39 protein-coding genes (1 of these 39 running past the window's edge) are annotated in these 47,592 nt (G+C 63.7%); 20 read left to right on the forward strand and 19 right to left on the reverse strand.

The window, feature by feature from the left end; genetic code table 11:
• Positions 1-402, reverse strand: the beginning of a protein-coding gene (locus tag ACIPW4_RS19915) for an OprD family porin (RefSeq protein ID WP_400660794.1). It extends 888 nt beyond the left edge of the window; the window shows 402 of its 1,290 coding nt (coding positions 1-402); its start codon is at positions 400-402; its stop codon lies off the left edge, out of view.
• A gap of 199 nt (positions 403-601) precedes the next feature.
• On the opposite strand from ACIPW4_RS19915, the gene ACIPW4_RS19920 reads away from it, so the two are divergent.
• Positions 602-1,273 (forward strand): response regulator, encoded by a 672-nt coding sequence (locus ACIPW4_RS19920; RefSeq protein WP_027594137.1) that lies wholly within the window; start codon positions 602-604, stop codon positions 1,271-1,273.
• The gene (locus tag ACIPW4_RS19925) at positions 1,266-2,645 is read left to right on the forward strand and encodes a sensor histidine kinase (RefSeq protein WP_400660795.1); all 1,380 of its coding nucleotides are present in this window, start codon (positions 1,266-1,268) and stop codon (positions 2,643-2,645) included. The genes ACIPW4_RS19920 and ACIPW4_RS19925 overlap by 8 nt, the downstream gene beginning before the upstream one ends.
• A gap of 26 nt (positions 2,646-2,671) precedes the next feature.
• Here the strand turns inward: ACIPW4_RS19925 and ACIPW4_RS19930 are convergent, their stop codons facing one another.
• Positions 2,672-3,478: an HDOD domain-containing protein gene (locus ACIPW4_RS19930; RefSeq protein ID WP_400660796.1), complete on the reverse strand. Its 807-nt coding sequence runs from the start codon at positions 3,476-3,478 to the stop codon at positions 2,672-2,674.
• 31 nt (positions 3,479-3,509) lie between these two features.
• Entirely contained in the window at positions 3,510-4,451 is a 942-nt protein-coding gene (locus tag ACIPW4_RS19935) for a YgfZ/GcvT domain-containing protein (protein ID WP_400660798.1), read from the reverse strand.
• Between the two features lie 133 nt (positions 4,452-4,584).
• On the opposite strand from ACIPW4_RS19935, the gene ACIPW4_RS19940 reads away from it, so the two are divergent.
• Both ACIPW4_RS19940 and ACIPW4_RS19945 read left to right on the forward strand, forming a co-directional pair.
• Positions 4,585-4,839, forward strand: a complete 255-nt coding sequence (locus ACIPW4_RS19940; RefSeq protein WP_008094993.1) for a succinate dehydrogenase assembly factor 2 — start codon at positions 4,585-4,587, stop codon at positions 4,837-4,839.
• On the forward strand, positions 4,823-5,284 hold the full coding sequence (locus ACIPW4_RS19945; RefSeq protein ID WP_400660800.1) for a protein YgfX: 462 nt from the start codon (positions 4,823-4,825) through the stop codon (positions 5,282-5,284). Before ACIPW4_RS19940 ends, ACIPW4_RS19945 begins: the two co-directional genes overlap by 17 nt.
• Here the strand turns inward: ACIPW4_RS19945 and nadB are convergent.
• Positions 5,271-6,875 (reverse strand): L-aspartate oxidase, encoded by a 1,605-nt coding sequence (gene nadB, locus ACIPW4_RS19950; RefSeq protein ID WP_400660802.1) that lies wholly within the window; start codon positions 6,873-6,875, stop codon positions 5,271-5,273. The two genes, ACIPW4_RS19945 and nadB, sit on opposite strands and share 14 nt — an antisense overlap.
• A 435-nt stretch (positions 6,876-7,310) precedes the next feature.
• Here nadB and rpoE point away from each other — a divergent pair, with 435 nt between their 5' ends.
• The 10 genes from rpoE to pdxJ all read left to right on the forward strand — a co-directional run bounded on the left by rpoE (position 7,311) and on the right by pdxJ (position 17,373).
• A complete protein-coding gene (gene rpoE, locus ACIPW4_RS19955) occupies positions 7,311-7,892 on the forward strand; it encodes an RNA polymerase sigma factor RpoE (RefSeq protein ID WP_003252049.1) in 582 nt (193 codons plus the stop codon).
• A gap of 31 nt (positions 7,893-7,923) precedes the next feature.
• A complete protein-coding gene (locus ACIPW4_RS19960) occupies positions 7,924-8,514 on the forward strand; it encodes a sigma-E factor negative regulatory protein (protein WP_400660804.1) in 591 nt (196 codons plus the stop codon).
• A 12-nt stretch (positions 8,515-8,526) separates the two neighbouring features.
• The gene (locus ACIPW4_RS19965; RefSeq protein WP_400660806.1) at positions 8,527-9,492 is read left to right on the forward strand and encodes a MucB/RseB C-terminal domain-containing protein; all 966 of its coding nucleotides are present in this window, start codon (positions 8,527-8,529) and stop codon (positions 9,490-9,492) included.
• Between the two features lie 221 nt (positions 9,493-9,713).
• Entirely contained in the window at positions 9,714-11,117 is a 1,404-nt protein-coding gene (locus ACIPW4_RS19970; RefSeq protein WP_400660854.1) for a DegQ family serine endoprotease, read from the forward strand.
• A gap of 182 nt (positions 11,118-11,299) precedes the next feature.
• Entirely contained in the window at positions 11,300-13,099 is a 1,800-nt protein-coding gene (lepA, locus tag ACIPW4_RS19975) for a translation elongation factor 4 (protein WP_400660807.1), read from the forward strand.
• A gap of 5 nt (positions 13,100-13,104) precedes the next feature.
• Entirely contained in the window at positions 13,105-13,959 is an 855-nt protein-coding gene (gene lepB / locus ACIPW4_RS19980) for a signal peptidase I (protein WP_400660809.1), read from the forward strand.
• Between the two features lie 161 nt (positions 13,960-14,120).
• A complete protein-coding gene (gene rnc, locus ACIPW4_RS19985; RefSeq protein ID WP_027917873.1) occupies positions 14,121-14,810 on the forward strand; it encodes a ribonuclease III in 690 nt (229 codons plus the stop codon).
• On the forward strand, positions 14,803-15,705 hold the full coding sequence (gene era / locus ACIPW4_RS19990; protein WP_016498176.1) for a GTPase Era: 903 nt from the start codon (positions 14,803-14,805) through the stop codon (positions 15,703-15,705). The genes rnc and era overlap by 8 nt, the downstream gene beginning before the upstream one ends.
• A 200-nt stretch (positions 15,706-15,905) precedes the next feature.
• Entirely contained in the window at positions 15,906-16,589 is a 684-nt protein-coding gene (recO, locus tag ACIPW4_RS19995; protein WP_400660811.1) for a DNA repair protein RecO, read from the forward strand.
• A gap of 61 nt (positions 16,590-16,650) precedes the next feature.
• The gene (gene pdxJ, locus ACIPW4_RS20000; protein WP_400660855.1) at positions 16,651-17,373 is read left to right on the forward strand and encodes a pyridoxine 5'-phosphate synthase; all 723 of its coding nucleotides are present in this window, start codon (positions 16,651-16,653) and stop codon (positions 17,371-17,373) included.
• 127 nt (positions 17,374-17,500) lie between these two features.
• On the opposite strand, the gene ACIPW4_RS20005 is transcribed toward pdxJ, so the two are convergent.
• Complete coding sequence (locus ACIPW4_RS20005) at positions 17,501-18,883, reverse strand: heavy metal sensor histidine kinase (RefSeq protein ID WP_400660813.1); 1,383 nt, start codon at positions 18,881-18,883, stop codon at positions 17,501-17,503.
• The gene (locus ACIPW4_RS20010; protein ID WP_400660815.1) at positions 18,880-19,554 is read right to left on the reverse strand and encodes a heavy metal response regulator transcription factor; all 675 of its coding nucleotides are present in this window, start codon (positions 19,552-19,554) and stop codon (positions 18,880-18,882) included. Before ACIPW4_RS20010 ends, ACIPW4_RS20005 begins: the two co-directional genes overlap by 4 nt.
• 242 nt (positions 19,555-19,796) lie before the next feature.
• Between ACIPW4_RS20010 and ACIPW4_RS20015 the strand changes: the two genes are divergently transcribed.
• Positions 19,797-20,000 carry a hypothetical protein gene (locus tag ACIPW4_RS20015; RefSeq protein WP_400660817.1) on the forward strand — a complete coding sequence of 68 codons (204 nt, stop codon included), beginning with the start codon at positions 19,797-19,799 and terminating at the stop codon, positions 19,998-20,000.
• 71 nt (positions 20,001-20,071) lie between these two features.
• Here ACIPW4_RS20015 and cmoB read toward each other — a convergent pair whose 3' ends face one another.
• The 7 genes from cmoB to ACIPW4_RS20050 all read right to left on the reverse strand — a co-directional run bounded on the left by cmoB (position 20,072) and on the right by ACIPW4_RS20050 (position 31,206).
• Complete coding sequence (gene cmoB / locus ACIPW4_RS20020; protein WP_400660818.1) at positions 20,072-21,028, reverse strand: tRNA 5-methoxyuridine(34)/uridine 5-oxyacetic acid(34) synthase CmoB; 957 nt, start codon at positions 21,026-21,028, stop codon at positions 20,072-20,074.
• Positions 21,025-21,768, reverse strand: coding sequence for a carboxy-S-adenosyl-L-methionine synthase CmoA (cmoA, locus tag ACIPW4_RS20025; RefSeq protein WP_400660820.1), 744 nt, complete (start codon positions 21,766-21,768; stop codon positions 21,025-21,027). The genes cmoB and cmoA overlap by 4 nt, the downstream gene beginning before the upstream one ends.
• A gap of 88 nt (positions 21,769-21,856) precedes the next feature.
• Entirely contained in the window at positions 21,857-22,249 is a 393-nt protein-coding gene (locus tag ACIPW4_RS20030) for a protease inhibitor I42 family protein (protein WP_400660821.1), read from the reverse strand.
• Positions 22,250-22,452: 203 nt separating this feature from the next.
• Positions 22,453-24,873 (reverse strand): endopeptidase La, encoded by a 2,421-nt coding sequence (gene lon / locus ACIPW4_RS20035; protein ID WP_400660823.1) that lies wholly within the window; start codon positions 24,871-24,873, stop codon positions 22,453-22,455.
• Positions 24,874-25,063: 190 nt separating this feature from the next.
• Positions 25,064-27,475 carry a glucose/quinate/shikimate family membrane-bound PQQ-dependent dehydrogenase gene (locus ACIPW4_RS20040; RefSeq protein WP_400660825.1) on the reverse strand — a complete coding sequence of 804 codons (2,412 nt, stop codon included), beginning with the start codon at positions 27,473-27,475 and terminating at the stop codon, positions 25,064-25,066.
• A gap of 42 nt (positions 27,476-27,517) precedes the next feature.
• Positions 27,518-28,864, reverse strand: coding sequence for a carbohydrate porin (locus tag ACIPW4_RS20045; RefSeq protein ID WP_400660827.1), 1,347 nt, complete (start codon positions 28,862-28,864; stop codon positions 27,518-27,520).
• A gap of 296 nt (positions 28,865-29,160) precedes the next feature.
• A complete protein-coding gene (locus ACIPW4_RS20050; protein WP_400660828.1) occupies positions 29,161-31,206 on the reverse strand; it encodes a TonB-dependent receptor in 2,046 nt (681 codons plus the stop codon).
• A 165-nt stretch (positions 31,207-31,371) separates the two neighbouring features.
• On the opposite strand from ACIPW4_RS20050, the gene ACIPW4_RS20055 reads away from it, so the two are divergent.
• Together ACIPW4_RS20055 and ACIPW4_RS20060 are read left to right on the forward strand one after the other, a co-directional pair.
• Positions 31,372-31,593 (forward strand): VF530 family DNA-binding protein, encoded by a 222-nt coding sequence (locus ACIPW4_RS20055; RefSeq protein WP_023378991.1) that lies wholly within the window; start codon positions 31,372-31,374, stop codon positions 31,591-31,593.
• Between the two features lies 1 nt (position 31,594).
• Positions 31,595-32,230 (forward strand): Pr6Pr family membrane protein, encoded by a 636-nt coding sequence (locus tag ACIPW4_RS20060; protein ID WP_400660829.1) that lies wholly within the window; start codon positions 31,595-31,597, stop codon positions 32,228-32,230.
• Positions 32,231-32,370: 140 nt separating this feature from the next.
• Here ACIPW4_RS20060 and ACIPW4_RS20065 read toward each other — a convergent pair whose 3' ends face one another.
• The 3 genes from ACIPW4_RS20065 to ACIPW4_RS20075 form a co-directional block, all read right to left on the reverse strand.
• Positions 32,371-33,129 (reverse strand): siderophore-interacting protein, encoded by a 759-nt coding sequence (locus tag ACIPW4_RS20065; protein WP_400660831.1) that lies wholly within the window; start codon positions 33,127-33,129, stop codon positions 32,371-32,373.
• Positions 33,122-33,667, reverse strand: a complete 546-nt coding sequence (locus tag ACIPW4_RS20070) for a PadR family transcriptional regulator (RefSeq protein ID WP_400660832.1) — start codon at positions 33,665-33,667, stop codon at positions 33,122-33,124. The genes ACIPW4_RS20065 and ACIPW4_RS20070 overlap by 8 nt, the downstream gene beginning before the upstream one ends.
• An 85-nt stretch (positions 33,668-33,752) precedes the next feature.
• Positions 33,753-36,890 (reverse strand): transglycosylase domain-containing protein, encoded by a 3,138-nt coding sequence (locus tag ACIPW4_RS20075; RefSeq protein WP_400660833.1) that lies wholly within the window; start codon positions 36,888-36,890, stop codon positions 33,753-33,755.
• A 390-nt stretch (positions 36,891-37,280) separates the two neighbouring features.
• Here ACIPW4_RS20075 and ACIPW4_RS20080 point away from each other — a divergent pair, with 390 nt between their 5' ends.
• Positions 37,281-38,699 carry an amino acid permease gene (locus ACIPW4_RS20080; protein WP_400660835.1) on the forward strand — a complete coding sequence of 473 codons (1,419 nt, stop codon included), beginning with the start codon at positions 37,281-37,283 and terminating at the stop codon, positions 38,697-38,699.
• A 37-nt stretch (positions 38,700-38,736) separates the two neighbouring features.
• On the opposite strand, the gene ACIPW4_RS20085 is transcribed toward ACIPW4_RS20080, so the two are convergent.
• Complete coding sequence (locus ACIPW4_RS20085; protein ID WP_400660837.1) at positions 38,737-40,356, reverse strand: FMN-binding glutamate synthase family protein; 1,620 nt, start codon at positions 40,354-40,356, stop codon at positions 38,737-38,739.
• Between the two features lie 177 nt (positions 40,357-40,533).
• Positions 40,534-44,829 carry a DEAD/DEAH box helicase gene (locus tag ACIPW4_RS20090; RefSeq protein ID WP_400660839.1) on the reverse strand — a complete coding sequence of 1,432 codons (4,296 nt, stop codon included), beginning with the start codon at positions 44,827-44,829 and terminating at the stop codon, positions 40,534-40,536.
• 133 nt (positions 44,830-44,962) lie between these two features.
• Here ACIPW4_RS20090 and ACIPW4_RS20095 point away from each other — a divergent pair, with 133 nt between their 5' ends.
• A complete protein-coding gene (locus ACIPW4_RS20095) occupies positions 44,963-45,376 on the forward strand; it encodes an NUDIX domain-containing protein (RefSeq protein WP_400660841.1) in 414 nt (137 codons plus the stop codon).
• Here the strand turns inward: ACIPW4_RS20095 and metR are convergent.
• Complete coding sequence (gene metR, locus ACIPW4_RS20100) at positions 45,360-46,277, reverse strand: transcriptional regulator MetR (RefSeq protein ID WP_060512723.1); 918 nt, start codon at positions 46,275-46,277, stop codon at positions 45,360-45,362. The two genes, ACIPW4_RS20095 and metR, sit on opposite strands and share 17 nt — an antisense overlap.
• 197 nt (positions 46,278-46,474) lie before the next feature.
• On the opposite strand from metR, the gene ACIPW4_RS20105 reads away from it, so the two are divergent.
• Positions 46,475-47,470 (forward strand): alpha/beta fold hydrolase, encoded by a 996-nt coding sequence (locus ACIPW4_RS20105; protein WP_400660842.1) that lies wholly within the window; start codon positions 46,475-46,477, stop codon positions 47,468-47,470.
• Positions 47,471-47,592 lie beyond the last annotated feature (122 nt).

Raw genomic sequence — 47,592 nt, forward strand, 5'->3', positions numbered from 1 at the left:
GCCTGTCAGGCCGAGCTTGGAATACTCGTCGGCAGCCTTGCCGTCATCATGGGTCGGCAGCAGCCCGGTGTCGGTGCGGTCGGGGCTGGAATCGAGCTTGATGCCCAGCATGCCCAGCGCATCCAGGCCGAAGCCCACCGGGCCCTCGGTATAGCCGGACTCGAAGTTGAGCATGAAGCCCTGGGCCCATTCGTCGCGCTTGGATTGCTGCGCGCTGGTGCCGTCGCGAAAGTCGCGGTTGAAGTACATGTTGCGGGTTTCGAAGGTTGCCGTGCTGTCTTCGAAGAAGGCGGCCTGGCTCAGCGGGGCGACACCGGCAAGTGCGAGTGCACTGGCGATGGCAGAAGGGCGTGCGGACGGGGAACGACCAGGCGCGAGCGCCTGAGGCTGCGATGACAGCATCGTGATGACTCCGTTTTTTATTCTTGTTAGTTGCACCTTGCTGGTGCTTTTTTCGGCGCGTGGGGCGACCGTGGTGCGATGCTAGGCAATGAACCTTTCGCTAACCTTTCAGCGTGAAAGGTTTGCTACAAGGGGCTTCACAGGCTTGTCGACGGCGGTAAACTCCGCGCCATCGCCCCACCCGAGCAGGGAGAATCCAATGCGTGTGCTGCTGGTCGAAGACCATCTGCAACTGGCCGAAAGCGTGGCCCAGGCCCTGAAAAGCCATGGCCTGACCGTGGATGTATTGCATGACGGCGTGGCTGCCGACCTGGCCCTGGCCAGCGAGGAATACGCCGTTGCGGTACTCGACGTGGGCCTGCCACGCATGGACGGCTTCGAAGTGCTGGCGCGCCTGCGCGGTCGCGGCAAGACCCTGCCGGTGCTGATGCTCACGGCGCGCAGCGATGTGAAGGACCGCGTCCACGGCCTGAACCTCGGCGCCGATGATTACCTGGCCAAACCCTTCGAGCTGACCGAACTGGAAGCCCGGGTAAAGGCCTTGCTCAGGCGCAGCGTGCTCGGTGGCGAACGCCAGCAGCGCTGCGGGCCGCTGGTCTACGACCTGGACACCCGGCGTTTCAGCCTGGGCGAGGACAACCTGACCCTGACCTCGCGTGAACAGAGCGTTCTCGAGGCACTGATTGCCCGCCCAGGCCGCGTGATGAGCAAGGAACAGCTGGCCGCCCAGGTGTTCGGCCTGGATGAAGAAGCCAGCCCCGACGCCATCGAAATCTACATCCATCGCCTGCGCAAGAAGCTCGATGGCCACCCGGTCGCCATCGTCACCTTCCGTGGCCTGGGTTACCTGCTCGAGCACCGTGATGCGTGACAACGGCAGCTTGCGCGGGCGGCTGCTGGGCAACCTGGCGCTACTGCTGGTGGTGCTGATGCTGGCCAGCGGCCTGAGCGCCTACTGGAACGGCCGCGAAGCCGCCGATACCGCCTACGACCGCACCTTGCTGGCTTCGGCGCGGACCATTGCCGCCGGGTTGTCGCAACGCGATGGCAGCCTCAGCGCCGATGTGCCGTACGTAGCGCTGGATACCTTCGCCTACGACAGCGCCGGGCGCATCTACTACCAGGTGCTGGACATCAACCAGAAGCTGATTTCCGGTTACGAGCACCTGCCGCCACCGCCTCCCGGCACGCCGCGCACCGACGATTACCCGGCATTGGCGCGCTTCTACGACGCCACCTATCTCGGCCAGGATGTGCGGGTGGTCAGTCTGCTGAAAGCGGTGAGCGAGCCGAACATGAACGGCATGGCTGAGATCCGCGTGGCCGAGACCGAAGAAGCGCGGGTGCGCATGGCCCGGGGATTGATGGCCGACACCCTGCTGCGCCTGGGCATGCTGGCGCTGGGCGCGCTGGTGATGGTGTGGTTCGCGGTGAGTGCGGCACTGCGCCCGCTGGAGCGCCTGCGTACGGCAGTTGAAGAGCGACAGCCAGATGACCTGAGGGCGCTGCCGGTGGTGCAGGTGCAACGCGAGCTGAGCCCACTGGTGCGCGCCCTGAACCACTTCACCGAGCGATTGCGCGGTCAGTTCGAGCGCCAGGCGCAGTTCATTGCCGAGGCAGCCCACGAATTGCGCACGCCATTGGCGGCGCTGAAGGCGCGGGTCGAGCTGGGGTTGCGTTCACAGCAGCCCGAAGAATGGCGGCAGACCCTGGAGTCGGCGGCACAGGGCACCGACCGCCTGACTCACCTGGCCAATCAGCTGTTGTCGCTGGCCAGGGTCGAGAACGGTGCCCGGGCGATTGCCGAAGGCGGCGCCCAGCGCCTGGACCTGAGCCAGTTGGCTCGAGAGCTTGGCATGGCCATGGCGCCATTGGCGTATAACCGGGGCGTGACCCTGGCGCTGGAGGCCGAGGCGCCGGTGTGGTTGAAAGGCGAGCCGACCTTGCTCAACGAGCTGCTCAGCAACCTGGTGGACAATGCCCTGGCGCATACCCCGGTAGGCGGTAATGTGATTCTGCGGGTGCTGGCGCCGGCGGTGCTGGAGGTCGAGGACGATGGGCCCGGGATTCCCGAAGATGAGCGCGAACGGGTGTTCGAGCGTTTCTATCGGCGGAGTGTTCAGGGCAGTGGGCTCGGGTTGGCCATCGTCGGCGAGATCTGCAGGGCGCACCTGGCGCAAATCAGCCTGCATGATGGTGAGAAGGGTGGGTTGAAGGTGCGGGTGAGTTTCATCGCCGACTGATCTTCAGCCTGTGCAGGCAACCCAAGTCAGCGCAACATGCTCCGGGCTTCCAGCAACTCGGCGATCTCCAGCTCGGTGCCATAGGGCAAGCCAAGGTGCCTGTAGGCCGGCAACGCCGCCAGCGGTCGGCTGCGCCCGCGCTGGCTCAGGCACTTGGCAATCTGCACCACGTCGATGTAGTCGACCTTGTCGGTTTGCCGGTCCAGGTCCTGTACCTGACTCGGCAGATTGACCAATTGCTCGGGAAACTCCCACGAAGACAGAATCTTGTCTCCCAGCACCGGCTGGATCTGCTCGATCACGTAATGCAGGCAGACCGGGTCGGAGAGCAGCTCGTTGTGCTCTTCGGCGTAGATCAGCACCGGCAGTGCACCGATCTGGTTGACCAGCCCGCCGAGGGTTGCCTGGTCGGGTTTCAGCTGCGTGTAGCGGCGGCAAATTTCATAGCTGATGCCTGCCACTTCAAGGCTGTTCGACCAGATATCCCGTAGCTTCTGTTCAACGGCAGACGAACGGGCATGGAAGATCTGTTCGATTACCAGGCCGATGGCCAGGTTGCAGCTGTAGTTGATACCCAGCCGTGTGATGGCCGTATGCAGGTCGGTGACTTCGACCGCCGCGCGCAACAGCGGGCTGTTGACCACCTTGATCAGGCGCGCCGAAAGGGCGGCGTCACGGCCGATCACCTTGCTCAGGGCGGCAACGCTGATTTCGCTGTCTTCAGCCGCCTCGCGAATGCTCAGGGCAACCTCGGGCAGGGTTGGCAGGACCAGGTCATCGTTGTCGATGGCGGCGAGCAACTGCGCTTGAACCATCTCGGCCAGCTTGTTCATGAACGTCTCAACGGCAAGTGTGGTGCACTGTTCAGCGCTGGATTTCCTGGTCGCGGTCCAGCGCGTACGGCAGGGTCAGTACTCGCAGGCGCGGGCCTTCCTGGCTGCCCAGGTGCAGGTTGTCGTCCTCCACCGATTCAGCGCTCAGCACGGCCAGCAGCTCGCAGCCCTGGCCAGTGCTGGCGGCGAACACCACCTCGCCAACTGACGAGCCATGGGTCGGCGAGAAGATTGGCGTGCCGGGTGCCGGAACATCCCGCTGCTCGAGCGCCAGCCGGTACTGACGGCGCTTGAGCTTGCCCAGGTACTGCATGCGCGCGACGATTTCCTGGCCGGTATAGCAGCCTTTCTTGAAACTCACGCCATCGACTGCCTGCAGGTTGATCATCTGCGGGATGAACAGCTCGCGGGTCGGGCCCATCACCTGGCCGATACCGGCGCGGATCTGCCCCAGCAGCCAGTCGTTGAGGCTGCCTTGCGGCAACGTCGCTGCTAGCTGCTGGCGAATGCTGTCGACCTTGTCAGCCGGTACCCAGAGTTCGATGCGGTCAGTGGAAACGGCAATGGCGATCAGCCCTTCGTGGCGCGCGGTACTGCCCGCCGCTGCCGGAACCTCGAGTCCCAATGCCTGCAACGCGGCGCCGCCACCTTGCAGGCCGAAGCGTGCCCAGGCCGCACTCTCGTCAGTGAGCGTGGCCTTGGAGAAGACGGCATACTTCTTCAGGTCGGCCAGTTGCAGCTCCAGCAGCTCGCTGGCCATGGCCAGCAGGTAGCCATTGCCCTCGGGCAGGATGCGGAAGCTCGACTGCATGCGCCCCTTGACCATGCAGCGGGCGCCCAGGCTGGCGTGCTCGAGGCTGAGGTAGTTGATATTGCAGGTCAGCTGGCCCTGCAGGAACTTGCCGGCGTCGGAGCCGCGAACGGCGAGGATGCCCTCGTGGGACAGGGGGCTGAAGAAAGCGGAATCGGCCATGGGTCATCGCGGTGGCTAAAGACTGGCGGCCATCATAGAACGCCAGTAACAAAATAGGTAGGTGACTAGACCAACGCCCTGTGCCGCTTCGTTCACCGCACGGTATACTGCGCGACCATTCGAGGAGGGCCCCATGGTCGAACAAACTGAACTCAACCGGCTTTTCTGGCACAGCCGTCGCGGCATGCTGGAGCTGGATGTACTGCTGGTGCCATTCACCCAGGAGGTCTACCCGACCCTGAGCGAAGCCGACCGCGAACTTTACGTCCGCCTGTTGAGCTGTGAAGACCAGGACATGTTCGGCTGGTTCATGGAGCGTACCGAGTCCGAAGACCCGGAGCTGCAGCGCATGGTCCGCATCATTCTGGACCGTGTCCAGCCCAAGTGAGTATTTCCAGTGCCGTTGGCAGGGCTCGCGCCTGTTGCTGGCGGCCTACCTGGGTTGCCAGGCGCTGGCGCTGCTGGTCCTGTGGCTGAGTGCGCTGCCCGGGTGGCTTGGCCTTTGTGTGGTTGCCGCCTGTATTGCCCACGCGTGCTGGGCCATTCCCCGTCGAATCCTGTTGACCGATCCCCGTGCTATTACCGGCTTGCGCCGTGATGCGCTGGGCTGGTGTGTGTTCAGCCGGGCGCTGGGCTGGCAGCCGGTGCGCTTGTGCCGGGACAGCGTGGCGGTGCCGGGTTTGGTGGTGCTGCGTTTCGTCAGGGCAGGGCGCTGGCTTGGCCAAAGCCAGTGCGTGCCTCGAGATGCCCTGGGGGCTGACCTGCACCGGCGTTTGCGGGTGCGGCTGAAGTTCAGCCGGCGCAGGTTCGAGCCCTGTTTCAAGTCGGGCTGAGGATGGTGTTCCTGGCCTCGGGCAGCATCCCCGGGTAATCCAGGGTGTAGTGCAGTCCACGGCTTTCCTTGCGCTGCATCGCCGAGCGGATCATCAGCTCTGCCACCTGGGCCAGGTTGCGCAGCTCGATCAGGTCGCGGCTGACCTTGTAGTTGCTGTAGAACTCGTCGATCTCGTCGAGCAGCAGGCGAACGCGATGCTCGGCACGCTGCAGGCGTTTGCTGGTGCGCACGATCCCCACGTAGTCCCACATGAAGCGCCGCAGCTCGTCCCAGTTGTGCGCGATGATCACGTCTTCGTCCGAGTCGGTCACCTGGCTGGCGTCCCAGCAGGGCAGGGCCCTGGGCATGGCGATCTGATCCAGGTGTGCCTGGATGTCCGCCGCTGCGGCACGGCCATAGACGAAGCACTCCAGCAGCGAGTTGCTGGCCATGCGGTTGGCGCCATGCAAGCCGGTAAAGCTGGTTTCACCGATGGCGTAAAGGCCGGGCACATCGGTGTGGCCGCGATCGTCGACCATGACTCCACCACAGGTGTAGTGGGCTGCTGGCACCACCGGGATCGGTTGGCGCGTGATGTCGATGCCGAAGGCCAGGCAGCGCTCGTAGACGGTCGGGAAGTGGTTCCTGATGAAGTCGGCCGGTTTGTGGGTGATGTCCAGGTACACACAGTCGACACCCAGGCGCTTCATTTCGTGGTCGATGGCGCGGGCGACGATGTCGCGCGGGGCCAGCTCTTCTCGCGGGTCGAAGCGTGGCATGAAGCGCTCGCCGTTGGGCAGGCGCAGTAGTGCACCTTCGCCTCGCAAGGCCTCGGTGATCAGAAAGCTCTTGGCCTGGGGGTGATACAGGCAGGTCGGATGGAACTGGTTGAACTCCAGGTTGGCCACCCGACAGCCAGCGCGCCAGGCCATGGCGATGCCATCCCCGCAGGCACCATCGGGGTTGCTGGTGTAGAGGTAGACCTTGGCTGCGCCGCCGGTAGCCAGCACGGTGAAACGTGCGCCGAAGGTGTCGACTTCTCCGCTGTTGCGGTTCAGTACGTAGGCACCCAGGCAGCGATCACCCGCCAGCCCCAGGCGGCGCTCGGTGATCAGGTCGACGGCCACGCGCTGCTCAAGCAGCTCGATGTTCGGGCGTTTGCGGGCCTGTTCCAGCAGCGTGGTGAAAATCGCTGCGCCGGTGGCATCGGCGGCATGGATGATGCGCCGATGACTGTGGCCACCCTCGCGGGTCAGGTGGAACTCGAAACCACCGTCATCCACGCTGGCGTGTTCGTCGCGCGTGAACGGTACCCCCTGCTCGATCAGCCATTCGATGGCTTCACGGCTGTGCTCGACGGTAAAGCGCACCGCTTCCTCGTCGCACAGGCCGCCCCCGGCATTGAGGGTGTCCTCGACATGCGACTGAACGGTGTCGGTATCGTCCAGTACGGCAGCGACCCCACCCTGGGCCCAGAAGGTCGAACCGTTGGCCAGGTCGCCCTTGCTCAGCACGGCAATGCGCAAGTGGCCGGGAAGGTTGAGTGCCAGGCTGAGACCGGCTGCGCCGCTGCCGATCACCAGGACATCATGTTGGAATTGTTGGCTCATGTCGGGACACTAGTAATCTGTGGAAGGGGCGCGGCACAATAGTCACGTGCAGATGGCAATGTGAAACTATCGTGAATGCTGGCCGGGTTGCCTTTATAGCAGCCTGCGGTAGCCAATTTCCATGCCAGTTAGGGCGTTGCGTCAATCTTTGCGGGAACTTTCCGACACGCCCGGAAATCCTATGAAGGCTGTCCGCACGCCACAATTTGCCGCGGCGACGCGGGGCGGCAGCTCTATTCGGGCTGACACCTGCGTATTCGAAACCTGATTATCGACGCAGCGGCCCGTGACCGCGCCGCGTCTTCCGTGCGAGCCGACCAAGGGCCGCAGGAAACTTGCTTGGAGGGGAGAACTTTTGCGCAAAGCCCGAGTCTATGGTTGCAAGCCTGAACAAAGGCTGTGGCAACGCTCCTTCGAGTTCACTGAGGAGTGTTCATGCTAACCCAGGAAGAGGATCAGCAGCTTGTCGAGCGCGTGCAGCGCGGAGACAGGCGAGCGTTTGATCTGTTGGTGCTGAAGTATCAGCACAAGATTCTAGGGTTGATCGTGCGGTTCGTTCACGACACCCACGAGGCCCAGGATGTGGCGCAGGAAGCCTTTATCAAGGCCTACCGTGCGCTTGGCAATTTCCGCGGTGACAGTGCGTTTTATACGTGGCTATACCGCATCGCCATCAACACGGCGAAGAACTATTTGGTGTCCCGTGGAAGACGGCCGCCAGACAGCGATGTGAGCTCCGAGGATGCGGAGTTTTACGACGGCGATCATGGTCTCAAGGATCTCGAGTCCCCAGAGCGCTCCCTGTTGCGGGATGAAATCGAAGGCACTGTCCATCGCACCATCCAGCAACTGCCCGAAGACCTGCGCACGGCATTGACCCTGCGTGAATTCGACGGGTTGAGTTACGAAGACATTGCCAGCGTCATGCAGTGTCCGGTGGGTACCGTGCGCTCTCGAATCTTCCGCGCTCGGGAGGCCATAGACAAAGCCCTGCAGCCGTTGTTGCAGGAAACCTGAGACAGCGGCGACAGCCAAGAGAGGAACCGCCATGAGTCGTGAAGCTTTGCAGGAATCGCTGTCCGCGGTGATGGATAACGAAGCGGACGAACTGGAATTGCGTCGGGTGTTGAACGCCGTCGACGATGCCGAAACCCGTGCCACCTGGTCGCGTTACCAGGTAGCCCGCGCAGCGATGCACAAGGAGCTGCTGCTGCCCAAACTGGATATCGCTTCGGCGGTCTCCGCCGCCCTGGCTGACGAGGCCGTGCCGGCCAAGGTCAAGCAGGGTCCGTGGCGCAGCATTGGCCGTCTGGCCGTTGCTGCCTCGGTCACCGTTGCGGTGCTGGCGGGTGTGCGCATGTACAACCAGGATGAAATCACCGGTGCCGAGCTGGCTGCCCAGCAGCCTGCGCAGCAAGGCCTGAGCATGCCACAAACTCAGGGCCCGGCGGTTTTGGCAGGCTATAGTGAAAGCAGTGAGCAATCGACCGGGCCGATGGCCAACGGCGTGCTGCAGAACCAGGCCGGCTGGGATCAGCGTCTGCCGGGCTATCTGCGCCAGCACGCGCAGGAATCCGCGCTCAAGGGCACTGAAACCGCCCTGCCGTATGCCCGCGCCGCCAGCCTGGAAAACCGCTAAATAAGGAGGATCATGCGCGCGCAACCTCTCCTGTCGCTGCTGATAGGCAGCTGCATGACGGTGCCAGCGTTGGCAGCCAACTCATCGCCCCAGGCGAGCGAGTGGTTGAACAAGCTGGCACAGGCCGAGCAGAAGCAGAGTTACCAAGGCTCCTTCGTCTACGAACGTAACGGCAGCTTTTCTACCCACGATATCTGGCATCGCGTTCAGGACGGCAAAGTCAGCGAGCGGCTTCTGCAGCTCGACGGCGCCGCCCAGGAAATCGTGCGCGTGGATGGCAAGGTGCAGTGCGTCAGTGGTGCCTTGGCGAGCGGGGTAGGTAACCCTCCCGACGCTGCGCAGCGCTTGCTCGATCCCCTCAAGCTGATGAGCTGGTACGACTTGAGCATCGCGGGCAAGTCACGGGTCGCAGACCGCGATGCCGTGATTGTCACGCTGACGCCTCGCGACCAGCATCGCTACGCTTTCGAACTCCATCTGGACCGCCGCACCGGCCTGCCATTGCGCTCATTGATGCTCAATGACAAGGGGCAGTTGCTCGAGCGCTTCCAGATGACCCGGCTGGATACCGACGACGTGCCTGGCGACAAGGACCTGCAAGCCAGTGCCGCGTGCAAGCCGATCGAGCGTGTGGCTACTGTCTCCAGCCAAGCCGTCGCTGGTTGGCGCTCGGACTGGCTGCCGCCGGGTTTCGAGCTGATCAACAGCACGGTGCGCCGCGACCCTGAGCGCGACAGTTCGATCAGCAGCCTGATGTATGACGATGGCCTGGCCCGTTTCTCGGTGTTCCTGGAGCCCGTGAAGGATGACACCGGTGCCGATGTGCGCACCCAGCTTGGCCCGACTTCGGCGGTTTCCCGTCGCCTGAACACGCCCAAGGGCAAGGTACAGGTCACCGTGGTCGGCGAGATTCCGCTGGGTACGGCAGAACGTGTCGCGTTGTCGATGCGCCCTCAGGATGCCCAGGCGCGCCAGTGATGGCGCGCTTTGGCGGGCCGGCCAAAGGGCGATGCACAGGCGCACGGACATATCGCTGAAATGAAATTAAAGCATTGTCATTTGCAATCCTTCGGCAAATTTTCTATAGGTCAGGCTTCTAGGAGCCTGGCCTTTGCTGTTTTTGTGCAGGGCTATTTCCAACTACCGCTCGTTGTGACGGGAGCCGTATGTCAATACCACGCTTGAAATCCTACCTAACGATGTTCGCCGCCGTGCTGATGCTCGGCCAGGTGCTCGGCGCCCAGGCTGAAGAGGCACTGCCGGACTTCACCACGCTGGTCGAGCAGGCCTCGCCGGCCGTGGTCAACATCAGTACCAAGCAGAAGCTGCCGGACCGCGTCGCCTCCGGGCAGATGCCGGACCTCGAAGGCCTGCCGCCGATGTTCCGCGAGTTCTTCGAGCGCAACATGCCGCAGCAGCCGCGTTCGCCGCGTGGTGACCGCCAGCGAGAGGCCATGTCGCTGGGTTCGGGCTTCATCATTTCCAGCGATGGCTATGTACTGACCAACAACCACGTGGTTGCCGACGCCGACGAGATCATCGTCCGCCTGTCGGACCGCAGCGAGCTGCAGGCCAAGCTGATCGGCACCGATCCGCGCACCGACGTGGCCCTGCTCAAGGTCGAAGGCAAGAACCTGCCGACCGTCAAGCTGGGTGATTCCGAGAAGCTCAAGGTCGGCGAGTGGGTGCTGGCCATCGGTTCGCCGTTCGGCTTTGACCATTCGGTGACCAAAGGTATCGTCAGCGCCAAGGGCCGGACCCTCCCGAATGACACCTATGTGCCCTTTATCCAGACCGACGTGGCGATCAACCCGGGTAACTCCGGTGGCCCGCTGTTCAACATGCAGGGCGAAGTGGTGGGTATCAACTCGCAGATCTTCACCCGCTCCGGCGGCTTCATGGGCCTGTCCTTCGCCATCCCGATCGACGTGGCCATCGATGTGTCCAACCAGCTGAAGAAAGACGGCAAGGTCAGCCGCGGCTGGCTGGGCGTGGTGATCCAGGAGGTCAACAAGGACCTGGCCGAGTCGTTCGGCCTCGACAAGCCAGCTGGCGCCCTGGTGGCGCAGGTGCTGGAAGACGGCCCGGCAGCCAAGGGCGGCCTGCAGGTGGGTGACGTGATCCTGAGCATGAACGGCCAGCCGATCGTCATGTCGGCCGACCTGCCACACCTGGTCGGCAGCCTGAAGGACGGCCAGAAGGCCAAGCTCGAGATCATCCGCAACGGCAAGCGCCAGACCCTGGACGTCGCCGTCGGCCCGATGCCGGATGACGATACCGACATCGGTACCGGTACTGGCGCCGATGGCAGCGCCGAGCGCAGCAGCAACCGCCTGGGCGTGTCCGTGTCGGACCTGACCGCTGAGCAGAAGAAAACCCTGGAGCTCAAGGGCGGCGTGGTGATCAAGGAGGTTCAGGACGGCCCTGCCGCGATGATCGGCCTGCGCCCGGGTGACGTGATCAGCCACCTGAACAACCAGGCCATCGCTTCGGCCAAGCAGTTCACCGAAATCGCCAAGGACCTGCCGAAGAATCGTTCGGTGTCGATGCGTGTGCTGCGTCAGGGGCGGGCCAGCTTCATCACCTTCAAACTCGCTGAATAAGCGGGCTCAAGGGAAGGAAAGGGCAGCTTCGGCTGCCCTTTTTCATGAAAGTTCACAATTGCGGGGGCGAATGCTGTGTACAGTCCGATAGAGGAATCTCCCATATCCCGGCAGCTTAAGGTACAATTCCCGGCTATTTTTCGGCGGGCGTCCGGCTCGCAGCCTTTTCCGAGTGTTGACCCGTGAGTGATTTGAGTCATATCCGCAATTTCTCCATCATCGCCCACATCGACCATGGCAAGTCGACGCTGGCCGACCGTTTCATTCAAATGTGCGGTGGCCTGTCTGCGCGCGAAATGGAAGCCCAGGTACTGGACTCCATGGACCTGGAGCGCGAACGCGGTATCACCATCAAGGCCCACAGCGTCACGCTCAACTACAAGGCGCAGGACGGCAAGGTCTACCAGCTGAACTTCATCGACACCCCCGGCCACGTCGACTTCACCTACGAAGTCTCGCGCTCGCTGGCGGCCTGTGAAGGCGCGCTGCTGGTGGTGGACGCCGGCCAGGGTGTCGAAGCCCAGTCCGTGGCCAACTGCTACACCGCCATCGAGCAGGGCCTGGAGGTCATGCCGGTCCTGAACAAGATGGACCTGCCCCAGGCCGACCCGGACCGCGTCAAGGACGAGATCGAGAAGATCATCGGTATCGACGCCACTGACGCCGTGGCCTGCAGTGCCAAGAGCGGCATGGGCGTGGACGAGGTGCTCGAGCGCCTGGTGCACAGCATCCCCGCGCCGGAAGGCGATATCGAGGCGCCCCTGCAGGCGCTGATCATCGACTCCTGGTTCGACAACTACCTGGGCGTGGTCTCGCTGGTGCGTGTGCGCCACGGCCGCGTCAAGAAAGGCGACAAGATCCTGGTCAAGTCCACCGGCAAGCTGCACCTGGTCGACAGCGTCGGTGTATTCACCCCGAAGCACACCCAGACCGCCGACCTGAAGGCCGGTGAAGTCGGCTTCATCATCGCCAGCATCAAGGACATTCACGGTGCGCCGGTGGGCGACACCCTGACCCTGTCCTCGACCCCTGATGTCGAAGTCCTGCCAGGTTTCAAGAAGATCCAGCCGCAGGTGTACGCCGGCCTGTTCCCGGTCAGCTCCGATGACTTCGAGGACTTCCGCGACGCCCTGCAGAAGCTGACCCTGAACGACTCGTCGCTGCAGTACATGCCGGAAAGCTCCGACGCACTGGGCTTCGGCTTCCGTTGCGGCTTCCTCGGCATGCTGCACATGGAGATCATCCAGGAGCGCCTGGAGCGCGAATACGACCTGGACCTGATCACCACCGCGCCAAGCGTGATCTACGAGCTCGAACTCAAGACCGGCGAAACCATCATCGTCGACAACCCGTCGAAGCTGCCTGATGTTTCGTCTGTCACCGACTTCCGCGAGCCGATCGTCACCGCGACCATCCTGGTGCCGCAAGAGCACTTGGGCAACGTCATCACCCTGTGCATCGAGAAGCGTGGCGTGCAGCGCGACATGCAGTTCCTCGGCAGCCAGGTGCAGGTGCGCTACGACATGCCGATGAACGAAGTGGTCCTGGACTTCTTCGACCGCCTGAAGTCGACCAGCCGCGGCTATGCTTCGCTGGACTATCATTTCGATCGCTACCAGTCGGCCAACCTGGTCAAGCTGGATGTACTGATCAACGGCGACAAGGTCGATGCCCTGGCGTTGATCGTGCACCGCGACAACGCGGCCTACAAAGGCCGTGCGTTGACCGAGAAGATGAAGGAACTGATCCCTCGACAGATGTTCGACGTGGCGATCCAGGCGGCAATTGGCGGCCAGATCATTGCCCGGACAACCGTAAAGGCACTCAGAAAGAACGTACTGGCCAAGTGCTACGGTGGTGACGTCAGCCGTAAGAAGAAACTGCTGGAGAAGCAGAAGGCCGGTAAGAAACGCATGAAGCAGGTGGGCAACGTGGAGATTCCACAGGAAGCCTTCCTCGCCGTGCTCAGGTTGGATAGCTAGGTCCTATGTCGCTAAATTTCCCGCTGTTGCTAGTCATCGCTGTCTTCGTCTGCGGTTTGCTGGGCTTGATCGACCTGCTGTTCCTGGCTCCGCGCCGGCGGGCAGCGATCGCCAACTACCAGGGCAGTGTCACCCAGCCAGAAATGGCGGTGGTCGAGCGCCTTAACAAAGAGCCGCTGCTGGTCGAGTACGGCAAATCGTTCTTCCCGGTGCTGTTCATCGTGCTGGTGCTGCGCTCGTTTCTGGTCGAGCCGTTCCAGATCCCTTCGGGCTCGATGAAACCGACCCTGGAAGTGGGCGATTTCATCCTGGTGAACAAGTTCTCCTATGGCATCCGCCTGCCGGTGATCGACAAGAAGGTCATCGAGGTCGGTGACCCGCAACGCGGCGATGTGATGGTGTTCCGCTACCCGAGCGACCTGAACGTCAACTACATCAAGCGTGTGGTCGGCCTGCCGGGCGACAAGATCAGCTACACCAGCGACAAGCGGCTGTTCGTCAACGGCCAGCCGATCGCCGAGCAGCTGGTTGGCGCCGAGCCAGGTACCTTGGGCAGCGCCGAGCTGTACAAGGAAAAACTCGGCGAAGCCGAGCACCTGATCCGCAAGGAGATGACCCGCTATCGCATGCCGCCGGACCAGCAATGGACCGTGCCGGCCGGCCATTACTTCATGATGGGCGACAACCGCGACAACTCCAACGACAGCCGCTACTGGGACGACCCGAAAATCCCTAAAGAGCTGCACGGCATGGTTCCGGACCGGAACATCGTCGGCAAGGCCTTCGCGGTCTGGATGAGCTGGCCAGAGCCCAAGCTCAGCCACTTGCCCAACCTGTCGCGGGTCGGCCTGATCCATTGATACCCTTCGGCGCTGTCCTGCAGACAGCGCCGAATGCATTTCTGACATAGGCTGTGTTCTCAAGGATCGAGAGATTCGTCGCTGACCGCGACGGGCCACAGCCAAACAGTCTTTCAGGATGTTGATTTGAACAACGCGTTGAACAACCAACGGGTGGCCGTATGAGTGCTTCCCTTGCCCGTCTCGAGCGCAAGCTCGGCTACACCTTCAAGAACCAGGAGCAGATGCTGCTGGCCCTGACTCACCGCAGCTATGCCGGGCGCAACAACGAGCGTCTGGAGTTTCTCGGTGACGCCATTCTCAACTTCGTCGCTGGCGAGGCGCTGTTCGAGCGCTTCCCGCAGGCCCGCGAAGGTCAGCTGTCGCGCCTGCGTGCCCGGCTGGTCAAGGGCGAGACCCTGGCCCGCCTGGCCCGTGGTTTCGACCTGGGCGATTACCTGCGCCTGGGCTCGGGCGAGCTCAAGAGCGGAGGCTTCCGCCGTGAGTCGATCCTCGCTGACGCCCTCGAAGCGCTGATCGGGGCAATCTATCTGGACGCGGACATGCAGACCGCGCGCGAGCGTGTCCTCGCCTGGCTGACCGACGAGTTCGAAGGCCTGACCCTGGTCGACACCAACAAGGACCCGAAAACCCGCCTGCAGGAGTTCCTGCAATCGCGCAGCTGCGAGCTGCCGCGTTACGAGGTGGTCGACATCCAGGGCGAACCGCACTGCCGTACCTTCTTCGTCGAATGCGAAGTGGTGCTGCTGAACAACAAGAGCCGTGGCCAGGGCGTCAGCCGGCGTATCGCCGAGCAGGTCGCCGCTGCCGCTGCATTGATCGCCCTGGGCGTGGAGAATGGCAATGACTGATAACAATCCGACCCGCTGCGGTTACGTGGCCATCGTCGGCCGCCCGAACGTGGGCAAGTCGACCTTGCTCAACCACATCCTCGGCCAGAAGCTGGCGATCACCTCGCGCAAGCCGCAGACTACCCGCCACAACATGCTCGGCATCAAGACCGAGGGTGACGTGCAGGCCATCTACGTTGACACCCCGGGCATGCACAAGGCCAACGACAAGGCCTTGAACCGTTACATGAACCGCAACGCCTCGGCGGCCCTGAAGGACGTCGACGTGGTGATCTTCGTGGTCGACCGGACGAAGTGGACCGATGAGGACCAGCTGGTGCTGGAGCGCGTCCAGTACGTGACCGGCCCGCTGATCATTGCTGTCAACAAGACCGACCGCATGGAAGAGAAGGCCGAGTTGATTCCGCATCTGCAGTGGCTGCAGGAACAACTGCCGAACGCCGAAGTGATGCCGATTTCTGCGCAGCAGGGCCACAACCTCGAAGCGCTGGAGGCCCAGATCGCCAAGCACCTGCCGGAAAATGACCACTTCTTCCCGGAAGACCAGATCACCGACCGCAGCAGCCGCTTCCTCGCCGCCGAACTGGTGCGCGAGAAGATCATGCGCCAGCTGGGCGCCGAGCTGCCGTATCAGATCACCGTGGAAATCGAAGAGTTCAAACAGCAGGGCCATGTGCTGCACATCCATGCGCTGATCCTGGTCGAGCGTGATGGCCAGAAGAAGATCATCATCGGTGACAAGGGCGAGCGCATCAAACGCATTGGCTCTGAAGCACGCAAGGACATGGAAGTGCTGTTCGACTCCAAGGTCATGCTCAACCTCTGGGTCAAGGTCAAAGGCGGCTGGTCCGACGACGAACGCGCCCTGCGCTCGCTGGGCTACGGCGACCTCTAAGTATTACTGTTGGGGCCGCTGTGCGGCCCATCGCAGCGGTTCGTCGCCACGACAAGCCAGCTCCCACACCGACAGCACCGATTTCAAGTCATGTGCAGTACCTGTGGGAGCTGGCTTGTCGTGGCGACGAACCGCTGCGATGGGCTGCACAGCAGCCCCAATTAGCAGTAACACCGCGGCGCAGGTAACGAGTGATCTTTATGGAACAGCCAGTCGGCCAGCCGGCCTACGTCCTGCACAGCCGCGCCTACAAGGAAACCAGTGCACTGGTGGACTTCTTCACGCCCCAGGGCCTGATGCGTGCGGTGCTACGCCGCGCCCGCGGCAAAGGCGGCAGCCTGGTGCGGCCGTTCATTGCGCTGGAAGTGGAGTTGTTCGGCAAGGGTGAGCTGAAGAACGTCAGGCGCCTTGACCCCGTCGGCATCGCTGCGTGGCTGCATGGCGACGCGTTGTTCAGCGGCCTCTACCTCAATGAACTGCTGATGCGCTTGCTGCCCGCCGAGGCGCCGCAGCCCGAGTTGTTCGAGCATTACGCCCTGACCCTGCAGGCACTGGCCGAGGGCAGGCCGCTGGAGCCACTGCTGCGTTCGTTCGAGTGGCGGCTGCTGGAAGACCTTGGCTACGCCTTCTCGCTCAGCCATGACATCAACGACGACCCGGTCGAGGCCGACGGCCTGTACCGCCTGCGGGTCGATGCTGGCCTTGAGCGCGTGCACCTGCCGCAGCCCGGCCTGTTCAGTGGTACCCAGTTGCTGGCCCTGGCCCAGGCCGACTGGGATGCCCCTGGTGCGTTGCTGGCAGCCAAGCGCCTGATGCGCCAGGCACTGGCGGTACACCTGGGGCCGAAACCGCTGGTCAGCCGGGAACTGTTTCGCAAGCGCTGAGCACGTCGTATGCTGTGTGGCTCAAACTTCAGGAGAGCCTTTCGTGACTCACAGCAACCGCATGCTTCTCGGCGTCAACATCGACCACGTGGCGACCCTGCGCCAGGCCCGCGGTACCCGCTACCCGGACCCGGTCAAGGCCGCGCTGGATGCCGAGGAAGCGGGCGCCGATGGCATTACCGTTCACTTGCGTGAAGACCGCCGGCACATCCAGGAGCGCGACGTGGTGCTGCTCAAGGACGTGCTGCAGACGCGCATGAATTTCGAAATGGGCGTCACCGAAGAAATGATGGCCTTTGCCGAGAAGATACGCCCGGCGCATATCTGCCTGGTCCCCGAGACCCGCCAGGAGCTGACCACCGAAGGTGGCCTGGATGTGGCCGGCCAGGAAGCGCGGATCAAGGCGGCGGTCGAGCGCCTGTCGCGTACCGGTGCCGAAGTGTCGCTGTTCATCGATGCCGACGAGCGGCAGATCGAGGCTTCGCGCCGTGTCGGTGCGCCGGCCATCGAGTTGCACACCGGGCAATATGCCGAGGCCGAAACACCGACCGAAGTGGCTGAAGAACTGCAGCGCATCGTCGATAGCGTGGCGTTTGGCGTGGGCCAAGGGCTGATCGTCAATGCCGGCCATGGCCTGCACTACCACAACGTCGAGGCGGTGGCGGCGATCAAGGGCATCAATGAACTGAACATCGGTCATGCCCTTGTTGCGCATGCCTTGTTCGTAGGCTTCAAGGCTGCCGTGGCCGAGATGAAGGCACTGATCGTCGCGGCTTCGCGCTGATCAGTCGATTGCCTGCACCGGCCTCTTCGCGGGCACGCCCGCTCCCACTGGTACTGCGCCGGCATTAGGGCTTGCCAGTATCTGTGGGAGCGGGCGTGCCCGCGAAGAGGCCCGTGCAGTCAACCCCTTACTCAGCCCGAAACACCAGTGTGAACCGAGTTGGCCCTTCAGGGCTGCTGTTCACCTCGACTTGCCCCCCGTGCAATTGCATGATCGACTTCACGATCGCCAGCCCCAGGCCCGTTCCGCCCTCCAGCCGGGAACGCCCCGACCCTACGCGGTAGAAACGCTCGAACAACTGCGGCCAATGTGCTTCGGCAATCCCCGGCCCCTGATTCTCCACCCACATCAACACGTCGCTGCCTTGGCGCTCGATGCCCAGCTTCACAGCCAGCCCTACTGGTCCGTGACGAATGGCATTGCTCAACAGATTCGACAGCGCCCGCTGGAACATCAGGCGGTCCGCCAGGGCCGTCCCCCAGCCCTGCAGATGCAACTCGATACCCTTGAGCTCGGCACTGAATGCAAACAGCTCGCTCACCTGCGCCGCTTCATCCGCCAACACCAACGGTTTGAGGGCCACCTGCGCCTGAGGCTGGCTGACCTGAGCAAGGAACAGCATGTCGTTGATGATACGGTTGAGCCGGGTCAGCTCCTCGATACTGTCTTCCAGCACTTCCCGGTAGTTCGTGCTATCCCGTTCGCGGGCCAGAGTGACCTGGGCCTTGCCCATCAGGTTGCCCAGCGGGGTACGCAGTTCGTGGGCCAGGTCGTCAGAAAATTGCGACAGCTGGCGTACACCCAGATCCAGGCGGTCGAGCATCACATTGATACTGCGCGCCAGTTCTGCCAGCTCCAGCGGTAACCCGGTAGCGGGCAGGCGGTGTTGCAGGTCCTGGGTGGAGACCTGCCCTGCGATGCGGCGGAAGTGGCGCAGTGGCTTCAGGCCTTTTTGCATCAGCCACCAGGCGCCAGCGCCGATCAGCAGCAACAGCACTGGCAAGGCCATCAGGGTCGAGTGCAGATAGGCCTCAAGCAGGGCATGGTCGTCGGCGCGGTTGAGCGACATCATTACCCGCACCGGGGTGTCATCGCGCAGGCGCATCTGCCGGGTAACAGTGAGGATCTGGTTGCCGCTCCTGTCACGCCATTCGTGGAAGTTCAGCCGAGAATCGGTAGGCAATTCGCCAACCCGGGACTCCAGCGCAGGGCCGAGACTGAGCAGGTGCGGGTGGCGGCCCTCAAGGGCCAGTATGCTCAGGCTGAGGTTGTCGTGGCCCATTACCAGGTCGAGCAACGGATGGGCGCGGCTGCCGAGGTCATCGCTGCGCAGGTCGATCCGCAGGTTGTGCTCCACTTGCAGCATCTTGCGCGCCAGGTCCTTGCGGGCGCGACTGTCCAGTTCGTGGTCGAGGGCGAACACCGCCAGGCACGCGAGCAGCAGCACGAGGGCGGCGCCCATCAGGGTCACACTCAGGCCCAGGCGCAGTGACAGGCTGGCGTGCTTCACACGCGGGCCTCGAGGACATAACCGACGCCGCGCAGGGTATGGATCAGCTTGTCGTCGAACGGGTCATCGATCTTTGCCCGCAAGCGGCGGATCGAGACTTCGACCACATTGGTGTCGCAATCGAAATTCATGTCCCACACCAGCGAAATGATCTGCGTGCGCGACAGCACTTCTCCGCTTTGGCGCATCAGCAGGTGCAACAGGGCGAATTCCTTGGCGGTCAGGTCGATACGCTTGCCGGCGCGGTAGGCACGGTGGCGGCCGGGGTCCAGCTCGAGGTCGGCGACGCGCAGGGTGTTCGGTTGCAGTTGCTGGTCATTACGCCGCAGCAGGCTGCGGATACGGGCCAGCAATTCGGGGAATTCGAACGGTTTGAGCAGGTAGTCATCAGCACCCAGATCCAAGCCTTTGACCCGGTCTGCCAGGCGGCCATGGGCAGTCAGCATCATGATCCGCGTGGCCGATTCGGCGCGCAGGCGCTGCAGCACGGCCCAACCGTCGAGTTCGGGCAGGTTGACGTCGAGGATGATCAGGTCGTAGGGCTGCTGACGCGCCAGGTGCAGGCCGTCGGTGCCGGTGTGGGCGCAGTCGACCACGTAGCCGTTTTCGCGTAGGCCCTGTTGCAGGTAGTCAGCGGTACGCAGTTCGTCCTCGATGATCAGTAGGCGCATGGGCGGGCTCGGTGGGCTGGAAAGGGCGGGGATTCTCAGGCCTGTAGGGGCTTCAGGGTCAAGTTGCAGGATGTTACGGCATGCGAATGGCCCGTCGACGTAGATAACGGATTTGTAATCCTGGTGTTATCTGGCTGTCCGCCAAGGTCACCTTGCAAGACTGTAATGCTCGCCTCACCTTGGCGTTAGCTGCCGATGGTTAGGCTTGCCCTGTCTGATCGGTTATCAACGAGGCAAGCACGATGAACCTGACCAAGTACCTGTTGCTGGCGACCCTCGCCCTCGGCAGTGCCAGTGTCTACGCCGAAGGCGGCGCCGAACGTTCCCAGCAATTCTGGCAAGCGTTCCGCCAGGATCAGCAGCGCCTGCACGGCAACCAGCAACAGGCCGTCACCGAGCGCGAGCGCAAGGCGCAGGAGAAGGCCCGCGAGGTGGCCAAGGATTGAGCCAACAGCACCTGCGCCGGAACAGCTCCCTGGCGCAGGTGTGATTCAGGCGTCCACATGGACGCCTTTTTTTATTTGCGCGCCAGCAGGGTGGCGCGGCGCGGGGCAGGCAGGCCTTCGAGGGTCTTGCTGTGGTCGTTCGGGTCGAGGAAGTCGCCCAGCGACTGGTAGCGCATCCATTCGGTGCTGCGCTGTTCCTCGACGCTGGTGACGCTCACGTCCACGCACCGCACGTCGGTGAAGCCAGCACGGCGCAACCAACGCTCCAGGGCCGGTACCGATGGCAGGTACCAGACATTGCGCATCTGCGCGTAGCGGTCTTCGGGCACCAGCACCTGGTTTTCGTCGCCCTCGATCACCAGGGTTTCCAGCACCAGCTCGCCGCCTTTGACCAGGCAGTCCTTGAGCGCCAGCAGGTGTTCGATGGGCGAGCGGCGGTGGTAGAACACGCCCATGGAGAACACCGTGTCGAAGCCTTCGAGGTTGGCTGGCAGTTCCTCCAGGGCGAACGGCAGGTGCCAGGCGGGCAGCTCGGGCAGGTATTGCTGCACGGCCTGGAACTGGCAGAAGAACAACCAGTTGGGGTCGACGCCGATGACCATGTCGGCGCCGGCGCCAAGCATGCGCCATTGGTAGTAACCGTTGCCGCAGCCAACATCGAGCACGCGCTTGCCCTTGAGGTCCAGGTGCGGGCCGACCCGTGACCACTTCCAGTCCGAGCGCCATTCGGTGTCGACATGTACGCCGAACAGGTCGAACGGCCCTTTGCGCCAGGGCGACAGGCCCATCAGTGCCTGGCGCATCTGCGCACGGGTAGCGTCATCGCACGGGCAATCCAGGCGCAGGCCGTCGACCAGGTCGATTTCGCTGGGCTGCAAGGCTGGCAGCGCGTCGAGCGCGCCGCGCCAGCGGTCGAGGTCGCCGTGGCCTTTTTCCAGCTTCGCGTTCAATTGAGCTTGCAGGCCTTGGGACCAGGAAGCCAGGGGGGTGCCCGCCAGACGGCGGACGAGGGGGGACAGATCGATCATGGCAGGGCTATCAACGAAACGAAATTAAGGCATTGGAACCACGGCACGACCTTGGAGAAGCCGGCAGCGTGCAGGCGCTCTTTATGGGTTTGCAGGGTGTCGGGCTTCATCACGTTCTCGATGGCGCTGCGCTTCTGGGCGATTTCCAGTTCGCTGTAGCCATTGGCCCGCTTGAAGTCCAGGTGCAGTTCGTTGAGCAGGTTCTGTTCCTCGTCATCGGCAAAGCGCAGTTTCTCCGAGAGGATCAGCGCGCCGCCGGGCAGCAGTGCCTGGCGGATCTGCTTGAGCAGCGCCAGGCGTTGATCCGGGGCAATGAACTGAAGGGTGAAGTTCATCGCCACCACCGAGGCCGGTTCGAAGGGCAGGGTGAGAATGTCGGCTTCCAGCACATCGACCGGCAGCAGTTCCTGGAACATCGAATCCTGGGCGGTGAGGTACTGGCGGCAGCGTTCGACCATGGCGGCGGAGTTGTCCACCGCGATCACCCGGCAACCGTCGCTGCGCACATGGCGGCGCAGTGACTGGGTGACGGCCCCCAGGGAGGCACCCAGATCGTATAGTGCGGTGTTCGGCTGGGCGAAGCGCGAGGCCAGCACACCGAGGTTTTCGACGATGGTCGGGTAACCGGGCACCGAGCGCTTGATCATGTCCGGGAACACGCGCACCACGTCTTCGTTGAACACGAAGTCGGGGACCTGCTCCAGGGGTTGGGCGAAAAGGCGGTCGGGTTGTTTGCTCACGGTGAATCCAGGCGGCTGGCGATATGCAGGCCGGCATTCTAGCCAAACCGCGGCGTGGATGCATGGTTCGCTGACCAGCGCTGTGCGATCAGTCGACCCGGATGGCGCAATCGAAGGTCTGTACCGGGCGCACTTCCGGGGCCCAGGGTTGCTGGTAGACCAGTACCAGGTGGCCTTCACCGGCGGTGCGGGCCTGGTAGCGCCAGGTCGAGATGCCCGAACTGCCGACGATACCGACGTCCTCGGGGGCGCTGTAGACCTCGGGCCCCAGGCTTTGCAGCACGTTGGATGCCGGGTTCTGTACCAGCCAGCGGTAGCCGGTGGTGGGGTTGCTGGGGAGGGTCAGGGTAAGGCTCTGGCCGACGTGCAGGCGCTTGGGGCATTCGCTTTCGGCGTCCAGTTCGACGGTTTGCTTCGGCTGCTGGGCGCAGGCGGCGAGCAGGGCGAGGCTCAGGGGAACGAGCAGACGAGGGGCGGTCATGGTGGCTCCGAAGGCTGGCGATGGCCTGAGGATACCCGAAGTTGCAGATTATGGTGCGTCCTGCGCGGTCGTTGTAGGAGCGGCCTTGTGTCGCGAAAGGGCTGCGCAGCAGCCCCAAAACCTGTGTAGTGGCGAAGATCCTGGGGCCGCTTTGCGGCCCTTTCGCGACACAAGGCCGCTCCTACAAAAAGCGAGCCGGTGGTTCAGAACAGCACTTTGGCCACGTCGGCGAAGCGCTTGGCGAAATGCACGGTCAGGCCTTCGCGCAGATAGTCCGGCAGCTCTTCGAAGTCCCCGCGGTTCGGCTCCGGCAGAATCAGCTCGAAAATCTTCTGCCGCCGCGCCGCGATCACCTTTTCGCGCACACCACCAATAGGCAGTACCTGGCCGGTCAGGGTCAGTTCGCCGGTCATGGCAACGCCCTTCTTCGGCGCCTGGTCACGGGCCAGGGACAGCAGGGCGCTGGCCATGGTCACCCCGGCACTGGGGCCATCCTTGGGCGTGGCGCCCTCGGGCACGTGCAGATGGATGAAGGCTTCGTTGAAATAACCGGGTGTGCCACCGAACTGCTTCAGATTGGAGCTGATGTAGCTGTAGGCGATCTCCGCCGATTCCTTCATCACATCCCCCAACTGCCCGGTGAGTTTCAGGCCGCGGTTGAGGCTATGGATGTGCGTGGCCTCGATCGGCAGGGTCGCACCGCCCATGCTGGTCCACGCAAGGCCTGTGATCACGCCTTTGCCAGCCAGCACCTGCTCGCTGCGGAATACCGGCATGCCCAGGGCCGCCTCCAGGTCCTTGTTGCCGATCTTGAGCTTGGCGTCCGGGTCTTCCAGCAGCTTGACCACGGCCTTGCGCACCAGCTTGCCCAGCTGTTTCTCCAGCTGGCGCACCCCGGCCTCACGGGCGTAGCCCTCGATCACCGTGCGCAGGGCGCTGTCGCTGATGCTAAGGCTGGTCTTGGCCACGCCGGCCTTGTCCAGCTGCTTGGGCCAAAGGTGGCGCTTGGCAATGGCCAGTTTCTCTTCGGTGATGTAGCCGGACAGGCGGATCACCTCCATGCGGTCGAGCAGCGGGCCGGGGATCGAGTCCAGGGTGTTGGCGGTGCACACGAACAGCACCTTGGACAGGTCCAGGCGCAGGTCCAGGTAGTGGTCGAGGAAGTCGACGTTCTGCTCCGGATCGAGGGTTTCCAGCAATGCCGAGGCCGGGTCGCCCTGGTAGCTCTGGCCCATCTTGTCGATCTCGTCGAGCATGATCACCGGGTTCATCACCTCGACATCCTTCAGCGCCTGCACCAGCTTGCCCGGCTGGGCGCCGATGTAGGTGCGCCGGTGCCCTTTGATTTCCGCCTCATCGCGCATACCGCCGACGCTGAAACGGTAGAACGGCCGGCCGAGGGATTCGGCGATGGACTTGCCAATGCTGGTCTTGCCCACCCCAGGCGGCCCCACCAGCAGCACGATCGAACCGCTGATCTCGCCCTTCCAGGCGCCGACAGCGAGGAACTCGAGGATGCGTTCCTTGATATCGTCCAGGCCCGCGTGGTGCTGGTCGAGCACTTTGCGTGCGTGCTTGAGGTCGAGCTTGTCCTTGCCGTACACGCCCCAGGGCAGGGCGGTGGCCCATTCCAGATAATTGCGGGTGACAGCGTATTCGGGCGAGCCGGTCTCGAGGATGGCCAGCTTGCCCATTTCTTCGTCGATGCGCTTTTTCGCCTGCTCGGGCAGGGTCTTGCCCTCAAGGCGCTGCTCGAACTGTTCAAGGTCGGCGCTGCGGTCGTCCTTGGTCAGGCCCAGTTCCTGCTGAATGACCTTGAGCTGTTCCTTGAGGAAGAACTCGCGCTGGTGCTCGCCGATCTGCCGATTGACCTCGGCGGAGATCTCGTTCTGCAGGCGCGCGACCTCGACTTCCTTGCGCAGCATCGGCAGGACCTTCTCCATGCGCTTGAGCATGGGCACGCAGTCGAGCACTTCCTGCAGTTGGTTGCCGGTGGCGGAGGTGAGCGCGGCGGCGAAGTCTGTGAGTGGCGAAGGGTCGTTAGGGCTGAAGCGGTTGAGGTAGTTCTTCAACTCTTCACTGTATAGCGGATTGAGCGGCAGCAGCTCCTTGATCGCATTGATCAGCGCCATGCCGTAGGCCTTGACCTCATCGGTCGGCTCGGCCGGCTGGCGCGGGTACTCGACCTCGACCAGGTAGGGCGGGCGATGGTGCTTGAGCCAGGTGCGGATGCGCACCCGGGTCAGGCCCTGGGCGACGAACTGCAATTTGCCGTTTTCGCGGCTGGCGTGGTGCACCTTGACCAGGGTGCCGTACTCCGGCAGTGCAGAGGTGTCGAAATGGCGGTGGTCTTCCGGCGGGGTATCCATGAAGAACAGGGCCAGCGAATGGTGCTCGGTCTTGGCCACCAGGTCGAGGGTTTCGGCCCAGGGCTCTTCATTGACGATCACCGGCAGCACTTGCGCAGGGAAGAACGGGCGGTTGTGGATCGGGATCACATAGACCTTGTCCGGCAGCTGCTGGCCGGGCAGGGCGAGGGCATGGCTGGTACCGGCCTGAGTGTCGGGCGGCTCTACTGCACTGTGTTCGTCGGGTTGTTCCGGGAAATCCTGCTGGTCGCTCATGGGGCACCTGCGTGAATGACTATGGTGCTTAGATGGGGCGGGGGGGGATGGGTTTCAATGGTGTAGGAGCGGCCTTGTGTCGCGAAAGGGGCGCAACGCGGCCCCAGGAATTCAGCAACATTGCCGAAATAGCTGGGGCTGCTTTGCAGCCCTTTCGCGACACAAGGCCGCTCCTACAGAGCGGCGGTGATTATTCGGCCAGTTTGTAAGCGATGATGTAATCGCCCATTTTGGTACCCAGCGAGCCATGGCCGCCGGCGACGATCAGCACATACTGCTTGCCGTCCTTGCCGGTGTAGGTCATCGGCGTGGCCTGGCCACCCGCTGGCAGGCGGGCCTTCCACAGCTCCTTGCCGTTGTTCACGTCATAGGCGCGCAGGAACTGGTCGAGGGTGCCGCTGAGGAAACCGACGCCACCGGCGGTGACGATGGAACCGCCCATGCTTGGTACGCCCACCGGCATGCCGATCGGCACCGGGGTGCTGTCACGGGTGGTGCCGTTCTTGCGCTTCCACACCACCTTGTTGGTGAACAGGTCGATGGCGGCCACATAACCCCACGCAGGCGCCTGGCAGGGGATGCCGATCGGCGACATGAACGGGTGCATGGTCACTGCGTATGGCGCGCCGGTGTTCGGCTGCACGCCGCTGGTTTCGCTTTCGCGCTTGCTGTCGGCGGCCACTTGCTCACGCGGTACCATCTTCGACACGAAGGCCATGTAGTTGGGCGAGGTGAACAGCAGCTGGCGCACCGGATCGACCGATACGCCGCCCCAGTTGAACACGCCGACGTTGCCCGGATAGACCAGGCTGCCCTGTTCGGACGGCGGGGTGTATTGGCCTTCGTAGCGCAGCTCGCGGAACTGGATGCGGCACAGCATCTGGTCGAACGGCGTGGCGCCCCACATGGCCTGTTCGGTCAGCTCGGGGCCAAGCAGGTTGAGGTCGGAGCGGGCCTGGGTCGGTGCGGTGTGGTCACCCTTGACCGCGCCCTGCGGAACCGGGATCTCGCGGATCGGCACGATCGGCGTGCCGTCGCGGCGGTCGAGCACGTACAGGCTGCCCTGCTTGGTCGGCACGATGATCGCCGGCTTTACGCCGTCCTTGCTCTTGAGGTGCACCAGGGTCGGCTGGCTGCCGACGTCCATGTCCCACAGGTCGTGGTGGGTGAACTGGTAGTTCCAGCGGGCCTTGCCGGTGGCAAGGTCGAGGGCGACCACGCCAGCGCTGTATTTCTCGGCCCCCGGGGTGCGGTCTGCACCCCACTGGTCGGGCGTCTGGTTGCCCAGCGGCAGGTAGACCATCCCCAGGTCTTCGTCGACGCTGGCCAGCGACCACATGTTGGCCGAGTTGCGGCTGTACATCTTGCCAGGGGCCAGTGGCTTGGTGTCGTCCGGGTTGTTGCTGTCCCAGTTCCATACCAGACGGCCGTCGTGCACGTCGTAGGCGCGGATCACGCCGGACGGTTCGTTGGTCGACTCGTTGTCGGTGACATGGCCGCCGATGATCACCAGGCTGCGGGTGATCGCTACCGGCGAGGTGGAGTAGTAGCCGCCAGCAGTGAACGGGCCGATGCCAGTGGTCAGGTCGATCGCGCCCTGGTTGGCGAAGCCTTCGCAGACCTTGCCGTTGTCGGCGTTGATGGCGATCAGGCGAGCGTCGGCGGTCGGCAGGTAGAGGCGCCGTGGACAGGCCTGGGCCACCACCTGGCCGGCATCGGACACCTTCGGCGCGGGGCTACCGTCGCGGCTGACGTAGCTGTTCTCGTCATAGTACGAAACGCCGCGGCAGGTCATGTGGGCAAAACCCTTGAAAGTGCCGACCGGGGTCTTGATCTGTGGGTCGTAGCGCCAGATCTCGGCACCGGTGTCCGGGTCCAGGGCCAGCACCCTGCTGTGGGCGGTGCAGGCATAGAGCATGCCGTTGGCCTTCAACGGGGTGTTTTCGTTGGTCAGCTCCACCGGGTCGTTATCGGTCGGCAGGTCGCCGGTCTGGATACGCCAGGCTTCTTCCAGGCGGTAGGCGTTCTGCGGGGTGATCTGGCGCAGCGGCGAATAGCGGTCGCCGTGCTCGGTGCGGCCGTAGGCCTGCCAGTCGCCATCGGGCATGGCCGGTGCGGCGCTGCCCATTTCGCTGTTGTCGCGGCCGAGTTCGCCGAACACTTCACCCGGGTGGGTGAACTGGCTACCCAAGGCGCAGGCGCCTGAAGCCAGCACGGCGATGCCCAGCAGCGCGGTGTTGGCCCTGGCGGCCGGGCCGGTCAGCGGGCGGCGGGTCCACGGCAGCAGCAGCACTACGCCGATGGCGAACCAGATGGCCAGGCGTGGCACCAACTGCCACCAGTCCAGGCCCACTTCGAGCATGGCCCACACGGTGCTGCCCAGCAACACCAGGCCATACAGGCCCAAAGCGATACGACGACGGGCCAGCAGCAGGGCGCCCGACAGGGCAAAGCCGAAACCGGCAATCAGGTAGTACAGCGATCCGCCCAGCTGGCTCAGCTTGATGCCGCCGGCCAGCAGGGCCAGGCCCATCAGCAACAGCAGCACGCCCATCAGGCGCGGTAGCCAGCGGGTTCCTTGGTTGGCACCGTCAGTGCTCATCGTAGGTTCTCCCTTATGTGAAGGTGGTCAGTGTGAAAATGGTCAGAACGTGCTTTGAATCTTCAGGCCGCCGATCAGCGCGCTGTCGACCTGCGACACCCCGCCCGGATGGCGGATGTACTGCAGGTTCGGGCGCACCGTGAGCCAGTCGGCCAGGTGAATACCGTAATAGAGTTCGGCGCTGTACTCGGTGTCTTGCACCGGCAGGTAGCCAGGGTTGTCGTAGTCGTCGAGGCCGGCCACCTGATTGGCCAGGCGGGCGTTCTTGCGGTAGGCCGGGTTGGCATGCACGCGGGCGACGGCGAAGCCGATGTCGTCCTTGGCGCGGGCGTCGAAGGGGCCTTTGTAAACCAGTCCTGCCTGAACATAGTTGTCGATGACATTGGTCTTCTTGTCGTGCAGCGTGGCGTTGGCAAACAGGCTCAGGCCCCGGGATTGGTCGGAGTCCAACGAAGTGACCTGCTGCTGGGCGCCGAGCCACATGCCGTGCTTGCTCGAACTGCTGCGGTAGGCGGCGCCACTGAGGGCGGCCGGCTGGCCGTTGCTGTCCTTGAGAACATCCTGTGCCTTGGCATTACTGTAGTAGTAGCCGGCGCGATATTCCCCTTTCAGGCCATTGAGGCGTGGGCTCCATACCAGTTCGACCGGCATCACCGCGCCTTGGGTGCCGCTGCCGCTCAACTTGAAGCCGTTGCCCGATTCGAGGTTGGACGGGTTCTGCTCATACACGCCAACCTGGGCGTAGAGCTCGGGGTTCAGGTTGTAGCGCACGCGCAAGGCCCACTGGCTGACAGGCCAGTTGTACCAGATACCGCCGACCCAGTTGCCCACCTGCGAGCCGCAGAAGGCCAGGTTCTGGAAGTCGCAGGGAAAGCTGTTGAAATCCTCGCCTTCGCCGAAGCGGCCGGCTTTTACGTCCAGGGCGCCGTCGAAGTATTTCTGCTTGATCCACATCTGGGTCAGCCGCCAGGTTTCGCCACGGCCCCAGACTTCCTGGGCCGAGGTGAAGCCGCCGACCCGCGGGTCGTTGATGCGGTCGTTGCTGATGTTGTCGCCATGGCGTTCGGTGACGGTCAGCTGGAACTCGGTGTCGTTCCAGCCGAGAATCTTCTCCAGGTCCAGATGGCTGCCGAAGGTGAACTGGTCGCTGTAACGTGCAGTGCGGTCGTGGTCGTAACCGCCGCGCAGGTTGCTGCCCATCTCGCCGGTGTACCCGAGGGTGAAGTCGTAGCCTTTTTCCAACAGCTCGGTACGGGTGCCACCCCAGTCACCGAACATCCATGGGGAGTCCTTGGTGAAGGGTTCGCTGGCGTTGGCCGTGTTCGGCAGGCTGGCGGTGAGGGCAATGAGGGCAAAGCCGGTGTAGCGGGTCTTGAGCAGTTGGAACATGAGATAGCGCTATCTTTTGATTGTTGAGCAAACGGCAAGCGCACCGAGGAGCGGGCTCTTCGATGGAGATGGCAAATAGGAATGTTGGATGAAGCGATTCAGCTTGCGGCGAGGAGGATATAGGGGATGTTGTAAGAAAAAAAGACAAATTGTCGCAGTTGATTGTTGCTCGATTGGTAACAGTCTTGAGAATGCCGGGAGCGCTTTGCGCTCCTTTCGCGACACAAGGCCGCTCCCGCAGGTACGGCGCTGCCGGTAATGGTGGTGCCGTACCTGTGGGAGCAGCCCCGGCGATTTCAGAAGGAAGTACGCAGTCCAAACTCGACACTACGCCCCGGTGCTGGCGCGATATCGCGCAAGATCGAGCTGGCATAGCGCACAGTCTGGTCGGTCAGGTTCTCGCCGCGCACGAAGGCCAGCCACTGGCTGTGGCCGATGTCGAAGCGGTAGCCGACGCTGGCCCCGAGCGTGGTGTAGCCGTCGGTGCTGGTCTCGTCCTCAGGCTTGCGGTGCTGAGAGGCGGCGTGTTGCACATCGACCCGCGCCTGCCAGCGGTCCAGCTCCCACACCAGGCCACTGTTCAGGCGCAGTGGTGCAATGCGCGGCAACGGCTCGCCGCTGTCGAGATTCTTGGCCCGGGTGTAGTCGCCGGACAGCTCCAGCGCGAAGCTGCCATAGCGGTTCTCCGCCAGCTTCCAGCGGTCCTGCGCCTCGATGCCATAGAAGCGCGCACGCACGCCCTGGTACTGGTACTCGGGGAAGCCACCCTCGTCATGATCGTGGTCGTGATCTTCCTCGTCATGGTCGTGATCATGGCCTTCACGCAGGTTGCCCGTGCCGATCAGGCCGATGTAGTTGCGAAAGTGGCTGTAGAACAGCCCGACACTGCCTTTGTGGGTGCCATTGTCGAAGCGCAGGGCCAGGTCGGCGGAAATGGCCTTTTCCATGTTCAGGCTGGCATCACCGACTTCGTATGCCCCGGTGGCCACGTGGGCGCCATTGGCGTACAGCTCATAGAAGGTCGGGGCCCGTTCGGTGTAGCCGAGGTTGGTCGCCAGCGACCAGATCGGGTCGAGCTGGTAAACCGCGCCTGAAGACAGGCTGAAGGCATTGAAGCTGCTGGCGCTGTCGGCGCCTGCGAAGTTTTCGTTGCCCTTGGCGTCGGGGTCGACGCGAGTGTGTTCCAGGCGTGCGCCGAGGCTCAGGTTCAGTCGCTCGGTAGCCTGCCATTGTTCGAGCATGAATAGCGCCAGGCTGTCGGTGTCGGTCTGCGGGACGAAGGCTTCCTCGCCCAGTGCCGAGAATTCGTTGCGGCTGACCTGTGCACCGATCACGCCTTCAAGCGGGCCGAGCGGCTGATGGCGGGCTTCGATGCGGGCTTCGTAGCCCTTGTTCTTGAAGGTGGTATGCACTTCGCCTTCTTCGATTTCGCTGTGTTCGTAGTCGGTATAGCCCGCATCGACCTTGACCGAGCTGAACGGGCCGTCGAGGTCGCGCACTTCGGAGGCGAAAGCGTAGTGGTCCTGCTTCATGTCCAGGCGCACGCCGGGTTCGGCTACCGAACCGTAGTTGCTGTCGTAGCGGCTGTAGGACAGGCCGGCATAGCCATGTTCCCAGTTGTAGGAACCGCCGATCGCACCACCGTCCTGGCGGCCGTCGCTGTTTTCCAGGCGGTGGCGACTGCCTGGCGCGTCGGCGTCACGCACTTTGCCGCTTTGCGCGTACCCGGGAATGCGCAGGTCGTTGAACTGGCGGCTGTTGGCGTCCAGGTGCAGGGCGAAGGTGCCGTCGCCGGCTTCAAGCTTGCCGGCACTGCTGCGGGTGGTGTCGGCGCCGCCGTAGCGCAATTCGCCGGCACCATGGATGCCCTCGATCGGCGAGTCCGGAATGCGGTTGTCGAAGGTATTGACCACGCCACCGATGGCATTGCCGCCGTAGAGCAGGGCGGCGGGGCCGCGGACGATTTCCACGCGTTCGACCGTGACCGGGTCCAGCGGTACCGCGTGGTCGTAGGACAGCGACGAGGCATCCAGGGCACCCACGCCATTGCGCAGGATACGAATGCGGTCGCCATCCAGGCCACGAATCACCGGGCGGCTGGCGCCAGGGCCGAACCAGGTGGAGGCCACGCCGGGTTGCTTGTTCAGGGTTTCACCGAGGCTGCCGTGCTGTTGTTGCAGCAGGTCGTCACCTTCGAGCACGGTGCTGGGCGCCGCCAGTTGACGGTTGCCCAACGGGTTGGCGGTGATGACTTGAGGTTCCAGTTCCACGGCTTGACTGGGTGAGGAGGCGAGCCACAGGGCGACAGCGAGGGGGGAGAGGCGCAGCGGAATGTGCAGCATGGGGATGAGGCGTTCCTTGGCAGATGCTTTTGTGTTGTTACAATATAACATCACTATTTCAGCACAGAGGATTTACCTCTGGCCAGCGCTTTTTCTGCAGGCAACACGGATCCCACCTGCCACTACACTCGTGTAAGGTGCGCATCTTTCCTACGGAGCACTGGCATGAGCACGGCCCAACACAACGCGTTGCACGGCAAGACCCTCGAACAGATCCTCACCGAACTGGTGGCGCACTACCAATGGCAGGGCCTGGCCGAACGCGTTGATGTGCGCTGCTTCAAGAGCAACCCGAGCATCAAGTCGAGCCTGACCTTCCTGCGCAAGACCCCTTGGGCGCGGGAAAAGGTCGAGCAGTTGTATGTGAAGCTGCAGCGCCAGGCCTGACATGCCACGGCGCCCCTGGCTGACGTCGATGGCGTTGCTTGGCTGGTTCGGCCTCACGGTGCAGGTCTATCTGGTGCTGCTGGCGCGCTGGCAGGAGCAGGCCAGCCTGATTGGCGGGCTGATCAATGTGTTCGGTTATTTCACCGTGCTGACCAACACCCTGGTGGCCACGGTGCTCAGTTACGCAGCTTTCGGCCGGGAGTCGGCGGCCAGGCGCTGGTTTCTGTCCCCATCGGTGAGTTCTGCAGTCGCGGCCAGCATCGTCCTGGTGGCGTCGGCTTACAGTTTGCTGTTACGGCACCTGTGGCAGCCCGAAGGCTGGCAGTGGTTGGCGGATGAGCTGCTGCACGATGTGATGCCGCTTCTGTTCGCCTTGTACTGGTGGTTCGAGGTGCCCAAGGGCAGCCTGCGGCTTTGGCACCTGATGGTGTGGGCGCTGTACCCGGCGGTGTATTTCGCCTATGCGCTGTGGCGGGGGAGTGAGATCGGGGCGTATGCCTACCCGTTCATCGATGTGGCGACCCTGGGGTATGGGCAGGTGATGCTCAATGCGCTGGGGGTGCTGGCGGGGTTCTGGGCGATTGGCCTGGTGATGCTGGGGCTGGATCGGTGGCAGGGATCGCGCGGGGTTGCTTGATTTGTAGGAGCGGCCTTGTGTCGCGAAAGGGCTGCGAAGCAGCCCCGGGATTTCAGCGACGCCACACATATTGCTGGGGCTGCTTCGCAGCCCTTTCGCGACACAAGGCCGCTCCTACAGGGGAGCGCGGTCGGGAGGGTTCACTCGTCGTCTGCAGATCCATCGGCACGCCAATATGCGGCGGCCTTGAGGGCATCTTCCGCCACGCCTTTCTCCAGCAACAGCGCCTTGGCCTGGCGGGTCAGCGATTTTTCCAGCGCAACCCAGCTGTACAACTTGCCTTCGGGCAGCGTCATCCCCTGCAGCAACGCCAGCAAGTCTTCATCGCGCCTGAGCCAGATCACATCGACTTCAGCCTTGCTCGGCAATGCCTGGCGCTCGTGCTCATCCTCGATCTGGATCACCGCCAGCACCCGGCGCCCCGCCGGCAATTCTTCCAGTCGCCGGCCAATTGCCGGAATCGCCGTCTCGTCGCCTACCAGCAGGTAGCTGTCAAAAATATCCGGCACCACCATCGAAGCGCGTGGCCCGGCGATGTTCAGGGTCTGCCCCGGCGCCGCCTGGGCCGCCCAGGTCGAGGCAGGGCCGTCGCCGTGCAGCACGAAGTCGATGTCCAGCTCATGGGCCACCAGGTCGATACGCCGTGGAGTGTACTCGCGCATGGTCGGCCGGGCGCCGCCGTCACGGCCCAGGTTGCGGTTGTCGATGGCCTGCTGCTGATCGGCATTCTCAGCGAACAGCAGCTTGATGTGGTCGTCACTGCCCAGGCTGGTGAAACCCTGCAGCTCGTCGCCGCCAAGGGTGATGCGGCGCATGCGCGGGGTGAGGTCGGTGACCCGCAGCACCTGCAGGCGGCGCTGGCGGATCTCGTGGTTGACGCGGTGAATGGTGTCACTCATGGGGGTTCTCCCTGACTGGATCGGCCGGCCCGGAGGCAATGGCCTTGGCAGTGTCGTTGAGCAGGTTGCGCACCCGTTCGATTTCTTCCGGGGCCCAGCGGCCACTGTGCATGTGCAGGGCGTGGCGCAGGTTGCCGACGGCTTCGTGGATTTCTGGCGGGCGGTCGTGGCCGCGCAGGGCGCGCTTGCTGACTTCGATGCGCATGCGAACGCCGTCAAGCGCCACGGCCTGATCGGCCAGTGCGTTGCGGCCGGCAGCGGTGATGGCGTACAGGCGTTTGCTGCCGTGCACCTGGCCGCTGATCAATTCGGCTTCTTCGAGGAAGTTGAGGGTGGGGTAGATCACCCCGGGGCTGGGTGTATAGCTGCCGTCGAACAGGTTCTCGATCTGGCGGATCAGGTCATAGCCGTGGCCGGGTTGTTCGGCCAGCATCGAGAGCATCAGCAGTTTGAGGTCGCCCGGGGCGAAAACTCGCGGGCCACGCTCGCCCCGGGCGGGGCGGCGGTCGAAAGGGTCATGTGCGGAGTGGTCGCGCATCTGGGGCTTCCTGTTTTTCGATATATCGAAAGATATTACTTAAGATATATCTAAACACAAGCCTGCAAATGCCGATGATTATCATCTACGTTTTAGATGAGTCGTTGCCATGCATGGCAACCTGTGGCGGTTTGCACGCGTTCGGGTTGCCCGGCTGCAAGTACGGCATAAGGATCGGCGCCATGCCCTTGAGAACCTGCACCGGCAACGCCGAGGTGAACTTGAAGGCCTCCGCCGAGCGCCCCGGGACAAAGGCGGTCAAGGTGCCGAAGTGGTTGTCGCCGAGATAGAACACGAAGGTGGCTGTGCGGTTCAGCGAGCGCGAGCCGATCAGGCGGCCGCCTGCGCCGAAGCTTTCGATACGGTTGTCGCCGGTACCGGTCTTGCCGCCCATCACCAGTGGCGTGCCGTCATTGAGCTTGAAGCTGCCGGAGATGCGCCGTGCGGTACCGGCATCGACCACCTGCGACATCGCGCCCTTCAGCGCTCGCGCCACTTCCACCGGCAGAATCCGCACGCCACGGTCCGGGTCGCTGATCAGCTTGGTCTCGTACGGGGTATTGGCGGCGAAGTGCAGGGTGTCGATACGCAGCGTCGGCAGGCGCACGCCGTCGTTCTGGATGATGCCGACCAGTTCCGACAAAGCCGCCGGGCGGTCGCCGGAGCTGCCGATGGCGGTGGCCAGTGATGGCACCAGGTGGTCGAACGGGTAGCCCACGCGTTTCCAGCGTTGATGGATATCGAGGAACGCCTCGATCTCGACCATGGTGCGGATACGACTGTCACGCGCCCCCTGGTGGCGACTCTTGAACAGCCAGCTGTAGACTTCCTGGCGCTCGAAGCGGCTGGCATTGACCATTTCGGTCAGCGTCGAACTGGGGTTCTTCAACAGGTAGCCCAGCAGCCACAGGTCCAACGGGTGGACCTTGGCAATGTAGCCCTGGTCAGGCAGGTCGTACTTGCCGGGGCCGTAGGCTTCGTACATTTCCGCCAGCTTGCCGTCGGTGAGTTTGCCCAGGGCGATCTTGTCATCCTTGCTGTGGGCACGGACGAAGGCATTGAAGGTTTCCTGCCCGGCTTCCGGGAACAGGTAGCGGTGCACTGCTGCCAGGCGCTGCGGTGTGGCGCGCATGCTGTCGAGGAAGGTGTCCAGGCGCTGCTGAGAGGTCTTGCGCTGGTACTTCTTCCAGAAGCGCATCAGGTAGCTGGTGCCTTCCTTGTCGGCGAAGCGCGCCAGGTACTCCTGCCGGCGCGGGTCGGAATCGTCCTTGAGCAGCGGCACGCGATTGAACGGCTGCTGGTAGGTGACGTACCGCACCAGGTCGCGCATGAGGCGGATGAACGGCAGGTTGATCGATTCGCGCAGGGCATCCTTGAGCGTCGGGTTGCGGTTGTTGTCTTCCTTGCGGAAGTTGTTGAATACGTGCATGCCGCCGCCGGTGAAGAAGGCTTCGCCCGTGTTGGCGGAGTACTTGCGCTCCAGCGCCGCATCGAGCATTGCGTCCATGCTCTGGTTCTTGCTGTTCTGCGCCAGCCATTCCAGCGACCACTGGGTGATGCGGTCGAGTTCGGCGACTTCCACCTTCTTCAGCTCGGCGGCCGGCTTGCCGGCGTACTTGTCGTGCAGTTCGGCGATGATCTCCAGGTACGTCGTGAGCACCCGCAGCTTGGCGGTCGAGCCCAGCTCCAGTTTGCTACCTTCGTTGATGTCGAAAGGCTGGTTGGTGCTGTCGGTCTGCACGCGCACCCGCGAGCCATCGGCGGTGCGCTCGAACAGAGTGAAGCTGTAGCTCACCTGGTCGGTGGTCTTGGAGGTGAGCAGGCGTTCGCCGATAAGGCCCATCTGCGCAGCGAATTCAGGGTCGGCAAGGTTTTTCAGGTACTGGCTGACCTGCAACTGCAGGTCGGCCTGCAGGGTACTGGTAGCCGACACGTCGAGGCGGTCAAGGTCGTACAGCGGGCGGTTGAGCATGGCCGCCAGGCGGTTGCGTGCCAGGCTGATGCCCTTGTTGGTGATGATCGGCACGATGGTCGGCTGGGCGACCCAGTCGCGGTAGATCGCCTTGCTGGCCAGCGCAGCCTCGGCCAGCGGCGGCTCGATGATGTTGTTCGCAGCCAGTACGCGGATGTGCGAGTCGGTGAGCTCGGCCAGTTCGACGCGGCCTTTGGACAGGTAATGTGAAGGGCGGCGCTGGGCGATCATCAGCGACAGCACCTGGCGCAGGGCCAGGCCGCGCGCGGCCATGCTCTGCGGGTCGGTGGCGGTGGAGGTCAGCGCCTGGTTGACCTGATCGAAATCGGCGCCGTACCACACCCGCAGGCCTTCGGCCATGCCATGCACCTCGCCATGCCCAGGCACGGCCGACAGCGGCACGCTGTTGAGGTAGTCGCGCACGATCCGGTGGCGTGCTTCGCTGGTGTCGGGCCCGCCCTGGTAAGCGCGCACGCTGGCCGAGATCATCTGGCGGATCTTCTCGGCGCCACTGACGGTCAGGCCATCCGGCGAATGGCGATACTTCTCCAGCTGGGTGGCGAGGGTACTGCCCCCCGCCGACTGGCCCGGCAGGGCCAGGTACTTGGCCACCTGGCTGTAGGCGGCCTTGGCAAAGCGCGGCCAGTCGACGGCCGGGTTGTTCTTCACGTCCGTGGTGTCGAGCAGGTCGCGGTTTTCGATGAACAGCAGGCTGTTGACCATCACCGATGGGATAGAGGCGAAATCCGGGTACAGGTGTTGCGGGTAGTTGTACTGGTACAGCGTGTCGCCCCGGCAGTCGGTAATCGACAGGCCAGCCTGGATCTTCTCGATGTAGGGGGCGAACAGACCGTGATCCACGTAGCGCATCAAGGCCGGGGAGAACTGTACCTGTTCGCTGATCAGGTAGTCGCGCTTGAGCAGGCGTGGCAGGAACTCGCCCAGCCCGCTGTAGCCCAGGCGCTTGTCGAATGGCCCGTCACCCGGATAGACGATGGCGTCGCTCGGCCCTGGCTGCAGCGAATAGGTGAGGGTGGTGGCCAGTTTGCTGAACTCGCGCGACTGCAGGTTGGAGGTGCGGAACTCGTCGTAGGCGGCGTAACCGATGGCGACCAGTGCCACCAGCAGGATCAAGAAGATCAGCCGCCACCAAAGCCTGCGCTGGCGTGGGGACTGCGGTTGTGGCGTCTTGGCCGGAGGTGCTTCAGATGCTTCCGTTCTGGTTGGTTCCGATTGCCACAGTGCGCCCATAGTCTTCAATCCGGCCAAGTATTTTCGTCTTGCTTGTCTGAAGCTTAGACGTTGACAGGAACAGGTGAAAAATTTGTAGGAAGCCGAGAAATGTGATGTAGGGCTATGTGACTTTGGTGTGGGTTTATTCCTCCAGTGATGTTGTTAGGGTGGCAATGGAACAGGGGGCGGCGCTCGCTCTGCGGAAAATCTCGCTGAATTTCCCTGTTTATACAGCGAAAACCCCTGTAACGGACTTCCTATACTGCTCGGCCCTTCGCCCTGCCGGCTGCTCTAGCCCGGCACACGGGCCGGCCCACAAGGCCAGCCCGGCAAGCCAACGCCACGCCTATCGGCATGGTCGGTGCTGCACGGAGGTCAAATCCAATAACAAAATGAGGTTGTATTGCTATGCCAGTCGGCAACCATCCTGCCCCTGCCGAGCCCATCGAGGGCGGCCCGCTCAAGCGTGAGCTGGGTGAACGGCACATCCGTCTGATGGCGCTGGGCGCCTGTATCGGCGTGGGACTTTTCCTCGGTTCGGCCAAAGCCATCGAAATGGCCGGCCCCGCGATCATGCTTTCCTACATCATTGGTGGCCTGGCCATTCTGGTGATCATGCGTGCCCTCGGCGAGATGGCCGTGCACAACCCGGTCGCTGGCTCATTCAGCCGCTATGCCCAGGACTACCTTGGCCCGCTGGCGGGCTTCCTTACCGGCTGGAACTACTGGTTCCTGTGGCTGGTGACGTGCGTTGCGGAAATCACTGCGGTGGCCATCTACATGGGCATCTGGTTCCCCGACGTACCGCGCTGGATCTGGGCCTTGATGGCACTGGGCAGCATGGGCGCGGTCAACCTGATCGCGGTCAAGGCATTCGGTGAGTTCGAGTTCTGGTTCGCCCTGATCAAGATCGTCACCATCATCGCCATGGTCCTCGGTGGCATCGGTGTGATCGCGTTCGGTTTCGGCAACGATGGCGTGGCCTTGGGCATCTCCAACCTGTGGAGCAACGGCGGCTTCATGCCCAACGGTGTGACCGGTGTGCTGATGTCGCTGCAGATGGTGATGTTCGCCTACCTGGGCGTGGAAATGATCGGCCTGACCGCTGGTGAAGCACGCAACCCGCAGAAAACCATCCCCCAGGCCATCGGCTCGGTGTTCTGGCGCATCCTGCTGTTCTACGTCGGCGCACTGTTCGTGATCCTGTCGATCTACCCGTGGGACGGCATCGGCAGCCAGGGCAGCCCGTTCGTCATGACCTTCGAGCGGCTGGGCATCAAGACCGCTGCGGGTATCATCAACTTCGTGGTGATTACCGCTGCACTGTCGTCGTGCAACGGCGGCATCTTCAGCACCGGGCGCATGCTCTACAGCCTGGCGCAGAACGGCCAGGCCCCGGCCGCCTTTGCCCGCACCTCGAAGAGCGGCGTGCCGCGCAATGCACTGCTGCTGTCGATCGGTGCACTGCTGCTGGGCGTGCTGGCCAACTACCTGGTGCCGGAGAAGGTGTTCGTCTGGGTGACCTCGATCGCCACCTTCGGTGCAATCTGGACCTGGGTAATGATCCTGCTGGCGCAGATCAAGTTCCGCGCCGGCCTGTCGAGCGCCGAGCAGAAGGGGCTGAAATATCGTATGTGGCTGTGGCCGCTGAGTTCCTACCTGGCCCTGGCCTTCCTGGTGCTGGTGGTGGGCCTGATGGCGTACTTCGAGGATACCCGCGTGGCGCTGTACATCGGCCCGGCGTTCCTGGTGATGCTGACGGTGCTGTATCACGCGTTCCGCCTGGCGCCGAAAGACGTGCAGGGTGTGGTGAGTACTGCTTCCTGACCTGAGCCCGGGGCCGCTTCGCGGCCCCGGCGACCCATTAGGCCGCGAGCTCGCTGTGTGGCTCGAAGCTGTCCGCTCGCGCCATTTGCCACATGCGTGAGTAGAACTGGCCATTCACCTCGCCGGTCAGCAACTCCCCTGGCTTCAAGAACACGTGCATTTGCGAGAACAGCTTGATCTCGGTGGCCGACACGCGCCGCACCAGGTGCTTGGCCTCCAGCTGCGCCGGGTGGTCAAGGCCCGCCGCGGCCAGCATCTCGGCCAGTGCACGCAAGGTGTTGTGATGGAAGTTCAGCACCCGCTGGGCCTTGTCCGGCACCACCAGGGCACGCTGGCGCAGCGGGTCCTGGGTGGCCACGCCGGTCGGGCACTTGTTGGTGTGGCAGCTCTGCGACTGGATGCAGCCGATGGCGAACATGAAGCCGCGCGCCGAGTTGGCCCAGTCGGCGCCGATGGCCAGCACGCTGGCGATGTCGAAGGCGCTGACGATCTTGCCGCTGGCACCGAGCTTGATCTTGTCGCGCAGGTTCAGGCCGACCAGGGTGTTGTGCACGAACAGCAGGCCCTCACGCAGCGGCACGCCGATGTGGTCGGTGAACTCCACGGGCGCTGCACCGGTGCCGCCTTCCTTGCCGTCGACGACGATGAAGTCCGGCAGGATGCCGGTTTCCAGCATGGCCTTGGCGATGCCCATGAACTCCCACGGGTGGCCGAGGCAGAACTTGAAGCCCACCGGCTTGCCACCAGACAACTCACGCAGCTGGGCGATGAACTGCATCATCTCGATCGGTGTGGAGAAGGCGCTGTGGCGCGATGGCGAAATGCAGTCCTCGCCCATCAGCACGCCTCGCGTTTCGGCAATCTCCTGGGTCACCTTGTGCTTGGGCAGGATGCCGCCGTGGCCGGGCTTGGCACCCTGGCTCATCTTGATTTCGATCATCCGCACTTGCGGGGTGCGGGCCTGGGCGGCGAAGCGTTCAGGGTCGAAGCGGCCGTCGGCGGTGCGGCAGCCGAAGTAGCCGCTGCCCAGTTCCCAGACCAGGTCCCCACCGTTTTCGCGGTGATAGGGGCTGATGCTGCCTTCGCCGGTGTCGTGGTGGAAGTTGCCCAGTTTGGCGCCCTTGTTCAGCGCCCGGATGGCGTTGGCACTGAGCGAGCCGAAGCTCATGGCCGAGATATTGAAGATCGATGCCGAGTAGGGTTGGCTGCACTGCGGGCCGCCGACAATGACCCGGAAGCTCGCCGGGTCGGTCAGGGGGGCCGGGCGCATGGAGTGGCCGATGAACTCGAAGCCTGATTCGTAGACGTCGATCAGGGTGCCAAAGGGTTTGTCCGAGGCCTCGTTCTTCGCCCGGGCGTACACCAGCGAGCGCTGGGCGCGGGAGAAGGGCAGGGCATCGCTGTCGGCTTCCAGCAGGTATTGACGGATTTCGGGGCGAATGCCCTCGACCAGGTAGCGGATGTTGCCCAGGATCGGATAATTGCGGCGTACTGCGTGGCGTTGCTGCACCAGGTCGAATACGCCGATCAGGCTGAGTACCCCGGTCGTCAGGGTGAACGGCCACAACCATTCATGGTGGAGGAACGGCAGGCTCGCCAGGGTGAACAGTACACAGGCGGTGAAGAAGGCATAGCGGCTGAGAAGTGACAGGCTCATACGGGGTCCTTACGATGGCGCGGTCAGGCTCAGGGCCTGGGGCAAACCCCGACCATAGCCAAGTTGTGTGGCAGTGCAAATTAAAATCGGGGTAGCGAAAATCATTCTCGCCTTGGGTGTATGTCGATAAAGGTTCATGGCCTTTGAGATCGAGCGCCGCGCGGGCGGCGCTTGATCTCACAGGCGCTGAAACCCTGTCGGCGTACGCATCAATTTATCTTTCCAGCTCGCTTGCTCCTGCGCCGAGGCATCCAGCAGATAGCTATAACGCCCGGCCACGCGCACCGCCACGGGCACGCCATCGCGATACAGCACCCGGTTGCCACCCACAGCAGGCACTTTCGCCCCAGGCAGCAACGACCCGATCAGGTTCAGCGGGTCGCTCGCACTCACCACCACCAGCGCTTCATCCAGGGCTCGCCGCCGTACTTGCCTGAGCAAGCCGACCGCCTCCGGCAAGGCGAACTGTTCACCCGCCAACCCGGCAATGAAGCGCCCGCCACGAATCTCGCCACGTGCCTCCAGCCGGTGATAGCAGCGCAGTAGTTCGCGCCACGGTGGCAGCACATCACTCTCGCGCTCCAGCAGCCGCCAGCAGATCACCCCGTAACGTCGCAACAGGGCGCGGGCAATGTGCTCTGTACGTTGACTTTCGTCCACCGCGCCGCCGCCTCTGCGCAGCAACGCCCAGCGCCCGGCATGGGCCATGCTGCTCGACAGCGGCGGGTGGCCGCGCCGGCTGTTGCGCGAGCTGCGCTTGGCCGCCGGGGTAATCAGGCTGCGCAGCCCGGCGAAGCTGTCGGCGCCCACCAGGCCGGCACCGACCAGTTCCTGCAACGCCGTTTCCAGCTCGCTGGGCAGCAGGTGGGCATCGCTGGTCAGTTCGTCGAAGAACAACGCCCCGTGTGCCTGCAGCGCCTCCAGCACCCGTTGCGCCCGCCCGCCGAGCGCTTCAGGGGCGGCCTCGGGCGCGAGGCTTCGCCATTGGCCCATGTGCTCGCGTGGCAACAGCACCAGAGGTGTGCTCGACAAGGTACTGCTCGCCACCGTCGCTGCCAGGCGGCTCCAGGCAAACTGCCCGCTGCGGCAAGCATCATCCAGCCAGTGCGGGCTGTAGTCCTTGATGCGCGCAGGCAGCAGTTCCGCTTCCCAGGCGCCGGCTGCACTGGGGAATCCCTGCAACTGGCCCAGCACTTCGGCTACTGCCTGCGGGCCACGCAGACGCTCATCTGGGGCCAGGTGCTGCCAGTCGAACAGAAAACGCATGAAGTCCTGCAGGCTGACCGGCTCGATCTCCCGGCGCAGGCGTTTCACCGTGTAGCGATGGATGCGTGCCAGCAAGTGCCGCTCGCACCATTGCAGGTCGCCTGCGCCTGGGCTGAAGTGGCCACGCAATACGTAGCCTTCGGCTTCAAGACGGGCCAGCGCCTGTTCGACCTGCACGGCGGGCTTGCCCAGTGGCGCGGCGATCTGTGCCACGCTCAACGGGCCGTGGCCGCTCAGGCGGGCGCGTAGCAGTTCACTCAAGGCGCTGTCCGGGTCGATGGCCTGGTCGAAGCCGGGCAGCACGCCCAGCGCGGGCTCCAGGCGCGCTGCCGGATACAGCGTTTGCAGCAGGTTCAGGCGCTCGCGCGCCATCCAGAGTCTTTCATCGGCAAGGCGCGAGGCGCGCCCGGCCTTGGCGAGTTGGCGCAGCAGCAGGTCCCAGCTGGGGTTGGCCTGGACTTCGTCGAGGCTGACGGCGCCCAGGCTCATCAATGCCTCGTGCATTTCGTCCGCATTGCCCGGCTGTGGCCAGGCTTCGGCTTCAACGGCAGTAATTGCATCCGCATCCAGTGCGCCCAGGTCATCGCCGCTGTGCACGTCGTTCCAGCGCCGGTTGAGCACTGCCTGGGTTCGCCGCTCCTCCAGCGGCGCGTCGTCGAGGAAGGCGTACGGCCTGGCATTGAGAATGGCCGCAGCCAGCGGGGACGGCGCTGGCAGATCGCGGCACAACAAGCGCACCTGGCCGCTTTCCATGCGCCGTAGCAGGGCCAGCCAGCCTTCGCTGTCCATGGCTTCGTGCAGGCAGTCGTCGAGGGTTTGCTCGACCAGCGGGTGAGCGGGGATCTGCCGTTCGCCGGCGATGTTTTCCAGGCAGGCGATCTGGTCGGGAAACACCGCAGCAATCAGGTCTTCGCTCTTCATGCGCTGGATCTGCGGTGCCACCTTGCGCCCTCCGACGAAGCGCGGCAGGGCCATGGCCACGCCGGCGTTCCAGCGCCAGCGCACGCCGAACAGCGGTGCGTCGAGCAGGGCCTGGATGAGGATCTGCTCGGCGCTGCGGCTGTTCAGGTAGCGCCATACTTCATCCAGATCGAAGCTGTGGCTGGTCGACAGCGACAGCACGATGGCGTCCTCGCTGGCCGCAGCCTGCAATTCGAAATTGAAGGTGCGGCAGAAGCGCTTGCGCAAGGCCAGGCCCCAGGCGCGGTTGATGCGGCTACCGTAGGGTGAGTGGATGATCAGCTGAGTGCCGCCGGACTCGTCGAAGAAACGCTCCATCACCAGGGTTTGTTGCGAGGGCAGGGCTCCGAGCACCTCGCGGGTGCGGCCCAGGTAGTCGAGCAACTGAAGGGTAATGGCCTCGTCGAGTTCGAAGGTGTCTTGCAACCACTGCTGCACCGCCACGACCTCGCCGGCGTATTGCGCCAGCTGGTCATCCAGGCGGGCCTGCAGGCGGGCGACCGCGGCGGACAGTTCGTCACTGCGTCCTGGCGCTTCGCCGAGCCAGAACGGAATGGTCGGCGGCAGGCCCTGGGCATCCTCGACGCGCACCCGCCCGGGTTCGACCCGCAGGATGCGGTAGGACGCGTTGCCCAGCTGAAAGATGTCCCCGGCAATGCTTTCCACGGCAAAGTCTTCATTGACGCTGCCGATGCTCAACGCCTGGGGTTCGAGCAGCACGGCATAGTCGGCGGTCTCGGGGATGGTGCCGCCGCTGGTCAGCGCGGTCAGCTGGCTGCCCCGGCGCCCGCGCAAGGTGCCACTGACGGCGTCGCGGTGCAGGTAGGCGCTGCGGATGCCCAGGCGGCCGTTGTAGCCTTCGGCGAGCATGCGCAGCAGCGCCTGGTAATGCTCAGGGTCGAGGGCGGCATAGGGCGTGGCCTGGCGCAGGCAGTCGAACAGCGCCTGCTCCTGCCACGGTTGGTTGCTCGCCTCGGCGACGATCTGCTGAGCCAGCACGTCCAGCGGTGCCTTGGGGGTATGCAGTTCATCGAGTTCGCCGTGGCGCACGCAGTCGAGCAGGGCTACGCATTCGATCAGGTCATCGCGGGAGGTGGCAAACAGACGGCCCTTGGGAATGCCCTCGACCTGGTGCCCGGAGCGGCCGACCCGCTGCAGGAAGGCCGCGATCGAGCCGGGCGATTCGATCTGGCAGACCAGGTCGACATCGCCGATGTCGATGCCCAGCTCCAGCGAAGCGGTGGCCACCAGTACCTGTAACTGGCCGTTCTTCAAGCGTTGTTCGGCGTCCAGGCGCAGTTCCTTGGCCAGGCTGCCATGGTGTGCAGCCACTGCCTCCTTGCCCAGGCGGTCGCCGAGATGACGGGTAATGCGTTCAGCAAGGCGCCGGGTGTTGACGAAGACCAGCGTGGTGCGATGCGCCCGGGCCAACTCGGCAAGGCGGTCGTAGACCAGGCCCCAGACATCCGTGGCCATGACCGCGCCAAGCGGCACCGGTGGTACTTCGATGGCGAGGTCGCGCTGGCGCGCATGGCCGACGTCGACGATCGCGCAAGGGCGCTGATGGCCGACCAGGAATTGCGCCACGCGCTCCACTGGACGCTGGGTGGCGGACAGGCCGATGCGTCGTAGTGGACGCCCGCACAAGGCCTGCATACGTTCCAGGGTCAGCGCCAGATGGGCGCCGCGCTTATTGCCGGCCAGGGCGTGGATCTCGTCGACGATCACCGTGTGCACGCTGGCCAGGCCTTGGCGGCCGGAAGCCGAGCCCATCAGCACGTACAGCGACTCGGGTGTGGTCACCAGAACATGGGGGGCCAGCTTGCGCATCGCCGCACGCTCCTTCTGCGGGGTATCACCGGTGCGCACGGCAGTGGTGATGCGCGGTGCTTTCAAGCCTTGTTGTTCAAGGGCCTGACTGATGCCTTCGAGCGGGCTTTGCAGGTTCAGGCGGATATCGTTGGACAGCGCCTTGAGCGGCGACACGTAGACGACCTGAGTCTGCGCAGGCAGCTCGCCGTCATGTTCCAGGCCCTCGCGGAACAGTTCGTCGAGCACGGCGAGGAAGGCGCTCAAGGTCTTGCCTGAGCCGGTCGGCGCGGCGAGCAGCATCGACTGGCCGGCATGGATCAGTGGCCAGGCACGGGCCTGGGCGTCGGTGACCGTGGCGAAGTGGCGGCGAAACCAGGTGCCGACGGCCGGGTGAAACAACTCGAGCACCGGGTGCTGGTGGGCTGGCAGGTTCATGTACTGGTTATGGCGGGTGAACGGCGGCTTGGCAAGGGGCCGTTCGTCTGCGGGGCCCTCACAGAAGACACCAACCTTGTCAGGCCCACGACCTCATGGGATCCTCTGCGGCCAGTTTTCAGCGAGCCCAACCATGCCCAATATCATCCGCATCGCCGCTGCCCTGCTGATCAACCCGCAAGGCGCGACCCTGCTGGTACGCAAGCGCGGCACCCAGGTTTTCATGCAGCCGGGTGGCAAGATCGATGCGGGTGAGTCACCCGTTCAGGCGCTGGTGCGTGAACTGCAGGAAGAACTGGGGCTGCACATCGACCCGGAGCGGGCGGTGCACCTGGGCCAGTTCAGTGCGCCGGCTGCCAACGAGCCAGGCTTCGAGGTGCAGGCCGAACTGTTTCGCGTCGACAGTGCCGAGGCCGTAGCCCCGGCGGCGGAAATCGAAGAAGTGCTGTGGCTGGCCGCCGATCAGGCAGCAACGCTGGAGCTGGCGCCGCTGACCCGTGACCTGATCCTGCCGCTTTATTACCAGACCGTCAGCGCACTGCGCTGACTCCGTCGAGGGTGGCGAAGGAGGTGTCCTTGGCGGTCAGCAGGAAGTCACGCATGTAAGGCGCATCGAGCATGTCGGTGCGCACCGCCGCATACAGCGTGGCGAACAGGCCTTTCTCGCCCAGGCGCTTGCCCTTCACATAACCCCGCGAGCTGTATTCGTGCAGCGCCCAATGCGGCATGCCGCACACGCCACGGCCGCTGGCCACCAACTGCATCATCATCACCGTCAGCTCGGATGTGCGCACGGCAGCCGGCTCGATGTCGGCCGGCTCCAGGAAGCGGGTGAAGATATCCAGGCGGTCGCGCTCCACCGGGTAGGTGATCAGGGTCTGGTCGAGCAGGTCCTGCGGTACCATGTACGGCTTGCTGGCCAGCGGGTGCTGGTTGGCCACGGCAAGCATGGCTTCGTAGGTGAACAGTGGCACGTAGGTAATGCCGGCCAGGTCCAGCGGGTCGGAAGTCACCACCAGGTCCAGGTCGCCTCGGGCCAGCGCCGGCAGCGGGGCGAAGGCGAAGCCCGAGGCCAGGTCCAGCTCCACTTCTGGCCAGGCATCGCGGAACTGGTCGATGGTCGGCATCAGCCACTGGAAGCAGCTGTGGCACTCGATGGCCATGTGCAAGCGCCCGGCGGTGCCACCGGCCAGCCGCGCGATGTCGCGCTCGGCGCCGCGCAGCAGCGGCAGGGTGGCATCGGCCAGTTGCAGCAGGCGCAGGCCGGCGCTGGTGAAGCGGATCGGCTTGGTCTTGCGCACGAACAACGGCAGCCCCAATCGCTCTTCCAGCTCCTTGAACTGGTGCGACAGCGCCGACTGGGTCAGGTGCAGGCGTTCGGCGGCCTCGACCAGGCTGTCGGCCTCGCGCAGGGCATGAAGGGTTTTCAGGTGGCGGATCTCCAGCACGGCTGACTCCGAGAAAATAATTTGAGGAAACAAGGAATGAGTTGAGTTTCGCTCATGTTGCACCAGGCTGTCGACTGGACCTTGCGCCGCACCGTTCAGCAGGGTTCATCAAACTGTCACCGAACTGTGGCAGCGCGCCCGAATTAAATTCATCAGACTCGCGCTCTACTGGGGATCTGCATTCTGGTGTTTCTTTCATGCGGGCTTTTCTGCTGTTTTTCTTTCTCGTGTTCAGCGCTTCGGCAAGCTTCGCCGACACGCGCTGTGACGCCCATGTGCCGGTGCAACGTGCCGAAATCGGTGAGCTGAGCCTGGTCTATCAGAGCGTCGGCGCGTCTCGCGATCCAGCCTTGCTGCTGGTCATGGGCCTGGGCGGGCAATTGATCCACTGGCCGGACGACGTGGTCGAAGCGTTGTGCCGCCAGGGCTTTCGGGTCATTCGCTATGACAATCGCGATGTCGGCCTCTCGCGCTGGAACCAGCTGCCGCCGTCGGCCAACCTCACGGTCGAGCTGTTGCGCTACAAGCTGGGCCTGCCAGTGTCGTCACCTTATTCCCTGACTGACATGGCGGGCGATGGGCTGCACTTGATGGACGCATTGGGCATTCGCCAATTCCATGTGTTGGGTGTCAGCATGGGCGGAATGATCGCCCAGCACCTGGCAGCCATGGCGCCCGAGCGAGTGCGTAGCCTGACCTTGGTGATGTCCAGTTCGGGAGCGGCAGGGCTGCCGGCACCGGCCCCTGCGCTGGTGCAATTGCTGGCCCGGCGCAGCGCACCCAATCGCGAAGTGGCCATCGAGCAGCAGGCGGATCTGCTGGCGGCGTTGGGCAGCCCCGAGGTGCATGACGACCGTGCCGCGTTGTTACAGCAGGCCGCGGTGGCCTATGACCGGGCATTCAACCCTGAGGGCGCCAAGCGCCAGATCATGGCGATTCTGGCCGAACCGAGCCGTGTGCAGTTGCTGAATGAGTTGCGGGTACCGACGCTGGTGGTGCATGGCACCGCCGATCCGCTGTTGCCAGTGATGCACGGTGTGCACCTGGCAGCACATATCCAGGGGAGCCAGCTGCGGTTGATTCCGGGGTTGGCGCACCGCTTCCAGGAGCCGTTCAAGGCGCCGCTGCTTGGGGCTGTGCTGCCTTACCTGCAATCGCACCGGCAGGATGTCACCCATATCGCTGGGCTTTGAATCGGTGTGGTCTTCTTCGCGGGCAAGCCCGCTTGTATGGTAGGACTTGAAGGGAGGAGGAGGGACATAGCTCGCTTCTGACTGTTCGCAGCAGTACAGACCGTGGGAGAAATCACCCCTCC

This window comes from Pseudomonas sp. NPDC089996 (genome assembly GCF_044748405.1).
Lineage (GTDB): Bacteria > Pseudomonadota > Gammaproteobacteria > Pseudomonadales > Pseudomonadaceae > Aquipseudomonas.

What these genes read in the sequence shown, in the direction of transcription:
- ACIPW4_RS19920 (WP_027594137.1), top strand. Translation starts at nt 602, where the DNA reads ATGCGTGTGCTGCTGGTCGAAGACCATCTGCAACTGGCCGAAAGCGTG.
- ACIPW4_RS19925 (WP_400660795.1), top strand. Translation starts at nt 1,266, where the DNA reads ATGCGTGACAACGGCAGCTTGCGCGGGCGGCTGCTGGGCAACCTGGCG.
- ACIPW4_RS19930 (WP_400660796.1), bottom strand. Translation starts at nt 3,478, where the DNA reads ATGAACAAGCTGGCCGAGATGGTTCAAGCGCAGTTGCTCGCCGCCATC.
- ACIPW4_RS19935 (WP_400660798.1), bottom strand. Translation starts at nt 4,451, where the DNA reads ATGGCCGATTCCGCTTTCTTCAGCCCCCTGTCCCACGAGGGCATCCTC.
- ACIPW4_RS19940 (WP_008094993.1), top strand. Translation starts at nt 4,585, where the DNA reads ATGGTCGAACAAACTGAACTCAACCGGCTTTTCTGGCACAGCCGTCGC.
- nadB (WP_400660802.1), bottom strand. Translation starts at nt 6,875, where the DNA reads ATGAGCCAACAATTCCAACATGATGTCCTGGTGATCGGCAGCGGCGCA.
- rpoE (WP_003252049.1), top strand. Translation starts at nt 7,311, where the DNA reads ATGCTAACCCAGGAAGAGGATCAGCAGCTTGTCGAGCGCGTGCAGCGC.
- ACIPW4_RS19960 (WP_400660804.1), top strand. Translation starts at nt 7,924, where the DNA reads ATGAGTCGTGAAGCTTTGCAGGAATCGCTGTCCGCGGTGATGGATAAC.
- ACIPW4_RS19965 (WP_400660806.1), top strand. Translation starts at nt 8,527, where the DNA reads ATGCGCGCGCAACCTCTCCTGTCGCTGCTGATAGGCAGCTGCATGACG.
- ACIPW4_RS19970 (WP_400660854.1), top strand. Translation starts at nt 9,714, where the DNA reads ATGTTCGCCGCCGTGCTGATGCTCGGCCAGGTGCTCGGCGCCCAGGCT.
- lepB (WP_400660809.1), top strand. Translation starts at nt 13,105, where the DNA reads ATGTCGCTAAATTTCCCGCTGTTGCTAGTCATCGCTGTCTTCGTCTGC.
- rnc (WP_027917873.1), top strand. Translation starts at nt 14,121, where the DNA reads ATGAGTGCTTCCCTTGCCCGTCTCGAGCGCAAGCTCGGCTACACCTTC.
- era (WP_016498176.1), top strand. Translation starts at nt 14,803, where the DNA reads ATGACTGATAACAATCCGACCCGCTGCGGTTACGTGGCCATCGTCGGC.
- recO (WP_400660811.1), top strand. Translation starts at nt 15,906, where the DNA reads ATGGAACAGCCAGTCGGCCAGCCGGCCTACGTCCTGCACAGCCGCGCC.
- pdxJ (WP_400660855.1), top strand. Translation starts at nt 16,651, where the DNA reads ATGCTTCTCGGCGTCAACATCGACCACGTGGCGACCCTGCGCCAGGCC.
- ACIPW4_RS20010 (WP_400660815.1), bottom strand. Translation starts at nt 19,554, where the DNA reads ATGCGCCTACTGATCATCGAGGACGAACTGCGTACCGCTGACTACCTG.
- ACIPW4_RS20015 (WP_400660817.1), top strand. Translation starts at nt 19,797, where the DNA reads ATGAACCTGACCAAGTACCTGTTGCTGGCGACCCTCGCCCTCGGCAGT.
- cmoB (WP_400660818.1), bottom strand. Translation starts at nt 21,028, where the DNA reads ATGATCGATCTGTCCCCCCTCGTCCGCCGTCTGGCGGGCACCCCCCTG.
- ACIPW4_RS20030 (WP_400660821.1), bottom strand. Translation starts at nt 22,249, where the DNA reads ATGACCGCCCCTCGTCTGCTCGTTCCCCTGAGCCTCGCCCTGCTCGCC.
- lon (WP_400660823.1), bottom strand. Translation starts at nt 24,873, where the DNA reads ATGAGCGACCAGCAGGATTTCCCGGAACAACCCGACGAACACAGTGCA.
- ACIPW4_RS20040 (WP_400660825.1), bottom strand. Translation starts at nt 27,475, where the DNA reads ATGAGCACTGACGGTGCCAACCAAGGAACCCGCTGGCTACCGCGCCTG.
- ACIPW4_RS20045 (WP_400660827.1), bottom strand. Translation starts at nt 28,864, where the DNA reads ATGTTCCAACTGCTCAAGACCCGCTACACCGGCTTTGCCCTCATTGCC.
- ACIPW4_RS20050 (WP_400660828.1), bottom strand. Translation starts at nt 31,206, where the DNA reads ATGCTGCACATTCCGCTGCGCCTCTCCCCCCTCGCTGTCGCCCTGTGG.
- ACIPW4_RS20055 (WP_023378991.1), top strand. Translation starts at nt 31,372, where the DNA reads ATGAGCACGGCCCAACACAACGCGTTGCACGGCAAGACCCTCGAACAG.
- ACIPW4_RS20060 (WP_400660829.1), top strand. Translation starts at nt 31,595, where the DNA reads ATGCCACGGCGCCCCTGGCTGACGTCGATGGCGTTGCTTGGCTGGTTC.
- ACIPW4_RS20065 (WP_400660831.1), bottom strand. Translation starts at nt 33,129, where the DNA reads ATGAGTGACACCATTCACCGCGTCAACCACGAGATCCGCCAGCGCCGC.
- ACIPW4_RS20070 (WP_400660832.1), bottom strand. Translation starts at nt 33,667, where the DNA reads ATGCGCGACCACTCCGCACATGACCCTTTCGACCGCCGCCCCGCCCGG.
- ACIPW4_RS20075 (WP_400660833.1), bottom strand. Translation starts at nt 36,890, where the DNA reads ATGGGCGCACTGTGGCAATCGGAACCAACCAGAACGGAAGCATCTGAA.
- ACIPW4_RS20080 (WP_400660835.1), top strand. Translation starts at nt 37,281, where the DNA reads ATGCCAGTCGGCAACCATCCTGCCCCTGCCGAGCCCATCGAGGGCGGC.
- ACIPW4_RS20085 (WP_400660837.1), bottom strand. Translation starts at nt 40,356, where the DNA reads ATGAGCCTGTCACTTCTCAGCCGCTATGCCTTCTTCACCGCCTGTGTA.
- ACIPW4_RS20090 (WP_400660839.1), bottom strand. Translation starts at nt 44,829, where the DNA reads ATGAACCTGCCAGCCCACCAGCACCCGGTGCTCGAGTTGTTTCACCCG.
- ACIPW4_RS20095 (WP_400660841.1), top strand. Translation starts at nt 44,963, where the DNA reads ATGCCCAATATCATCCGCATCGCCGCTGCCCTGCTGATCAACCCGCAA.
- ACIPW4_RS20105 (WP_400660842.1), top strand. Translation starts at nt 46,475, where the DNA reads ATGCGGGCTTTTCTGCTGTTTTTCTTTCTCGTGTTCAGCGCTTCGGCA.